This is a genomic window from Pseudomonas sp. GW823-FHT02E01 (assembly GCF_058797535.1).
Genome location: NZ_JBXAJS010000005.1, coordinates 510,337 through 562,205, shown reverse-complemented (window position 1 = coordinate 562,205; position 51,869 = coordinate 510,337). Strand labels below are relative to the sequence as shown.

The 51,869-nt window shown below is 60.4% G+C and carries 46 protein-coding genes, 2 tRNA genes, 2 rRNA genes and 3 pseudogenes (1 of these 53 running past the window's edge); 22 read left to right on the top strand and 31 right to left on the bottom strand.

Annotation, left to right across the window (positions count from 1 at the left end; translation table 11 throughout):
* From AC1RDQ_RS15615 to AC1RDQ_RS15595, 5 genes are all read left to right on the top strand, one after another.
* Positions 1-1,170 (top strand): 23S ribosomal RNA (locus AC1RDQ_RS15615); the annotation flags it as partial.
* Between the two features lie 156 nt (positions 1,171-1,326).
* Positions 1,327-1,442: ribosomal RNA gene (gene rrf, locus AC1RDQ_RS15610) — 5S ribosomal RNA — on the top strand.
* A 147-nt stretch (positions 1,443-1,589) separates the two neighbouring features.
* Complete coding sequence (locus AC1RDQ_RS15605) at positions 1,590-2,249, top strand: paraquat-inducible protein A (RefSeq protein WP_057713288.1); 660 nt, start codon at positions 1,590-1,592, stop codon at positions 2,247-2,249.
* Complete coding sequence (locus tag AC1RDQ_RS15600; protein ID WP_007997011.1) at positions 2,236-2,859, top strand: paraquat-inducible protein A; 624 nt, start codon at positions 2,236-2,238, stop codon at positions 2,857-2,859. Before AC1RDQ_RS15605 ends, AC1RDQ_RS15600 begins: the two co-directional genes overlap by 14 nt.
* Entirely contained in the window at positions 2,852-5,155 is a 2,304-nt protein-coding gene (locus AC1RDQ_RS15595; protein ID WP_057713289.1) for a PqiB family protein, read from the top strand. Before AC1RDQ_RS15600 ends, AC1RDQ_RS15595 begins: the two co-directional genes overlap by 8 nt.
* Positions 5,156-5,359: 204 nt before the next feature.
* Here the strand turns inward: AC1RDQ_RS15595 and mksF are convergent, their stop codons facing one another.
* The 3 genes from mksF to mksB are packed head-to-tail and all read right to left on the bottom strand — an operon-like array spanning position 5,360 to position 10,165.
* Entirely contained in the window at positions 5,360-8,200 is a 2,841-nt protein-coding gene (gene mksF / locus AC1RDQ_RS15590; RefSeq protein ID WP_057713290.1) for an Mks condensin complex protein MksF, read from the bottom strand.
* Positions 8,197-8,898: an Mks condensin complex protein MksE gene (gene mksE, locus AC1RDQ_RS15585; protein WP_090457698.1), complete on the bottom strand. Its 702-nt coding sequence runs from the start codon at positions 8,896-8,898 to the stop codon at positions 8,197-8,199. The genes mksF and mksE overlap by 4 nt, the downstream gene beginning before the upstream one ends.
* Positions 8,888-10,165, bottom strand: a complete 1,278-nt coding sequence (gene mksB, locus AC1RDQ_RS15580; RefSeq protein WP_174245530.1) for an Mks condensin complex protein MksB — start codon at positions 10,163-10,165, stop codon at positions 8,888-8,890. The genes mksE and mksB overlap by 11 nt, the downstream gene beginning before the upstream one ends.
* Positions 10,166-10,384: 219 nt before the next feature.
* On the opposite strand from mksB, the gene AC1RDQ_RS15575 reads away from it, so the two are divergent.
* Entirely contained in the window at positions 10,385-11,131 is a 747-nt protein-coding gene (locus AC1RDQ_RS15575) for an energy transducer TonB (RefSeq protein WP_492587666.1), read from the top strand.
* A complete protein-coding gene (gene rimI, locus AC1RDQ_RS15570; protein WP_492587660.1) occupies positions 11,124-11,576 on the top strand; it encodes a ribosomal protein S18-alanine N-acetyltransferase in 453 nt (150 codons plus the stop codon). Before AC1RDQ_RS15575 ends, rimI begins: the two co-directional genes overlap by 8 nt.
* Positions 11,577-11,677: 101 nt before the next feature.
* Here the strand turns inward: rimI and AC1RDQ_RS15565 are convergent, their stop codons facing one another.
* Complete coding sequence (locus tag AC1RDQ_RS15565) at positions 11,678-12,082, bottom strand: serine kinase/phosphatase (protein WP_407516679.1); 405 nt, start codon at positions 12,080-12,082, stop codon at positions 11,678-11,680.
* 169 nt (positions 12,083-12,251) lie between these two features.
* Here AC1RDQ_RS15565 and can point away from each other — a divergent pair, with 169 nt between their 5' ends.
* Positions 12,252-12,896 carry a carbonate dehydratase gene (gene can / locus AC1RDQ_RS15560; RefSeq protein ID WP_057713295.1) on the top strand — a complete coding sequence of 215 codons (645 nt, stop codon included), beginning with the start codon at positions 12,252-12,254 and terminating at the stop codon, positions 12,894-12,896.
* Positions 12,897-12,902: 6 nt separating this feature from the next.
* Here can and AC1RDQ_RS15555 read toward each other — a convergent pair whose 3' ends face one another.
* From AC1RDQ_RS15555 to AC1RDQ_RS15545, 3 genes are all read right to left on the bottom strand, one after another.
* Positions 12,903-13,427 (bottom strand): SET domain-containing protein, encoded by a 525-nt coding sequence (locus AC1RDQ_RS15555; protein WP_407516677.1) that lies wholly within the window; start codon positions 13,425-13,427, stop codon positions 12,903-12,905.
* Positions 13,428-13,571: 144 nt separating this feature from the next.
* Positions 13,572-14,744, bottom strand: a complete 1,173-nt coding sequence (locus AC1RDQ_RS15550; RefSeq protein WP_057713297.1) for a hypothetical protein — start codon at positions 14,742-14,744, stop codon at positions 13,572-13,574.
* A 249-nt stretch (positions 14,745-14,993) separates the two neighbouring features.
* Positions 14,994-16,412, bottom strand: coding sequence for a short-chain fatty acid transporter (locus AC1RDQ_RS15545; RefSeq protein WP_057713298.1), 1,419 nt, complete (start codon positions 16,410-16,412; stop codon positions 14,994-14,996).
* A 201-nt stretch (positions 16,413-16,613) separates the two neighbouring features.
* Here AC1RDQ_RS15545 and AC1RDQ_RS15540 point away from each other — a divergent pair, with 201 nt between their 5' ends.
* The 4 genes and pseudogenes from AC1RDQ_RS15540 (at position 16,614) to AC1RDQ_RS15525 (ending at position 20,126) form a co-directional block, all read left to right on the top strand.
* Positions 16,614-17,924: an MFS transporter gene (locus tag AC1RDQ_RS15540; protein ID WP_492587659.1), complete on the top strand. Its 1,311-nt coding sequence runs from the start codon at positions 16,614-16,616 to the stop codon at positions 17,922-17,924.
* Positions 17,925-18,040: 116 nt separating this feature from the next.
* Positions 18,041-18,769: pseudogene (locus AC1RDQ_RS15535) on the top strand (PAS domain-containing protein); the annotation flags it as partial.
* Positions 18,749-19,357: a methyl-accepting chemotaxis protein gene (locus AC1RDQ_RS15530; RefSeq protein ID WP_489340647.1), complete on the top strand. Its 609-nt coding sequence runs from the start codon at positions 18,749-18,751 to the stop codon at positions 19,355-19,357. The pseudogene AC1RDQ_RS15535 and the gene AC1RDQ_RS15530, both read left to right, overlap by 21 nt.
* A 169-nt stretch (positions 19,358-19,526) precedes the next feature.
* Positions 19,527-20,126: a flavin reductase family protein gene (locus AC1RDQ_RS15525; RefSeq protein WP_492587657.1), complete on the top strand. Its 600-nt coding sequence runs from the start codon at positions 19,527-19,529 to the stop codon at positions 20,124-20,126.
* Between the two features lie 12 nt (positions 20,127-20,138).
* On the opposite strand, the gene AC1RDQ_RS15520 is transcribed toward AC1RDQ_RS15525, so the two are convergent.
* The gene (locus tag AC1RDQ_RS15520) at positions 20,139-20,507 is read right to left on the bottom strand and encodes a cupin domain-containing protein (RefSeq protein WP_090457996.1); all 369 of its coding nucleotides are present in this window, start codon (positions 20,505-20,507) and stop codon (positions 20,139-20,141) included.
* Between the two features lie 75 nt (positions 20,508-20,582).
* The gene (locus AC1RDQ_RS15515; protein WP_090457994.1) at positions 20,583-21,392 is read right to left on the bottom strand and encodes an AraC family transcriptional regulator; all 810 of its coding nucleotides are present in this window, start codon (positions 21,390-21,392) and stop codon (positions 20,583-20,585) included.
* A gap of 165 nt (positions 21,393-21,557) precedes the next feature.
* On the opposite strand from AC1RDQ_RS15515, the gene ddlA reads away from it, so the two are divergent.
* Positions 21,558-22,652: a D-alanine--D-alanine ligase gene (gene ddlA / locus AC1RDQ_RS15510; protein WP_492587655.1), complete on the top strand. Its 1,095-nt coding sequence runs from the start codon at positions 21,558-21,560 to the stop codon at positions 22,650-22,652.
* Between the two features lie 57 nt (positions 22,653-22,709).
* On the opposite strand, the gene AC1RDQ_RS15505 is transcribed toward ddlA, so the two are convergent.
* The 3 genes and pseudogenes from AC1RDQ_RS15505 to ggt form a co-directional block, all read right to left on the bottom strand.
* Positions 22,710-23,081, bottom strand: coding sequence for a helix-turn-helix domain-containing protein (locus tag AC1RDQ_RS15505; RefSeq protein ID WP_057398063.1), 372 nt, complete (start codon positions 23,079-23,081; stop codon positions 22,710-22,712).
* A 3-nt stretch (positions 23,082-23,084) separates the two neighbouring features.
* Positions 23,085-23,165: pseudogene (locus AC1RDQ_RS15500) on the bottom strand (type II toxin-antitoxin system HigB family toxin); the annotation flags it as partial.
* Positions 23,166-23,287: 122 nt separating this feature from the next.
* Positions 23,288-25,120, bottom strand: a complete 1,833-nt coding sequence (ggt, locus tag AC1RDQ_RS15495) for a gamma-glutamyltransferase (RefSeq protein WP_492587653.1) — start codon at positions 25,118-25,120, stop codon at positions 23,288-23,290.
* 167 nt (positions 25,121-25,287) lie between these two features.
* Between ggt and AC1RDQ_RS15490 the strand changes: the two genes are divergently transcribed.
* Positions 25,288-26,397 (top strand): DUF2817 domain-containing protein, encoded by a 1,110-nt coding sequence (locus AC1RDQ_RS15490; protein WP_492587652.1) that lies wholly within the window; start codon positions 25,288-25,290, stop codon positions 26,395-26,397.
* A 98-nt stretch (positions 26,398-26,495) separates the two neighbouring features.
* On the opposite strand, the gene AC1RDQ_RS15485 is transcribed toward AC1RDQ_RS15490, so the two are convergent.
* The 6 genes from AC1RDQ_RS15485 to AC1RDQ_RS15460 all read right to left on the bottom strand — a co-directional run bounded on the left by AC1RDQ_RS15485 (position 26,496) and on the right by AC1RDQ_RS15460 (position 32,109).
* Positions 26,496-26,572, bottom strand: a tRNA-Met gene (locus AC1RDQ_RS15485).
* 87 nt (positions 26,573-26,659) lie between these two features.
* Positions 26,660-28,114: an amidase gene (locus AC1RDQ_RS15480; protein WP_090457673.1), complete on the bottom strand. Its 1,455-nt coding sequence runs from the start codon at positions 28,112-28,114 to the stop codon at positions 26,660-26,662.
* A 60-nt stretch (positions 28,115-28,174) separates the two neighbouring features.
* Positions 28,175-29,221, bottom strand: coding sequence for an ABC transporter substrate-binding protein (locus tag AC1RDQ_RS15475; protein WP_492587651.1), 1,047 nt, complete (start codon positions 29,219-29,221; stop codon positions 28,175-28,177).
* 27 nt (positions 29,222-29,248) lie between these two features.
* Positions 29,249-30,055 (bottom strand): ABC transporter permease, encoded by an 807-nt coding sequence (locus tag AC1RDQ_RS15470; RefSeq protein WP_178120847.1) that lies wholly within the window; start codon positions 30,053-30,055, stop codon positions 29,249-29,251.
* The gene (locus AC1RDQ_RS15465; protein WP_007981819.1) at positions 30,055-30,975 is read right to left on the bottom strand and encodes an ABC transporter permease; all 921 of its coding nucleotides are present in this window, start codon (positions 30,973-30,975) and stop codon (positions 30,055-30,057) included. Before AC1RDQ_RS15465 ends, AC1RDQ_RS15470 begins: the two co-directional genes overlap by 1 nt.
* Before the next feature lie 15 nt (positions 30,976-30,990).
* Positions 30,991-32,109: an ABC transporter ATP-binding protein gene (locus AC1RDQ_RS15460; RefSeq protein ID WP_218494205.1), complete on the bottom strand. Its 1,119-nt coding sequence runs from the start codon at positions 32,107-32,109 to the stop codon at positions 30,991-30,993.
* 228 nt (positions 32,110-32,337) lie between these two features.
* Here AC1RDQ_RS15460 and AC1RDQ_RS15455 point away from each other — a divergent pair, with 228 nt between their 5' ends.
* Complete coding sequence (locus AC1RDQ_RS15455; RefSeq protein WP_057713310.1) at positions 32,338-33,243, top strand: LysR substrate-binding domain-containing protein; 906 nt, start codon at positions 32,338-32,340, stop codon at positions 33,241-33,243.
* A gap of 15 nt (positions 33,244-33,258) precedes the next feature.
* Here AC1RDQ_RS15455 and AC1RDQ_RS15450 read toward each other — a convergent pair whose 3' ends face one another.
* On the bottom strand, positions 33,259-35,316 hold the full coding sequence (locus AC1RDQ_RS15450) for a methyl-accepting chemotaxis protein (protein ID WP_492587649.1): 2,058 nt from the start codon (positions 35,314-35,316) through the stop codon (positions 33,259-33,261).
* A 333-nt stretch (positions 35,317-35,649) separates the two neighbouring features.
* Here AC1RDQ_RS15450 and AC1RDQ_RS15445 point away from each other — a divergent pair, with 333 nt between their 5' ends.
* Positions 35,650-36,867: an MFS transporter gene (locus AC1RDQ_RS15445; protein WP_057713312.1), complete on the top strand. Its 1,218-nt coding sequence runs from the start codon at positions 35,650-35,652 to the stop codon at positions 36,865-36,867.
* A gap of 170 nt (positions 36,868-37,037) precedes the next feature.
* Here AC1RDQ_RS15445 and ychF read toward each other — a convergent pair whose 3' ends face one another.
* The 8 genes from ychF to AC1RDQ_RS15405 form a co-directional block, all read right to left on the bottom strand.
* Positions 37,038-38,138, bottom strand: a complete 1,101-nt coding sequence (ychF, locus tag AC1RDQ_RS15440; RefSeq protein WP_057713313.1) for a redox-regulated ATPase YchF — start codon at positions 38,136-38,138, stop codon at positions 37,038-37,040.
* 22 nt (positions 38,139-38,160) lie between these two features.
* Complete coding sequence (gene pth, locus AC1RDQ_RS15435; protein WP_154860520.1) at positions 38,161-38,745, bottom strand: aminoacyl-tRNA hydrolase; 585 nt, start codon at positions 38,743-38,745, stop codon at positions 38,161-38,163.
* Between the two features lie 169 nt (positions 38,746-38,914).
* A complete protein-coding gene (locus tag AC1RDQ_RS15430; RefSeq protein WP_007973891.1) occupies positions 38,915-39,514 on the bottom strand; it encodes a 50S ribosomal protein L25/general stress protein Ctc in 600 nt (199 codons plus the stop codon).
* Between the two features lie 142 nt (positions 39,515-39,656).
* Positions 39,657-40,598, bottom strand: coding sequence for a ribose-phosphate pyrophosphokinase (locus tag AC1RDQ_RS15425; RefSeq protein ID WP_003171603.1), 942 nt, complete (start codon positions 40,596-40,598; stop codon positions 39,657-39,659).
* Between the two features lie 46 nt (positions 40,599-40,644).
* Positions 40,645-40,719 (bottom strand) — tRNA-Gln (locus AC1RDQ_RS15420).
* Between the two features lie 36 nt (positions 40,720-40,755).
* Complete coding sequence (gene ispE, locus AC1RDQ_RS15415) at positions 40,756-41,607, bottom strand: 4-(cytidine 5'-diphospho)-2-C-methyl-D-erythritol kinase (RefSeq protein WP_057713314.1); 852 nt, start codon at positions 41,605-41,607, stop codon at positions 40,756-40,758.
* A gap of 1 nt (position 41,608) precedes the next feature.
* On the bottom strand, positions 41,609-42,226 hold the full coding sequence (gene lolB, locus AC1RDQ_RS15410; protein ID WP_057713315.1) for a lipoprotein insertase outer membrane protein LolB: 618 nt from the start codon (positions 42,224-42,226) through the stop codon (positions 41,609-41,611).
* Positions 42,227-42,230: 4 nt separating this feature from the next.
* Complete coding sequence (locus tag AC1RDQ_RS15405; RefSeq protein WP_492587647.1) at positions 42,231-43,955, bottom strand: tetratricopeptide repeat protein; 1,725 nt, start codon at positions 43,953-43,955, stop codon at positions 42,231-42,233.
* 235 nt (positions 43,956-44,190) lie between these two features.
* On the opposite strand from AC1RDQ_RS15405, the gene hemA reads away from it, so the two are divergent.
* The 6 genes from hemA (at position 44,191) to AC1RDQ_RS15375 (ending at position 49,565) form a co-directional block, all read left to right on the top strand.
* Positions 44,191-45,480 carry a glutamyl-tRNA reductase gene (gene hemA, locus AC1RDQ_RS15400; RefSeq protein WP_057713317.1) on the top strand — a complete coding sequence of 430 codons (1,290 nt, stop codon included), beginning with the start codon at positions 44,191-44,193 and terminating at the stop codon, positions 45,478-45,480.
* Positions 45,477-46,559 carry a peptide chain release factor 1 gene (gene prfA / locus AC1RDQ_RS15395; protein ID WP_007981853.1) on the top strand — a complete coding sequence of 361 codons (1,083 nt, stop codon included), beginning with the start codon at positions 45,477-45,479 and terminating at the stop codon, positions 46,557-46,559. Before hemA ends, prfA begins: the two co-directional genes overlap by 4 nt.
* The gene (prmC, locus tag AC1RDQ_RS15390) at positions 46,560-47,390 is read left to right on the top strand and encodes a peptide chain release factor N(5)-glutamine methyltransferase (RefSeq protein WP_090457656.1); all 831 of its coding nucleotides are present in this window, start codon (positions 46,560-46,562) and stop codon (positions 47,388-47,390) included. It abuts the gene before it with no gap.
* Positions 47,384-48,139: a molybdopterin-synthase adenylyltransferase MoeB gene (locus tag AC1RDQ_RS15385; RefSeq protein ID WP_492587645.1), complete on the top strand. Its 756-nt coding sequence runs from the start codon at positions 47,384-47,386 to the stop codon at positions 48,137-48,139. The genes prmC and AC1RDQ_RS15385 overlap by 7 nt, the downstream gene beginning before the upstream one ends.
* The gene (gene murI / locus AC1RDQ_RS15380) at positions 48,132-48,923 is read left to right on the top strand and encodes a glutamate racemase (RefSeq protein ID WP_150814906.1); all 792 of its coding nucleotides are present in this window, start codon (positions 48,132-48,134) and stop codon (positions 48,921-48,923) included. The genes AC1RDQ_RS15385 and murI overlap by 8 nt, the downstream gene beginning before the upstream one ends.
* Positions 48,924-49,046: 123 nt before the next feature.
* The gene (locus AC1RDQ_RS15375; protein WP_349736491.1) at positions 49,047-49,565 is read left to right on the top strand and encodes an acyloxyacyl hydrolase; all 519 of its coding nucleotides are present in this window, start codon (positions 49,047-49,049) and stop codon (positions 49,563-49,565) included.
* A 144-nt stretch (positions 49,566-49,709) separates the two neighbouring features.
* Here the strand turns inward: AC1RDQ_RS15375 and AC1RDQ_RS15370 are convergent, their stop codons facing one another.
* The 4 genes and pseudogenes from AC1RDQ_RS15370 to phrB all read right to left on the bottom strand — a co-directional run.
* Positions 49,710-50,015 carry a YkgJ family cysteine cluster protein gene (locus AC1RDQ_RS15370; protein ID WP_007981864.1) on the bottom strand — a complete coding sequence of 102 codons (306 nt, stop codon included), beginning with the start codon at positions 50,013-50,015 and terminating at the stop codon, positions 49,710-49,712.
* 99 nt (positions 50,016-50,114) lie between these two features.
* Positions 50,115-50,897, bottom strand: coding sequence for an SDR family NAD(P)-dependent oxidoreductase (locus tag AC1RDQ_RS15365; RefSeq protein WP_492587643.1), 783 nt, complete (start codon positions 50,895-50,897; stop codon positions 50,115-50,117).
* Positions 50,894-50,993 (bottom strand): annotated as a pseudogene (locus AC1RDQ_RS15360) (nuclear transport factor 2 family protein); the annotation flags it as partial. The pseudogene AC1RDQ_RS15360 and the gene AC1RDQ_RS15365, both read right to left, overlap by 4 nt.
* A 2-nt stretch (positions 50,994-50,995) precedes the next feature.
* Positions 50,996-51,869, bottom strand: partial view of a deoxyribodipyrimidine photo-lyase gene (gene phrB / locus AC1RDQ_RS15355; RefSeq protein ID WP_349736487.1) — the 3' portion only. 569 nt of this gene lie beyond the right edge of the window; 874 of the gene's 1,443 nt are visible here — the last part of the coding sequence; its start codon lies beyond the right edge, outside the window; the stop codon is at positions 50,996-50,998.

The following is a 51,869-nucleotide window of genomic DNA, read 5'->3' as shown; positions in this document are numbered from 1 at the left end:
CGTAAGCCCACGCCGGTCGAAGATACCAGGCCGCTGCGACTGTTTATTAAAAACACAGCACTCTGCAAACACGAAAGTGGACGTATAGGGTGTGACGCCTGCCCGGTGCCGGAAGGTTAATTGATGGGGTTAGCTAACGCGAAGCTCTTGATCGAAGCCCCGGTAAACGGCGGCCGTAACTATAACGGTCCTAAGGTAGCGAAATTCCTTGTCGGGTAAGTTCCGACCTGCACGAATGGCGTAACGATGGCGGCGCTGTCTCCACCCGAGACTCAGTGAAATTGAAATCGCTGTGAAGATGCAGTGTATCCGCGGCTAGACGGAAAGACCCCGTGAACCTTTACTATAGCTTTGCACTGGACTTTGAATTTGCTTGTGTAGGATAGGTGGGAGGCTTTGAAGCGTGGACGCCAGTTCGCGTGGAGCCATCCTTGAAATACCACCCTGGCAACTTTGAGGTTCTAACTCAGGTCCGTTATCCGGATCGAGGACAGTGTATGGTGGGTAGTTTGACTGGGGCGGTCTCCTCCTAAAGAGTAACGGAGGAGTACGAAGGTGCGCTCAGACCGGTCGGAAATCGGTCGTAGAGTATAAAGGCAAAAGCGCGCTTGACTGCGAGACAGACACGTCGAGCAGGTACGAAAGTAGGTCTTAGTGATCCGGTGGTTCTGTATGGAAGGGCCATCGCTCAACGGATAAAAGGTACTCCGGGGATAACAGGCTGATACCGCCCAAGAGTTCATATCGACGGCGGTGTTTGGCACCTCGATGTCGGCTCATCACATCCTGGGGCTGAAGCCGGTCCCAAGGGTATGGCTGTTCGCCATTTAAAGTGGTACGCGAGCTGGGTTTAGAACGTCGTGAGACAGTTCGGTCCCTATCTGCCGTGGACGTTTGAGATTTGAGAGGGGCTGCTCCTAGTACGAGAGGACCGGAGTGGACGAACCTCTGGTGTTCCGGTTGTCACGCCAGTGGCATTGCCGGGTAGCTATGTTCGGAAAAGATAACCGCTGAAAGCATCTAAGCGGGAAACTTGCCTCAAGATGAGATCTCACTGGGACCTTGAGTCCCCTGAAGGGCCGTCGAAGACTACGACGTTGATAGGTTGGGTGTGTAAGCGCTGTGAGGCGTTGAGCTAACCAATACTAATTGCCCGTGAGGCTTGACCATATAACACCCAAGCAATTTGACTACTCGAAAGAGCATCAGATTGCGGTGTGTGAAGACGAAAGAACCGAAAGTTCGACTCTTGCAAAACACCGAAAGCTGTCACATACCCAATTTGCTGAAGCGAGGCCAACCGGCCGCGACTCAGTACCCGAATTTCTTGACGACCATAGAGCGTTGGAACCACCTGATCCCATCCCGAACTCAGCAGTGAAACGATGCATCGCCGATGGTAGTGTGGGGTTTCCCCATGTGAGAGTAGGTCATCGTCAAGATTAAATTCCGAAACCCCTATCTGCGTATGCAGGTAGGGGTTTTGTTTTTGTCGTAGAAAAAGCACGATCAATCAAGCACAAATTGGCGCAGTTATTTTTGTCCCGGGACACTAGAATAGGTCCAACTTTTTCAGAGTCAGAGCGCTTATGCCGGATTCGGTTGACGCCAAAGAGCTGTCAGAAATACCACTGGAAAATCTGGTTGCCTGCCATGAGTGCGACTTGCTCATGCGTAAACCCGAACTCGCCCATGGCGAAAAAGCCATGTGCCCGCGCTGTGGCTACGAGCTTTATGCCAATCGGTACAACGTCGTACAGCGCAGTCTCGCCCTTGTCATAGCCGCCTTGTTGTTGTTTATTCCGGCGAACTTTTTACCCATCATGCAGCTCAATCTACTCGGGCAGTCTTCGCAAGACACTGTCTGGAGCGGCGTTGTTGCCCTTTTTGACACGGGTATGCAAAGCGTTTCAGTGATTGTATTCCTGTGCAGCATGGGGATCCCGCTGCTCAAGCTGCTGTGCCAACTGACCGTATTGTTGAGTATCCGTTTTGATGTCGGACGCAGCTACGGCTTGCTGCTCTATCGCATTTATCACCATATACGCGAATGGGGGATGCTCGAGGTTTACTTCATGGGCGTACTGGTAGCGATCGTAAAACTGGCAGATATGGCAGCCATCACCGTAGGCCTCGGCCTGGTGTGCTTCATTGGTTTGTTGCTGATTCAAGTCTGGCTGGAGGTCGTAATGTCTCCACACCAGATCTGGCAAGCGTTATCAGGAGAGGATGCCCATGCGGGCGATTGATGCGGGCATTCTGATTTGCAAGGAATGTCATGAATTGAACAGGCAGGAAGCTGATACCGATGAGCAAGTCTGTACGCGCTGCGGGGCGCTGGTACACGCCCGCAGCCCGAATAGCCTGGTGCGCACCTGGGCATTGCTGATTACCGCCGCCATTCTTTACATACCGGCCAATTTGCTGCCGATCATGACCGTGAACTCCTTGGGCAAAGGTGCGCCGAGCACGATCATGGCAGGTGTGATCGAACTGATGCACTACGGAATGTTCCCCATTGCGGCCGTGGTGTTTATCGCCAGTATCGTGGTGCCCACGTTCAAGCTGGTGGGCATCGCTCTGCTGCTGTTTTCCGTGCAGCGCCGTCAGCCCCTTTCGGCTCGCCAGCGTATATGGATGTACCGTTTCATTGAATTCATCGGCCGCTGGTCGATGCTCGATATCTTTGTGATTGCCATCCTCGTGGCGGTCGTGAATTTTGGGCGGCTTGCCAGCATTGAAGCCAATCTTGGCGCCATCGCTTTCGCCACGGTGGTGATTCTGACGATGCTTGCCGCGGTAACTTTTGATCCCCGACTGATTTGGGATAACACGGAGTCGGACGACGACCATGACTGATTTGCCTGTAGCGAAAACCCGACCGGCTTCGAACTGGTCTGCCATTTGGGTGTTGCCCCTGATCGCCTTGATCATCGGCGGCTGGCTCGGCTGGCGTGCCTATAACGAGACCGGTATCGAGATTCAGGTGCGTTTTGAGAGCGGCGAGGGCATTCAGGCCAACAAGACCGAAGTTGTCTATAAAGGCATGTCGGTCGGTAAGGTCAAAAGTCTCAAGCTCGATGACGAAGGCAGTTCCAAAGGCGTGATCGCCAGCATCGAAATGAACAAGGACGTAGAGCCATACCTGCGAACCAGCACGCGTTTCTGGCTGGTCAAGCCGAGCGTGACGCTGGCAGGGATTACCGGTCTCGAGACGCTGGTTTCAGGTAACTATGTCGCCATCAGCCCGGGGGAAGGCGAGCCGGTCCGCAAGTTCAAGGCCCTGGCCCAGGAACCGCCGCTCTCCGATGCCCAGCCCGGTCTGCACTTGACTATCAAGGCCGACCGCCTGGGCTCGCTGAACCGTGGCAGTCCGGTGTTTTACAAACAGATCAAAGTGGGCCAGATCAAAAGCTATGTATTGTCCGAGGACCAGAACACTGTCGAGCTCAAGGTCTTCATTGAGCCGACTTACGCCAAACTGGTGCGCAAACACACACGTTTCTGGAATGCCAGCGGCATCAGCATCGACGCCAATCTGTCGGGTGTGAAGGTCCGCAGTGAGTCCCTGGCCAGCATCGTCGCCGGTGGTATTGCGTTCGCCACACCCGAAAACCGCAAGGACAGTCCGCCTACCGATCCGAGCCTGCCGTTCAGACTCTATGAAGACTTTGACGCCGCCGCCGCCGGTATCCGGGTGAAGGTCAAGCTCAGTGATTTCGACGGCTTGCAGGCCGGTCGCACACCGGTGATGTACAAGGGTATTCAGGTGGGCAGCCTGAAAACGCTGAAGGTCGATGCGGATCTGTCTGGCGCAACCGCCGAGTTGACGATGGACCCATTGGCCGAGGATTACCTGGTCGAAGGCACCCAGTTCTGGGTGGTCAAACCGTCGATTTCCCTGGCGGGGATTACCGGCCTCGAAGCGTTGGTCAAAGGCAACTACATCGCTGTGCGGCCTGGCGACAAGGGTTCGGCGCCACAGCGGGAGTTTGTAGCCCGGGCCAAGGCACCGCCGCTGGATCTGCGTGCACCGGGCCTGCACCTTGTTTTGTTCACGGAAAACCTCGGTTCGCTGGAAGTCGGCAGCCCGGTTCTCTACAAGCAGGTCAAAGTCGGCTCCGTACAGAGCTATCAGTTCTCCCGCAAAAAGAAACAACTGATCATTGGCGTGCACATCGAGAAGGAATATGAAGGCCTGGTCAACGCCTCGACGCGCTTCTGGAACGCCAGTGGCATCACCCTCACGGGCGGACTGACCGGCGGGGTCCAGGTTAAAAGCGAGTCATTGCAAAGCTTGATGGCCGGCGGCATTGCCTTCGAGACCCCGCAGGACAACGCCCCGTTGCAGAAGCGTATTCCACGTTTCCGTCTGTTCGCGAACCATGAAGACGCTACGCAGAAGGGCGAAGTCATCACGCTCAAGCTCGATCGCGCTGATGGCCTGCGTACCGGCACTCCGATTCGTTTCAAGGGGCTGGATGTCGGCAAGGTGGAGGATGTTGATCTCAGCGAGGACCTGCAATCGGTGCTGTTGACCGCGCGGATTACCGAAGTGCCAGAGCGCATTGCCCGGGTCGGCAGTCAGTTCTGGGTGGTCAAGCCTGAACTGGGCCTGATCAAGACGTCCAACCTCGAAACCCTGGTGACCGGGCAATACATCGAGGTACAACCGGCGCCGAAGAACCTGGGACCGCAGAAGAACTTTGTCGTTTTGGCCGCCGCGCCCGAAACTGCCAAGCAGGAAGCGGGATTGAGTCTGGTGCTGAGCGCGGCACGTCGTGGTTCGCTGAAGGCCGGGGTGCCGGTGACGTATCGCGAAATCACCGTGGGCAAGGTGACCGGTTATGAACTGGGCCAGACCGCTGATCGCGTGCTGATCCATATCCTGATCGAGCCGAAGTACGCGCCATTGGTACGCAGCGGTACACGATTCTGGAACACCAGCGGTTTCGACTTCGATGTCGGCCTGTTCAAAGGTGCAACGGTGCGTACTGAATCACTGGAGACGATGATTCAGGGTGGTGTCGCCTTTGCCACGCCGGATGGCGAGCGCATGGGTAGCCCGGCGCGACCGGAGCAGACGTTCGCGCTGTTCGACAAGTTCGAAGAGGAGTGGCTGGGCTGGGCGCCGAAGATTTCACTCGGTAAGTAGTTTTCTGGCGTCTGTGATGACGCCTTCGCGGGCAAGCCTGCTCCCACAGGGGGGCTGGGTTGTTCCTGAAGATATGCGATCAAATGTAGGAGCGGGCTTGCCCGCGAAGAGGCTCTGAAGTTCACTGCAAAGCTAAATGACACACCTATGAAAAAGGCCGCGATCCATTGGACCGCGGCCTTTTTATTGCCTTCGATTCAAGCCTCAGACCGCATCCAGCTCCGGTTCATCCGCTTGTTCGTTGATCGTCGCCCTTACCTGATCGTGACGACGAATGTACTTCCAGTCCGCCTCATCGATGTAGATGCCGGCCGGCCCGCTGCCGCCTTCCAGGTCGATGGCGACACTGGCGCAGACCTGCGGCTTCACGCTCGCCAGGATCGGCACGAAGCCCAGTTGCAGGCTGGTTTCCAGCAATGCGGCCTGGTTCTTCTCATCGATGTCCGCCGCCTCGTCGAGGTAGTACGGCAGGCGTACGCGACCGGCCTGGTCACGGTCCATCAAGTGCAGCAACAAGTACATGTTGGTCAGTGCCTTGATGGTCATGGTGGTGCCGTTGGACGCCGCGCCGTCGATGTCGGTGTGGATCACCGGTTGGCCGTTGACCTTGGTGATCTCGAACGCCAGTTCGAACAAGTCCTTGAGGCCGAGCTGGTTGTGGTTGGCCGCCACCAGCCGCGCCAGGTATTCCTTGGCCTCTTCGTTCTTGTTGTCCTGCTCGGCGCTTTGGCTCAGATCGAAGACCGACAGGGTTTCGCCTTCTTCGTACTGACCTGCGCTGTGAATGATCTGGTCGATGTGCTTGAGCGCTTCCTTGTTCGGTGCGAGCACGATGCGGAAGCTTTGCAGGTTGGAGACCTGGCGTTTGTTGATCTCGCGGTTGAACAGTGCCAGTTGGTGTTCGAGGCTGTCATAGTCGCTGCGGATGTTGCGCAGGGTCCGGGCAATGTCCGTCACGGCGGCACGGCGAGCCTTGCCCAGGGTCAGGGCTTCGTCGGTACGGTGCGCATAGGCGTTGATCAGCAGTTGCAGGCGCCGCTCCATATCGTCTTCGCTGTCGAACTTGGCCACGCCCTTGAGGCGTACCTGGGCGTACAGCGCTTCGATCTGGCCGTCGGCCCGCAGCAGGCCTTGCCAGCTGTCCTGATAGTCGTTGAGCAGTGGCAGCAGGTTGTCCATGGAATCGTCGATCGGGTCCATGAACGGTGTGCCGAACGGCAGGTCCGCGGGCAGCAACTGACGGCGGCGCAGGGCGTCGTCGAGGGTGCGTTGCTTGGCTTCCATGTCGCCGATCTGGCGGCCGACCAGTTGCAGCTTGGCCGACAGTTGCTGGACGCGCTCGGTAAAGGCATCGCTGGAACGCTTCAATTCGTCCTGTGCGGCTTCCATCTGTGCCATCTGTTCCAGCTTGTCGCCTTCCTCGGCGCTCAGGGTTTGCGCGCGACGGAAATCTTCCAGGGCTTTCTGCGCATCCAGCACTTGCTGGTACAGCACTTCGGTCTGGGTCTTGCTCGCGGCGCGGTCGGCCGCCACGGCCTGCTGGGTCTTCAGTTGCTTGAGTTCTTTGTCCAGGCGCTCCTTCTGGTCGCGCAGGGCTGCGCGGTCAGCCAAGGCCTGCAGCGCCGGTGGTTCGATGTGCGAGATGTCGATGGACAGGCCCGGCACTTCGAAGCGTTCGCCTTTGAAACCGTCGAGGATCAGCTCCACGGATTTGACCCACTCGCCGTCGTCGTCGAGGGTGATCCCGTGTTCACCCAGCGGCAGGCTGAACAGTGCGCTGTTGAACAGGCGCATCAGGCGTTCGACGTCTTGCTGCGAGAATTCTTCGCGCAGGCGGGCATAACTGTTGTTGTCGGCGTGATCGAGCTGCTGCTTGACCGACTTCAGGCGTTTTTCCAGGTCGCGCAGGCGCTCGTCCAGGTCTTCGGCGCTGAACTGGCGGGACTGTGCCAGCGCACCGGCCAGTTCGTCGTGGGCGTCCTTCGCGGCCAGCAGTTGCTGTTCCAGCACCTTGACGTCATCGACCAGGGCAAAGCGATGCTTGAGTACGGACAATTCGCCGAGCCAGCGCTGGATGCCGGTGATTTCCCGCTCCAGGCGCATCAGTTCCTGAGTACCGCCGCGCTGGTCGTTTTGCAGGGCATCCTGCTCATTGCGGTAGTGTTCGGCCTGAATGGTCAGCTCTTCCTTGCGCGCACTGGCGTAGTCCGACCAGGTGCCGAGCAAGGAGTCGAGCAGCGGTGAGATCCGGTGCAGTTTGCCGCGCAGAATGTCGCGTTGCTTCACGCCGTTGGCCAGGGCTTCGACCAGCGGGCCGGCGGCGACCAGCGAGTTGTAGTCCTGCTCCATGCGTCGTACATCGCGGAACGCTTCTTCGCACGCGGCGATGTAGTCGACGCTGCCGGAACGCAGGCTGTGTTCGAAGGCATCGAGGAACAGCTGCTTGAGCTTGGCCGCGGTGATTTCGCGCATGTGCAGCAGGTTGATGAACAGGGCGCGGAAGGTCTTCAGGCTCTGCTCGCTGGTGGAGCGTAGCGGGATCAGCGTCAGGTCCAGCGGGATCGAAGTGTGACCGCCAACCAGCAGGCGGCGCAGTTCGTCCGGCTTGAGTTCGTAGGCTTTCAGGCCTTCGCGCTCAAGGTTGGTGAACAGTTCTTTCTGGCGCAGGCAGGTGTCGTTTTTCTGGTAGTGGGCCAGGTCCAGTTTGCCGGCATAGGCAAAGAACTGGTGACCGAAGCCGCCGCCCGGGCCGCGGCCGACCACACCGATCACGTGGGGGCCGTGGGGCAGGTTCACCTCCACCAGGATGTAGCTGGTGTCCGAGGCGAAGTAGAAGCGCCGGGACTGCTCCAGGCTGTACTTGCCGAAGCTCATGTCCGACATGCGCGCCAGGATCGGGAACTGCAGGGCGTTGATCGAGGCGGATTTACCCAAGTTGTTGGCGCCGTATACCGATAGCGGCTCTTCCAGCGGGAACAGGCCGAGGCTGTAGCCGGCGGTGTTCAAAAGGGCAAAGCGGCGGATGCCGTAACGTTCCTTGCTCATGCGTCGAGCTCCTGTTCTTCGGCGATGGCGCGGGCCAGTGCGTCTTCTTCGCTTTCGTCTTCAAAACCCGCGAGGTCGAGCGGGTCATCGGTCTGCAACAGCTTTTCGTCGCTGTCTTCGTCGATCAGGACCGGCACCGGCAACGGCAGGACACTGTGCAGGCTGGCGGCCAGGTCGCGGTCCTGCTGCACCGACAGGCACACATCGAGGAAACGGTGCATCGGCGGCAGGAAACGGTAGACGCCGTTCTCTTCGCTGGCGAAACCGAGCTGAGTCATGCGGCGCATGATCTTTTCTTCGAGCTCGTCCTGGGTCTGCACTTCGGCCTGGATGAACAGGTCGCGGTACTTTTCCAGCAGCGACGGCAATTCATCGCGACCGAGGCTGCCGCCGTCGAGCACGGCGATCGGGTCGCGGCCCTGATCGGCCAGGTGCTCGACGAGGATAAAGGTGAACAGCGCCAGACGCTGGGCGGTCTTGTTCACCGCCGCCGCTGCGAGGTCCGGCACGAAGTAGTAGAAGCCACGGGTGTCGCAGACCAGTTCAAAGCCCAGGGCCTTGAACAGCGTGCGGTACTGGTCCTGGAAGTTCGACAACTGCGCGTACAGCTCCGGATCGCGGCGGCTGACGTGATAACCCTTGAACAGCTCGCGAAAGATCGGCGCCAGCTGGGACAGTTCGGATAGATCAAGATGCATAGGGAGTGCTCGCAGAATCCTCGGCGGCGGTGTCGCTGACCGAGAGCAGGGCGAAGGAGCGCAGGCTGACCTGGTGCTCGTGAGTATGGTATTCGCGACGTTCCAGGCGCTCGCGCTTGAAGCGTTTTTCCCGCGACAGGCGCGAGAACCAGTACAGCAATTCGTCGGTGGCGCCGTCCGGTTCCTGCTCCAGCAGCCAGGTCATCAGGTCCGGCATCGGCAGGGCGTCTTCGCAGCGCTCGAGCATTTCCCGAACGGTGCGTGGCGCCCGTGGCGCTTCGCCTTTCTGGGTCTTGTGAGCCTTGGGGAAGCGCGCCGGTTTCGGTTCGAAGCGGGCCAGGGCATACACGTAGGCTTCGACCTGACTGGCACTGCCGAGGAAGGTGCTCTGGGGGCGAGTGAACATCGGCATCGCCGCTTGCGGCACGGCGTCGATGCCTTTGCGGCGGATCATCGACAGGGCCAATGCGGCGCCACGGGTCACGGCGTTGTGCCGGCGCGCTTCTTCGCGCAGCGGCAGCAGCAGCTCGCGGGCGTGACGCAGGGTCAGCTGGGCGCTGGTCTGCATTTCGAGGATGCGCGCGTGGGTGCGCAGCAACATGTCGTCGTCGACCAGGTGGCCGAGACGCTGCTGTTCGCTGAGCATCTTCAGCAGGACGGTTTCGACCTTGCGCACGCCTTGTTCGAAGGCGCCGTCGGCGTTCACCAGATCAATCATTGGCTCGACGTATTCGTCCCAGGTCGCCAGCACTTCAGCATAACGCTGACGCAACGGAATCTGCCGGTCGCTGGTTTTCGCCCGTTCGGCGACAGCCACCAGTGCCTGTTCGTCGTTATCGAGTTTTTTCAGCACGTCACGCACGCGCATGTCGAGCAGGCGCAATTGGCGGGCGAGGTCGTTGCCGTCGCGGATGTCGAATGCGTCCTGGATATAACCGGCCAGACGCTCGAGGTGGCGCAGGTAGGCTTCGATCTCCAGGCACAGGCCCAGACGGTGTTCACGGCGCAGATAGGCGAGGAAGTCGTGAATCTGCGCATTGAGCTCGAAACGGTTCGGGCTTTTGGCCACGGGAACCAGGATGTCGAGGCGAATCCACACATCCAGCAGGCTGGTGATGTCCTGCGGCGTACTGTCGAGTTGCTGGGCGGCCAGTTGCGTGCGCAGTTCGTTCAGGCTCAGTGTGCCTTGGTCGAAGTGCTCGCACAGTGGCTCCAGAAGTGCCCAGTGTTCAGCGAGGGCGCGCAAGACGCGCTTGGGTTCGATCATCGGAATGGCCGGCTGGTTGGCGATTAAAAGCCGCGATTGTACTGCATCGGGGGCAATGCGATTCACTCTCGGGACGGACTGTCGCCTTCTTTTCGGTAAGGTGCATCGATCAACTGCGGGCGATCTTCAGCGAACGGCGGTAGAATCAGCGCACTTTAGTTATCCACAAGTGGCCGACCTTTGCTTATCGAGTCCCGTCGTCGCGCTTATCTGGCCGCCATGCAGGTGGTCAACTGGCTGCCGCGCACCGAATTGCCCTTTGCCGCGCCGTCGCGGCCCGAGCTGCTCGAGATTCCCGAGCCGGTTGTGGTCGCGCCTGTCGTGCCCGCTGTTGTGGCCGATACGCCCGTGGCGCCTGTGGCCAAGCCGGCCGAGCGGGTGAAGATCGAGGTGCCACGGCCATCGCTGGCCAGCACCCGCACCGGCGCGAAACCGGTGGAAGAGGCCGAAGAGACGCCAGCCGTGGTCAAGGCACCCATCGTGCCGCCCCCGCGTTTCGCCCTGCAATTATTGCGGGCCGGGCGTTGCCTGCTGCTGGTGGAGTTACCCACAGGTGAATCCTTCCAGACTCGCGATCCTGCCTACCTGCTGCTCAAGGACATGCTGCGCGCCGCCGGTCTGCCGGACAGTCCGCAGATCGTCGGTGAGCCGGTGCGTTGGCCGCTGTTGGTGCGTGGCACGATGGATCAGGGCCCGGAAGCGGCCCGTGACTTCGTGCAAGGTTTTCTCTCGGTGCGCATGGAAGAAACGCCCTGCGCCTGCTTGTGGCTGATCGGCTTGCCTGCGGTGCGATTTGCCGGCGAAGCGGATGCCGATGCGTTCAATCGCGAATTGCAGATCGAAGGCCTGGGCTCGGCCTGGGCGGTGCCGGGCCTGGAATTATTAATGGAAGAGCCACAGCGTAAGGCTGATGTCTGGCAAGCCATGCGTCGGCTGATGGCGCGCTGGAAAGAATCGAATGAGTGACGCTGTATCGTTTCGCCCGATGACCGAGGCGGACCTGGAAGCTGTACTGAAAATCGAATATGCGGCCTATAGCCATCCCTGGACCCGCGGGATTTTCCTCGATGGCCTGGGCAAGTATCAGATCTGGCTGATGTTCGAAGGTCAGCAACAGGTCGGCCACGGTGTGGTGCAGATCATCCTCGACGAGGCGCACCTGCTCAACATTACGGTCAAGCCGGAAAACCAGGGGCGTGGCCTGGGGCTGACATTGCTTGAGTATTTGATGTCGATCGCCTACAAGGCCGACGCCCGGGAGTGTTTCCTGGAAGTGCGCGACAGCAATACCGCGGCGTTCAAGCTGTATGAGCGATATGGTTTCAACGAGATCGGCCGGCGTCGGGATTACTACCCGGCGGTGGGCGGGCGCGAAGATGCGGTGGTCATGGCCTGCACTTTGGTGGATTGAGCCTCAAAAGCTTCGCGAGCAAGCCCGCTCCCACATTTGGAATGCATTCCCCCTGTGGGAGCGGGCTTGCTCGCGAAGGCGGCTGAACAGGCACTAAAAAATTATCGCTTGCCGTCCATCGGATCGCGCTGAGCCAGTTCAGCCTCATCCAGGCCATTGCCACCGCCGATATCGTCCTCATCAACGATGCTCAGGTCCCAATCCGCACGGCTATCATTGCCCGCCTCATGGGCATCCCGGGCGCCGTCCTCACGGATCAGAGTTTCCGGGCTCAGATCGTCATCGGTAGGTTGATGGTCACCGGTCGCGGCAGCGGTCAGGCCCGCTTCACTTCCGCGCTTGCGCGGCAGCAGTTGCTCGCGCTCCTTTTCCGGCAGTTCGTCACCGATTCTGGTGCCGGGTTCTTCTTCGTCGAAATCCAACTCACGCACCGAGCCCATGCGGTCTTCGTTGTCATCGACGGGTTCCGGTTGCACCGCATCGTACGGACGTCGTGAATCATTCATGGCAATTCCTCATACTGTAGTCCCTACTACGGTTGACCCCCGTGGCTACCGAGAATTCCACCGGCATGGAGCCCCGTATTCCGGATCAGGAGAGCATCTGCATTTTCGCGCGTGACCCCGACGGACGGTTGTCAGTCAAAGCTGCGCATCATTCTTGAGGCTTCAAAGCATGAACGAATTACAAGATCTGATTGATAACAACGAGCGTTGGGCCGCTGCGATCAAGGAGGAAGATCCTGACTTCTTCGCCAAGCTGGCTCGCCAACAGACCCCAGAGTTCCTGTGGATCGGTTGTTCCGACGCCCGGGTGCCGGCCAACGAGATCGTCGGCATGCTGCCGGGCGATCTGTTCGTACACCGTAATGTGGCCAACGTCGTGCTGCACACCGACCTCAACTGCCTGTCGGTGATTCAGTACGCGGTCGATGTACTGAAGGTCAAACACATCCTTGTCACCGGCCATTATGGCTGCGGCGGTGTGCGCGCTTCGATGCAGGATCGCCAGTTCGGCCTGATCGACGGCTGGCTGCGTTCGATTCGCGATCTCTACTACGAGAAGCGCGAAGAGCTGGCCAAACTGGCCACCGAAGAGGAACAGGTCGACCGCCTCTGCGAACTCAACGTGATTCAGCAAGTGGCCAACGTCGCCCATACCAGCATTGTGCAAAATGCCTGGCATCGCGGGCAGAGCCTGTCGGTCCACGGTTGCATCTACGGCATCAAGGACGGTCGCTGGAAAAGCCTGAACACTACCATCAGCGGCTTCGAGCAACTGCCGCCGCAGTACCGCCTGCGTCCGGTCGACCCTCAGTAATACCCGTCAATAATGATGTTGCCGACGCCAGCGTTGCAGAAACGCCTGGCCGTCGGCGTTTGGCGACTCGTCGTAGCCGGTAATCCAGCCACGGCACTCGTATGAGCCGCACTGGCAGGCAAATTGGCGTTGCAGTTTGTCTTCGGTGGCGGCGAAGTCCATGGTCAGCCAGTCCCCCTTGCTGATGTCCTTCAGCGCCCATAACCACAACTCGCTCAAGTCCAGAAAGACATTGGGGTCGCAGGAGTGTCGTAACAGTCCGCAGAAGCGCGGGTCGTAGACGTGTATGCCCGGGGCGAGCTGGCGGGTATGTCGGCAGCGGTAGGGCAGCAAATGCCCCGACGCCCGGCAGATACGGGTGATTCGCGGGAACTCGCGCCGTGCGGCAATACCCTTGGCTTCGCCCTTGGCGTTTTCAATGATTTCGAAGTCGGCCAGGGAAGGAAATCCCAGGCGAACGGGCAGCTCCGAAAAGGGGTAAACACCTTGCGGCGGTTGTGGGCGTTTTCGTTGAGGGGCGTGAGCTTTCATAACAATCCCTGTCTGCTGGGTGCTGCGACTTCCTTGCACCGACGGTCCTGTCAGCACAGCAGCACATGGGTTCAGCCCAAGCCTCTCGCAGATACCACGGGCGGTCTACTGTCATAAGTGACAGATTTTTCGCCGTTCATCGGGTTACAACGGCGGAGCAGGTTTCGCCGTGGCTGGCGCCGGAGCCTTGAGCTGCTTGAGCTGGGACACGATCGAAGCTGTCGCGCATTTGCCCACAGCCTGTTGGGGCGACAGGTTGCGGATCGAGGTGTAGAACAGCTCGCAGGTTTTTTCTTTCTGGGCCACTTGCCAGGTTTGCCTGCAGGTATTGAGCTCAACGTCCGGATTGCTGTCCGGTTGGCGGCCCATGGCGGCCTGCCAGCACGCAGCACTCAAATCCTGACCCATGACTTTCAGGCCTGCCGCATCGGCCTTGGCCTGGGCGTCACTGCCGGTGTAGCTTGCCGGATCGGCGGCATACCAAATGTAGCTCGGATGGTTGGAGCCCAGCACGGGGACTTTCACGCCGTTGTCCGGGGTGATCTGGACCAGGCCCAACACGTTCACCGTCTGCCCGTATTGCTCTTTGATCCAGTTACGCACCGGTGCGCCGAAGGCGACCATCGGCAGGGCTGCGCCGCTGGCGTTCAGGCTGACTTCCTTGACCATGGTGGTCTGGTAATCCTTGAAGTAGCCGTAGACGCCTTCGAGGTCTTTGCCCGCGTTGGACGGCGCGGCAATCGGGGCGATGTCGATGATTGTCTGGTAGCCCGGCGTCTGCCCGGCCGGGATGCCGTTGGCAGTCAGCAGCGTGGCCCAGCGATCCGTAGTGGCGGACCTCAGGTAATCCTGGGCCTGGGTCAGCGAATAGTCTGGCGGGAAGTGCAGCAGTTCGACGCTTTTGCGGTTTTCCAGGGCCATGCCCAACGGCAGGAACAGGTACCAGCTATACGCCCACTTGCCATCGGCATTCAGTTTGCTGGCGCCGTTGTAGGCCAGGTCACCGGCGTCGAGCAGCGCGGCCAGAGGCTTTTCATAGCCGTTGGGTACGCCGCTGATTTCGGCATAAAGCTGATTGTTATCGGTCTTGATCAGAACCTTCGCCCCGGTGTAGCCATCACGCTGCACGCTTTGGGTCAGGTAATGCTCGACGGTCTGTTCAAGTGTCCAGTTGCGAAAGCAGATCACGTTGCAGTTGTTGGGATAGGCGAAGAGACGGGTAACGCGTTCGGTACTGCCCAGTTTCAGGGCGACATCGGCGTGGGCAGCGGCGCTCAGGGTGAGGGCCGCGAGAGTCAGTCCTGCAAGTTTTAGCATGCTCAGATCCTTTTCAGCGTGGTTTCCCGTTGGCGTGGGTGCTACATACTGAAACCGCAGGCGGCGGTTGGTCTAGAGGGGGGAGGTAAAAAGCTGTCAGGCAACGTGCACTCTCAATGTGGGAGAAACCACAGTGGGAGCGGGTTTGCTCGCGATGGCGTCGGCACATTCAGTATCAATATGTCAGTGACATTGTCATCGCGAGCAAGCTCGCTCCCACAGGGTTCTATGTCATCACCACCATTTGGGTCACGGCATCACCGGCGGCGTATACGTCAGCGTCGTGCCCAGTGCCCACAGCAAAAACAGCACCAGTGGCGTGTGCACCAGCAACTGCACGAACGAGAAGCCGATCAGGTCCCGCGCCTTCAACCCCAGTACGCCCAGCAACGGCAGCATGTAGAACGGGTTGATCAGGTTCGGCAAGGCTTCGGCGGCGTTGTAGATCTGTACGGCCCAGCCCAGGTGATAGTTCAGGTCATTGGCCACCTGCATCACGTACGGCGCTTCGATGATCCACTTGCCGCCGCCGGACGGAATGAAGAAGCCGAGGATCGCCGAGTACACGCCCATCAGCAGGGCATAGGTGTCGTGGGAGGCAATGCTGACGAAAAAGGTCGAGATGTGGTGCGCCAGGGTCTGCGCATCGGCACCCTTGACCGTAGTCATCAGTGCGGCGATCGAGCCGTACAGCGGGAACTGGATCAACACACCGGTGGTGGTCGGTACCGCACGGGACACGGCATCCAGAAAGCTGCGCGGACGCCAGTGCAGCAGCGCACCCAGCATGATGAACAGGAAGTTGTAGGTGTTCAGCCCGGAAATCGCGCTGATGGCCGGTTTGGTCGAGAACTCATGGAACAGCCATCCGGCTGCCAGCAGCACCAGCAGAATCGTCAGCAGCGGGCTGTGTTCCAGCCATTCGCCGGGGCGGGTGCGTGGTTGCAGCGGTGGCAGGTTGAAGCTTGGGTCGATCCCGCAGGCGTTGGCGTCTCGCGCGGAGTTCGGGCCGGGGGCGGTGGCGTAGGCAACGATCAGTGAAACGATGATCAGAGCCAGCAACATCACACCGGACTGCCAAAGAAAGATCGTCTGGGTGAAAGGGATCACCCCGGTGATCGACAGGATCGACGGCGGCAGGCTGGCCGGGTTGGCCTGCAATTGCGCAGCGGACGATGACAGGCCCAGGGCCCAAACCGCGCCGAGGCCCAGGTAGACAGCGGCACCGGCGGCGCGGTAGTCCATCTTCAGATCGGTTCTGCGGGCCAGAGCGCGCACCAGCAAACCGCCGAACACCAGCGACAGACCCCAGTTCAGCAGCGACGCAACCATGGAAATCAGCGCCACCCAGGCCACGGCGGAGCGGCCGTTTTTCGGGATTTTCGCCAGACGGTCGATCAGCTTCACCGCCGGTGGCGAACTGGCGACCACGTAACCACCGATTACTACGAACGCCATCTGCATGGTGAACGGGATCAGGCTCCAGAAGCCGTCACCGAACGCCACCGCGGCATCGGTGGGCTTGGCACCCATCGCCATGGTGGCCAGGGCCACGATAATCACCGCCAGGGCAGCAAACACCCAAGAGTCGGGAAACCAGCGTTCGGCAAAACTTGAACAGCGCAGGGCAAAGCGGGCGGAGCGGCTATCTTCGATATCAGCGGCCACGGGGGTACCTCGGATTTATTATGTTTGTAGTGGTCTTCGGGGCAGTAACCGCCCGTCTGGACAGGCGCCAACATTAATTCAAGCCGAGGACTTTTGCGGGGCTGTTTCGTGGCTATGGGACTTTGGTCTAACGGGTTGTCCGTCGGTGCATTTGCGTAGACCATGGGCGCCTTGGTTTTTGCCTATGCCAGAGTTCTTTTCATGACTAACACCGATTCGCGCCCGAAGCCGTTCAGCCGCTCGGACTACAAGACCCTGGGGCTCGCCGCTCTCGGCGGGGCGCTGGAAATCTACGACTTCATCATCTTCGTGTTTTTCGCCCTGACCCTCAGCCAGTTGTTCTTCCCGCCGGAAATGCCCGAGTGGCTTCGATTGCTGCAAAGCTTCGGGATCTTCGTCACCGGTTACCTGGCGCGACCGTTGGGGGGCATCCTGATGGCGCACTTCGCCGACCGTCTGGGGCGAAAGAAAGTCTTCAGCCTGAGCATCCTGATGATGGCGTTGCCCTGTCTGCTGATCGGGATCATGCCGACCTACGCGCAAATCGGCTATTTCGCACCCTTGCTGCTGTTGGCCCTGCGCATCCTCCAGGGCGCGGCGGTGGGCGGTGAGGTACCCAGTGCCTGGGTATTCGTCGCCGAGCACGCACCCATTGCCCACCGCGGCTATGCCTTGGGTTTCTTGCAGGCGGGGCTGACCTTCGGCTATTTGATCGGCGCATTGACCGCGACCTTCCTGGCGCAAGCATTCACTGCGGCGGAAATCCTCGATTACGCCTGGCGTTATCCCTTCCTGTTGGGCGGCGTGTTTGGGGTGATTGGCGTGTGGCTGCGTCGCTGGCTCAGCGAAACCCCAGTGTTCACGGCCATGCAGGCGCAGCGCGAGGCAGCCGGCGAACTGCCGCTGCGTACGGTCTTGCGCGAGCATCACCTGGCCATTTTGCCGGCGATGATTCTCACTTGTGTGCTGACCTCGGCCGTGGTGGTGTTCGTGGTCATCACCCCGACCATGATGCAGAAAACCTTTGGCATGACCGCCAGCCATACCTTCGCCTTGAGCGCACTGGGCATCGTGTTCTTGAACATCGGCTGCGTGCTCGCCGGGCTGCTGGTCGATCGCATCGGCGCCTGGCGCACGGTGATGCTCTATAGCCTGCTGCTGCCGCTGGGCATCGGCGTGCTGTATGCCTGCCTGATCATGGGCGGCGACTGGATCGGCCTGGCTTACGCGGTGGCCGGGCTGTCCTGCGGGGTAGTTGGCGCGGTGCCATCGGTGATGGTCAGCCTGTTCCCGGCGCGGATTCGCGTTTCGGGGATCTCGTTCACCTACAACATTGCCTATGCCGCATGGGCGAGTGTCACACCGCTGTTGTTGATCGGTCTGATGCCATGGAGTCCATGGATCTGCGTGATGTTCAGTGCGGTGATGGGCGCAGTGGGCGTGAGCAGTGCGGCGTACTTCGGTGCGCGGATGCCGAGAATCGCAGGCTGTCCTGTGGCTGGCGCGCATTGATCGGGCATGTCGTAACTTTTTTGTAGGACAAGCCTGAAGCACGCTTAAGAAAATGTTTCCAAGGCCGATGGTTAGGCTGCATATCGCTTTCTACCCCTGTCCATCGGTGCTTTCCCATGTTCAATAAACGCTTGAAGCAGGAGCTGTCGGCTCTTCGTGAAGAACTCTCCAGCCTCCAGCAAGTGAAGGAAAGTCTGGAAAGCGAAATGCTGGTGCTGACCCTCGACAGCAACGGGCGGGTTCAGTCGGTCAACCAGAACTTCCTTGGCGAAATGCATTACAAGAGCGGCGACCTGATTGGCCGACACATCGACGATCTGGTCCCGGATCAAGTGAAATCCGATGAATTCCAGCTGCGCTTCAAGAACGCGTTGACCCGTGGCGAGCATTTCGCCGGCGCAGTGCGTCTGTTGCGCGGTACCGGCCAGGAAGCGTGGTTGCGTTCGATCCTGCAACCGGTGCGCTCGGCGGATGGGCGGATCAAGTGTTTTTCGATCTTCTCCAGCGACCTGACCCGCACCATCGAGGCCTCCCGCGAACACGAGAACCTGATTGGCGTGCTGGTGCGCTCCACGGCGGTGATCGAATTCGACCTCAACGGCAACGTGCTGACCGCCAACGACCGCTTCCTCAGCGGTATGGGTTACAGCCTGGCGCAGATCAAGGGCAAGCATCACCGCACCTTCTGCCTGCCGGAAGAATACAACAGTGACGCATACCATAACTTCTGGCGTCGCCTGAATGCGGGCGAGTACGTGGCCGACCGTTTCAAACGTGTCGACAGCCATGGTCGTGCGGTCTGGCTTGAGGCGTCCTACAACCCGGTGGCCGATGCCAACAATAATCTCTACAAGGTGGTGAAGTTCGCCACGGTGATTACCGATCAGGTCAATCAGGAGCAAGCCGTCGCCGAGGCGGCCAACATCGCCTACAGCACCTCGCAGCAAACCGACCAAAGCGCTCAGCGCGGCAACGCCGTGGTGACCCAGGCCGTGGACGTGATGCGCAACCTGGCCAGGCATATGCAAACCGCCGGCGATGGCATCGAAGCGCTGAACGAGCAGTCGCTGGTGATCGGTACCATTGTCAAAACCATCAGCGGCATTGCCGAGCAGACCAACCTGCTGGCGCTCAACGCGGCCATCGAAGCGGCCCGTGCGGGCGAGCAGGGGCGGGGGTTCGCCGTGGTGGCTGATGAGGTCCGGCAACTGGCTTCGCGCACCAGCCAGGCCACCGACGAAATCGTCCTCGTGGTGCGGCAGAACCAGGACATGGCGCGCAACGCCGTAGCGCTGATGACCGACGGCAAGCTTCAGGCCGAGCAGGGCCTGGCACTGGCGGCGGAAGCGGGTACGGTGATTGTCGAGATCCAGGACGGCGCGCAGAAAGTGGTCAACGCGGTGGGGCAGTTTGCCAATCAACTCACCAACTGACCTGAGATCAGCTCTTGGTGGGAGCGGGCTTGCTCCGGGCGGCGTTCCGACGAAAGCGGTGTGTCATTCAACCCAGCGGTGACTGAATTGACGCCTTCGCGAGCAAGCCCGCTCCCACAGGGTTACGTGGGCGCTACAATCGGCTCTTTTCCCCCAGGAGCAGACTTCCATGAGCGTTCCCCACCGCCGTCCGGTTCCCTTGTCCAAGGCCTATCGTCTGCTCAATCATGGCCCGACCGTGCTGGTCAGCGCAGCCCACGATGGCCAGCGCAATATCATGGCGGCAGCCTGGGCCATGCCGCTGGATTTCGAACCACCGAAAATTGCCGTGGTGCTGGACAAGTCCACCTGGACTCGCCAGTTGCTGGAAGCCTCGGGCACGTTTGTGTTGAACGTTCCGTGCGCTGCACAGGCCGACATTGTGCAGACCGTCGGTTCGACCTCCGGTCTGGAGTTGACCCAGGGCCAGGGGCGCGACAAGTTTGAGACCTACGATTTACAGACGTTCACCGGCCAGTCGGTTGATGCGCCGATGCTCGAAGGCTGCGTGGCCTGGCTGGAATGTCGCCTGTTGCCGGAGCCGAACAACCACCAGCAGTACGATCTGTTCCTGGCTGAAGTGATTGCCGCCCAGGCTGACGAGCGCGTGTTCAGCGAAGGCCGCTGGCACTTCGAAGGGCAAGACGCCTTGCGCACCTTGCACCACGTGGCGGGCGGGCACTTCTTGACCATTGGTGATCCAGTGGACGGCAAGACCTTGCAGGCGTGAGGCGGCCAGCGCTCAAATCCAGACATCATTCTCGGCCGTGCGCTCGCCACCTTCGCGGCCGGTATTGAGCACGCCCTTGGGTTCGATCAGCAGGAGTTTTACCTCCTGCCCCGCGCTGGGTTTGTGCTCGACGCCTTTGGGCACCACATACATCTCCCCGGCGTTCACCAGCACATGGCCATCGCGAAAGTCGATACGTAACTGGCCCTCCAGAACGATGAAGGTTTCGTCGGTATCGAAGTGGTCGTGCCAGATGAAATCCCCCAGCAGCTTCACCACCTTGAACTGGTAGTCGTTCATTTCGGCGATGACCCGGGGCGACCAGTGCGAATCGATCCGGGTGAGCTTTTCCGCGAAGTTCAGGCTTTCGTAGGCGTTCATCATGGGGCTCTCGTGGTTGATCCTGGGCCACGATAGCCAGCAATTCGACGCGATTCTTGAACGATTGTGCGTGGCTCAGCGCCGCTGCAGGTTCAGCCAGCGGGCCGGTGGCAAGCCGTAGGCTTTGCTGAATTGCCGAGTCATGTGGCTCTGGTCGGTGAAGCCGGCGATCAGCGCGGCGCTGACCAGTGTCTGCCCCTGAGTCAGCAGCGCGCGGACCATGTCCAGGCGTCGCATGGTCAGGTAGCGATAGGGACTGGTACCGAACAACAGGCGAAAATCCCGGGACAGGCTCCAGCGATCCCGGCCACTGTGTTGCGCCAGCTCATCGAGTGTCACGGTGCGATCGAGGGCGCTGTGGATGTATTCCCGCGCGCGCTGCGCGGCCACGTAATCGAAACCCGAGCGTTTGGCTGGCACACCGGAAACGCTGCTCAAGGCCTGCGCCAGATCGAACAGCGCATCCTGTTCTTCCAGTGGATCGAGCGGGCAATCAAGGCTGCGCAGCAAGGCTCCCGTAGTAGCAAACAGGCGGGGGTCGTTCGACAGTCCGGTCTTGATGAACGGCAGCGGTTGGCCGCCGAGCATCTGCTGGATCAGCGCCGGTTCGATGTACATCATCCGGTACTGGAAACCGGACTCGGTGCCGGCCTCGCCATCGTGGGCTTCGTCCGGGTGCAGCACGATCGTTGCGCCTGGCTGGCTGTGACGCCAGCCACCGCGATACTGAAAGCTCTGCACCCCGGCCAGGGTGTGGCCGATGGCATAGGTGTCGTGGCGGTGAAGATCGTAGCCATGGCCGGCAAAAAACGCCTCGAAACGCTGTAGCCCGCCGACATCGGGCGCGCGATGGAACCAGTCATTGCGAGGCGGGTACTTGGCCATGGTGATGATTGTCTTGAGCTCGATGCGCAACACGGTAACCCAGTCAGCGACTCCCTGTCTTCTGATCGCAAGGCGACAGGTACGCTAGAAAACCAAGGGCAAATACTGCACTGTGTGGCGCATTCTCTGCAGGTCGTTTTTCTATTCGTCAGGTGAGGCCAGGTCATGAGCAAGCTGAGCGTGGGGATCATTTTCGGGGGCCGTTCGGCTGAGCATGAGGTGTCGCTGCAATCGGCGAAAAACATCGTCGATGCGCTGGACCGTTCACGCTTCGAACCGGTGCTGATCGGCATCGACAAACAAGGCCACTGGCACCTCAACGATCCTTCGAATTTTTTGCTGAATCAGGAAAATCCGGCGCTGATCGCCCTCAACCAGTCCAACCGCGAACTGGCCGTGGTGCCGGGTAAAGCCAGTCAGCAACTGGTGGAAACCTCCAGCCAGGAACTGCTTGGCCACGTCGATGTGATCTTCCCGATTGTCCACGGCACCCTCGGTGAAGACGGTTGCCTGCAAGGCTTGCTGCGCATGGCCGATCTGCCGTTTGTCGGCTCCGATGTGCTCGGCTCGGCCGTGTGCATGGACAAGGACATCAGCAAGCGCCTGCTGCGCGATGCCGGCCTGGCCGTGACGCCGTTCGTGACATTGACCCGCGCCACGGCGGCCCGCACCGGGTTTGCCGAGGTGCGGGGCAAGTTGGGTTTGCCGCTGTTCGTCAAACCGGCGAATCAGGGCTCTTCCGTGGGCGTGAGTAAGGTCACCGACGAGGCTGAGTACAGCGCAGCGGTGGAGCTGGCCTTGAGTTTCGATACCAAGGTGTTGATCGAATCTGCCGTCAGCGGTCGCGAAATTGAATGTGCAGTGCTCGGCAATGAAGACGCCATCGCCAGTGGCTGCGGCGAGATCGTGGTTCGCAGCGGGTTCTATTCCTACGACAGCAAGTACATCGACGACAAGGCGGCTGAAGTGGTGGTGCCGGCCAATATCAGCGTCGAGGCCAGCGAGCGCATTCGCGCCCTGGCCGTCGAAGCGTTCCAGATACTGGGCTGCTCCGGCCTGGCCCGCGTCGACGTGTTCCTGACCGACAGCGGCGAAGTGCTGATCAACGAAATCAACTCGCTGCCCGGCTTCACCCGCATCAGCATGTACCCGAAACTGTGGCAGGCCACCGGCATGACCTACAGCGAGCTGGTGACGCGACTGATCGAGCTGGCGCTGGAAAAGCACCAGGTTCGGCAGGGGTTGAAGATCAGTCGATAAGCGGAGTTCTGCATCGTCCGTATTATCGGTAGGTATGCTTGCATGAGCCGACCCTGATCAAGCGTGTTTGACCGGTTTGATCAGGCTCTGGGCGGGTATCCCGAACAGCTCGTGCAGTTTCCAGATCATTGGAAGCGTCAACGCTCGCTTGCCATTGAGTACTTCATAAACACGATTTGTGCGGCCGATGGCGGGTGCAAGATCGGCGGCGGACAACCCGGACTGCTCCATTCTGAACTTGATCGCATCGATAGGATTGGGTAAGTCGACCGGGAAGTGCTTCGACTCATACGATTCGATCAGCGTAATCATGATGTCGAAGTAATCTCCCTCGGGAGTGCCAATCTCTGGTTCATTCTCAAACAGAGCCGACACGCTCTTGAGGGCGGCGCGGTAATCCTCTTCTGTGTGAATCGGGCGAATGTTCATGGGTTACTCCATTTCGACGTTATCAGCGTCGACCGTGTCGTACTGCTTGTGAGTGCCGACAAATTTTATGTACGTGGCGTGGAAACTCTAACCAGGACGCAAATATTTGCGGGTAGGAAAAAGCAGCGGGAGAGAGGCGAGCTGGACTCTTTACCAATAAAAAGGGCCTACCCACCGGTAAGCCCTTTCTCATCCCCGCGTACGACTCAATCCCCCAGCGCTTGCCCTTCACGCCGCGGATCGGCTCCGCCTGTCAGCGACGCTTTGCCTTGGGCGTCCTTGACCCGAACAATCGCCTGGGTCCCGCTGGTCATGTCGATCTCGGTCACGCCGTGTCCTTTGTCTTTCAGCGCCTGAATCAGCGTCGGGCTGAACTGCCCCTGTTCCAGTTCGGTCGGGCCGTTGCGGCTGCCGAAGTTGGGCAGGTTGATGGCGGCTTGGGCATCGAGGTTCCAGTCGAGCAGGCCGATGGTGGATTTGGCCACGTATTCGATGATTTGCGAGCCGCCGGGGGAACCGACGGTGGCGAGGAATTCGCTGCTCTGGCGGTCGAAGATCAGGGTTGGGGCCATGGACGAACGCGGGCGTTTGCCGGGCTCGACGCGGTTGGCGACTTTTTGCCCGTTTTCCTCGGGGATGAACGAGAAGTCGGTCATCTCGTTGTTGAGCATGAAACCCTGAACCATGATGTGCGAGCCGAACGCTGACTCGATGGTGGTGGTCATCGATACGGCGCCGCCTGCGTCATCGACGGCCACCACTTGCGAGGTGGAAATCCGCAGCGGCGAGCGGTCCGGCGCATAGGCCACACGGATGCCCGGCGGAGTGCCGTGTTTGGCCGTGCCCATGCTGCGTTCACCAATCAGGGCGGCGCGGCTGGCGAGGTAGGACGGGTCGACCAGGCCCTTGACCGGCACGGGGACGAAGTCTGTATCAGCTAAGTATTGAGCGCGGTCGGCGTAGGCCAGGCGTTCGGCCTCAGAGATCAGGTGCACGGCTTGCGGGTCGGGTTCGATGCCGGCCGGGGCCGTGGTCTTGACCGGTTGCAGCGGTGCCAGCGCCAGGCGTTTATCGCGGGTCTCCAGGGCTTGCAGCGTGCCGAGGATCTGCGCCACGGCGATCCCGCCCGACGACGGTGGCGGCATGCCGCAGACCTGCCAGCGCTTGTAGTCGGTGCACAGCGGCGCGCGCTCCTTGGCCTGGTAGTTGGCGAGATCGGTCAGGGACAGGCTGCCGGGGTTGGCGTGCCCCTGCACCTTGGCCGCGATTTCCTCGGCGACCGGGCCTTTGTACAGGGCATCCGGGCCTTCATGGGCAATGCGCTTGAACACGGCGGCCAGTGCCGGGTTCTTCAAGTTTGTGCCGACGGCTTTTGGGCTGCCATCGGCATTGCGGAAGTAAGCCATCATTTCCGGCGAGCGAGGCATGGACGAATCCGCGGCGATCAACCGGTGCAGGCGTGGCGAAATGGCGAAGCCTTGTTCGGCGAGCTGGATGGCCGGTTCAAACAGCTGCGCCCAGGGCAGGCGTCCGTGTTTTTGATGGGCCAGTTCCAGGGCGCGCAGCACGCCGGGTGTGCCCACCGAACGACCGCCAATCTGCGCCTGGGTGAACCCCATCGGTTGTCCGTTGGCTTGCAGGAAAAGCTTTTCGGTGGCGCCGGCCGGGGCGGTTTCACGTCCGTCGTAGGTGCGCACGGCCTTGCCATCCCAGAGGACGATCAATGCGCCGCCGCCGATGCCCGAAGACTGCGGCTCGACTAGCGTCAACACGGCTTGCATCGCAATCGCCGCGTCGATGGCCGAGCCGCCCCGGCGCAGCATCTCCCGCCCGGCTTCGGCCGCCAGCGGGTTGGCCGCCGCGGCCATGTACTTCTCGGCGTGCTGGGTGCGCAGGTCGGTGCGGAACCCGGAAGCGCTTTCCGGTGCGAGCGGCAGCGTCGGCACCGTAGCGTTGTTGCATGCGGCCAGGTTCAAGGCACTGGCGAGCAGAAGCAGGGCAGGCAGGCGATAGCGGCGCAAAGGGAAGGTTGAGAACACGTGGGGCACTCCGTCCGTTGGATCTGGGATCAGTGGACTTTATCGACCGACCGGGAGGGACGCAAACCAGGTCCCACGGCATTGACCCTTTTTGTCCTTCATCAAAAGCGGGATTTTCTGTAGGGTCGTTGCCAACAGGCAGGCCGGAAAATCAACAAGAGGCAGACATGCAAACCGAGTTCCCCACCCAGTCCAGCTATCGCACCCAGCGTGAACAGTTCCTGGCCGCCGCGACCACGGCAGGCGCAACGCTGACGGAGTATCCACACCCGCTCAAGGGGCCGTTTGGTGAGTCCCTGAGCACGGATGTGGCGGTATTGGGTGATCCGGGCGCCAAGCGCCTGTTGATCGCGCTGAGCGGCACCCACGGAGTCGAAGGCTTCTACGGCTCGGGTTGCCAGATCAAATGGTTGCAGGAGTTGGGCAAGCGCTCCCTGCCAGCGGATGTCGCCGTGGTCATGGTCCATGCCATCAACCCTTGGGGCATGGCGTGGTTGCGCCGGGTCAACGAAGACAACATCGACCTGAACCGCAATCACCTGGATTTCCAGCGACCGCTGCCGGACAACCAGGCCTATGACGCTCTGCATGAAATCTATGCCTGCCCACAGTTGCAAGGTCCGGAGCGTGATCGTGCCGATGCCTTGCTCGACGAACAGATTCGCCTGCACGGCTGGCCGGCAGTCATGTCGATTGTCGAGGGCGGTCAGCATGCTCACCCCGACGGTCTGTTTTTCGGCGGGCTGGCGCCGAGCTGGTCGAACCGCACGTTGCACAAGATCGTGCAAATGCACGTAGCCCATGCCGAGGTCGCCATGTGTTTCGACTTGCACACGGGCGCTGGCGAATACGGTCATCCGATGTTGTTGACCATCACCGAGTCCGCCTATCCGGCGCTGGCGGATGCGCAGGCGATTTATGGCCCGTGGCTCTACAGCCTGCAGACCGGTGCCGATACCCTGAGCGAAACCGGCGTGGCGGCAACGGCCACCGGCTATACCTCGCAGGCGTTGATCGATGCGTTGCCGCAAGTACGGCTGATGCCTTTCGTCATCGAGTGCGGGACCTATCCCGGGCCGGACGTTCACCGGCATCTGCGTGATGACCACTGGCTGCATTTGCATGGCAACCCGAGTGACGCAACGGGGCGAGGGGTCAAGTTGAATCTGCTGGAACAGTTCTATCCGGCGGATAGCGATTGGCAGGCGATGGTCTGGCTGCGCACGTGGCAAATCTGGGAGCGGGCGTTGTCGGCATTGCCGACCATTGGCGTCTGATCGATGCGCGCATGCGGTTCAGGATTTCCTGCAACCGCAGCGTATTTTTTCAAGGCATAAAAAAACGGCTTACCTTGCGGTAAGCCGTTTTTAGTACTTGGTGGCTACACAGGGACTTGAACCCCGGACCCCAGCATTATGAATGCTATGCTCTAACCAACTGAGCTATGTAGCCAAGTGGCGCGCATTATTCACCGGTAACGGGGATGCGTCAAGCATAAATCTAAAATATTTCTCTGCGCTTTCAACCGTTTATCAAAATCTATCCTCTGAGCAGCGGTGAAGGGCAGCGCTGGAACCAGCGGCTGGCCTGTTCGTAGGCGTGGGCCAGTTGCAGGACAGCGAAGTCGGCCTGGTGTCTGCCGATGATTTGCAGGCCCATGGGCAGGCCGCTGGCGCTGAAGCCGACCTGTACGTTGGCTACCGGGCAGCCGGACAAGGTGCCGGGAATCACCACCTCCATCCAGCGGTGATAGGTGTCCATGGTCACGCCTTCGATGGTGGTGGGCCACGGTTGGGTTTTATCGAAGGGGAACACCTGGGCGCTGGGTAGCAGCAGGTAGTCGTATTTTTCGAACAACCTGGAGATCGCCCGATACCAGTCGCTGCGCGTCACCGAGGCGGCAAACACGTCGGTGGCCGAGAGTTTCAGGCCGTTTTCGACTTCCCAGCAGGCTTCCGGTTTCAACAGCGCCCGTTTTTGCGGGTCGGCGTATGTCGCGCCCAACGAGCCGGCGACCATCCAGTGGCGCAACGTCCGCCAACTGCTCCACAGCTTCTCTGGCGCGAATCCGGATTGAACGGGCTCGATGTGGCAACCCAGGCTTTCGAAATCGGCAAAGGCCTTTTCACACAGCGAGAGGATGTCTTTTTCCATCGGCAGGTAGCCGTTGAAGTCGCCGAGCCAGCCCAGACGCGTGCCTTTGAAGTCCCGATCCAGCGGTGCCGCAAAGGCGCTGCCGGGCTCGGCAATCGACAGCGGCGCCCGTGCATCGGCCCCGGCCTGCACTGACAGCAGCAACGCCGCATCGCGCACGCTGCGAGCCATGGGGCCTTCGTAGCCGAGTTGGTCGATAAACAGGTCGGCACTGTCATCGAAGGGCACGCGGCCCTGGGACGGACGGAACCCGAAGATGTTGTTGAAGGCGGCCGGGTTGCGCAGCGAGCCCATCATGTCGCTGCCGTCGGCCACCGGCACCAGGTGCATCGCCAGCGCCGCCGCCGCACCGCCGCTGCTGCCGCCAGCGGTCTTGCTCGGGTCGTAGGCGCAACCGGTCGCGCCGAACAGCGGGTTATAGCTTTGCGAACCGAGGCCGAATTCCGGGGTATTGCTCTTGCCGATGATGATCGCGCCCGCCGCTTTGATTCGCTCGACCATGATGCCGTCGCGCTCGGGGATGAAGTCCTTGTACAGCGGCGAACCCAGCGTGGTGCGGATGCCACGGGTCAGGGACAAGTCCTTGATGGCGTGGGGCAGGCCGTGCATCCAGCCACGGTATTGACCTTTCGCCAGTTCGGCGTCGCGGATATCGGCCTGGGCCAGCAGGTCTTGCGGCGCTTGCAGGCTCACCAGTGCATTGACCTTCGGATTGAAGCGTTCGATATGGGCAAGATAAGTCTGCATCACTTCCCGGCAGGAAACCTGGCGCAGGCGGATGCGTTCGGCGAGCTCGTGGGCCTGTAACAGGACCAGTTCGCTGATGTTATTAGAGTTCATTGCAAGCGGCCTTTCAGACGGCTGGAAAAACGCCCCGTCATCGCGTCGGGGCGGTAGAGATCAACGCATCAGGTTGGTCCAGAGACGGTCGGCCAGGCGGATCGCGCCTTCGCCGCAGGTCTTGCTGAACACCACCTGGGTGCCTTCGGGAATGTGCAGTTCCGGGGCGTTTTTGAGGCCCGCATCGAGGAACGGCTCCACACCCTTGATCGGGCTCTGGTGCTTGAGGAAGTTCTGGGTCATCGCCGCGTTTTCAGGCTGGCTGAGGAACGCGATGAAGGCCTTGGCGTTTGCCGGGTTCTTGCTGCCGGTCGGGATGACCATGTTGTCGACCCAGGCCAGCACACCTTCTTTCGGGTACAGGTATTTCAGGCTCGGTTTCATCTCCCGGGCGCGCATCGACGAGCCGCCCCAGAAGGTCGACATGTCGATTTCACCGGAGGCGAGGTTTTCGCGGATCGAACCGGCCTTGGAACTGTAGGTTTTGACGAAGGGTTTCTGCGCCTTGAGCAGGGTCAGAATCTGCTGCATCTGTTTCGGGTCTTCGCTGCACAGTGGAATGTTCAGGTACAGGCTGGCCATGTCCACCACGTCGCTGACCGAGTCGAACATGTTGATTCGTCCTTGCAGCTCGGCCGGTGGCTCGTAAAGCACCTTGAGGCTGTCGGCAGGGCCCTTGTAGCGCTCGGTGTTGAGCACCACGCTGGTGGTGCCCCAGATGAACGGCACGGAATAGGCACCTTCCGGGTCCCAGGTGGGTTTTTTCAGGTTGTCGACGACGCTGGCGTAGTAGGGCTGGTTGACCGGGTCGAAGCGCTCCAGCAGTTTTTCCTTGATCAGGATCGGCACGAACTGGTGCGAGGGGATCGCCACGTCATAACCGGCACCGCCCTGTTTCAATTTGGCCAGCAGGGTTTCGTTGGAATCGTAGGAGTCGACTGTAACTTCGATGCCGGTCTGCTTCTGGAACTTGGCGAGAATCTCCGGCGAAAAGTAGCCGCTCCAGCTCACCACGTTGAGTTTTTCCGCGGCCTGAACGCTGCCGACCATGGTCAGCGGTAAAGTCAGGAACAACGAAGTGCCGATGCTTTTAATCCACTTGCTCATGCTATTTCCCCACAGTACGTAGAAGGTTCAGGTTTTCTTTTTGCCCAGCAGATAAGAGAGCGTGACGAACAGCACCGAGACGCCCAGGATCAGGGTCGAGACAGCGTTGACGTCCGGTGTCACACCCATGCGCAACAGGCCGAAGATGAAGATCGGCAAGGTGGTGGTGCCGGCCTGGGAGACCATCATCGAGATCACGAAGTTATCCAGCGACACGATGAAGGCCAGCATCAGCCCGGAGAAAATCCCCGGCATCAGCAGCGGCAACGTGACCTTGCGAAAGGTCCGCCACGGGCCGGCATAGAGGTCGGCCGAGGCTTGTTCCAGGGACAGGTCCATGTCGTTCAGGCGTGCCCGTATCGGCAGAAAGGCGAACGGGATACAGAACACCGTGTGCGCGATGATCAGGTTGCCGTAGCCCAGGGACAGACCGATGGTGGAGAACAGCGCGAGGGTGGCGACGCCGACCACGATTTCCGGCAGCACCAGGGGCAACATGATCGCGCCCATGGACAATTGCAGGCCTTTGAACTTCGCACCCCGTGAAGTGCCGAGAGCGGCGAGGGTGGCGATGGCCGTGGCGACCATGCTGGCGCAGACCGCGATCAACAGACTGTTGCCAGCCGCCTGGCGCAGGGCCTGGTTGGCGAATGCGGCGCGATACCAGTCGAGGCTGAAACCGGTCCACACCGTGGCCGACTGGTTGGCGTTGAACGAAAACACCACCAGCACCACGATCGGCGCGTAGAGGTACAGGTAGAACAGGAAACTGAAACCGCCGAAGCCGGGGAAGTCCTGCACCCCCAGCGTGTTGCGTTTGAACAGGCCGATCATCACGCACCTCCTTTGGCGATGCGCTGGCGTTCGGCACGCAAGGCATAAACCGTCAGTACCAACATCACCGCCGCCATCAGCACCAGCGACAGAGCCGCACCGAAAGGCCAGTTACGCGCATCGCTGAACTGGCGGAAGATCAGGTTGCCGAGCATCATTCGCGTGCCGCCACCGAGCAGTTCCGGAGCGATCATCGCGCCCAGGCAAGGCACGAAAGTGAGGATGGCGCCGGCGAGAATTCCCGGTTTGGCAATCGGCAACACCACCTTGCGCAAGGTTCGAACGCGTCCGGCGTAGAGGTCTTGAGCGGCTTCGAGCAGGCGGATGTCCATTTTTTCCAGGGTGGCGTAGATCGGCAGCACGACGAAGGGCGCATAGGTATAAACCAGCCCCAGCAGCACCGCGCCGTCGGTGTAGAGCAGTTGCAGCGGCTGGTCGATGACCCCGAGGCCCATCAGGCTGTTGTTGATCACCCCGGTGTTGCGCAGCAGCAGAATCCAGGCGTAGGTGCGGATCAACAGGTTGGCCCAGAACGGTACGGTGATCAGGAAGATCAGCAAGCCACGGCGATGGGCCGGTTGCATGGCCAGCCATACCGCCACCGGAAAACCGATCAACAGGGTGATGAGCGTGGTCAGCCCGGCGATGCCGATGGAGCGCAGGGCAATGATCAGGTAGGAGTCGGCGAAGGCCAGGCTGTCGTCCAGTTGCCGCTCGAACAGCAGGGAGGTGTAGGCGTCACTGCTGAATACTTTGTTCACCCCGCCATAGGGGTTGGCCTCCATCAGCGAGTAACCGATGACGATCAGGATCGGCACGATCAGAAACAGGCCGATGGCGATCAGCGCGGGGCTGACACCGAGAAAGCTCTGGAAGGCCCGCCGACGTTCCAGCGTGTTGGCAATCGGTAAAGCGTGCATGGCAATTCCTCGTGCTCAATCGTGCAGGACGCTGGCGCTGCCCTGGTCGAACAACAGACCGGCCTGACTGCCGACGGCGAAGCGTTTGCTCTGGTCGACGCAGTTGGGGGTGCGCACGGTGAGGCGTGAACCGTCGCTCAGGCTGACCTGGTATTGCAGGTCGGTGCCGAGGTAGATCTGCGCTTCGATCCGGCACGGCAGAGCGTTCTCAGTGGTGGCTGGCACCAGATGCAAACGCTCGGGGCGCACGGACAATGCGACGTTGGCACCGACTCGCACATCGCTGCATGGCTGTGCAGGCAATGGATGACCGGCCGGACCGGCGAACCAGGCGAGGCCGTCTGCAACGCGGGTGACCGTGCCTTCGATGAAGTTGGTTTCACCGATGAAGTCCGCCACGAAGCGATTGCGCGGGCGTTCGTAGATGTCTTCCGGACGACCGACCTGCTGCACCTCGCCTTCGGACAACACGGCGATACGGTCGGACATGGTCAGGGCTTCTTCCTGGTCGTGGGTGACGAAGATGAAGGTGATGCCGGTGCGCGCCTGAATGGTTTTCAGCTCTTCGCGCATGGCCTGGCGCAGCTTGAGGTCCAGCGCCGAGAGCGGTTCGTCGAGCAGCAAGACCTTGGGATGCGGCGCCAATGCACGAGCGAGGGCGACACGCTGTTGCTGACCGCCAGACAGTTGCGCCGGCTTGCGGTTGGCAAAGCGCTCCATCTGCACCAGGGCGAGCATCTCGCGCACCCGTTCTGCCATTTGCGTTTTGTTCAGGACTTTGCCCATCGGGTGGGACTCAAGGCCGAAGGCCAGGTTCTCGGCGATGGTCATGTGCGGGAACAGCGCGTAATGCTGGAACACCGTGTTGACCGGGCGCTGGAAGGGCGGGCGGTCGGCGATGTTTTCGCCGTAGAGCAGAATTTCGCCTTCGGTAGGGAATTCGAACCCGGCGATCATCCGCAGGAGCGTGGTTTTGCCGCAGCCCGAAGGGCCGAGAAGGGTGAAGAACTCGTTGTCGCGAATGTCCAGGTCGATGCTTTTGAGCGCCACCGGGCCAGTCTTTGGATCACCGTAGACTTTGCGCACTGAGCGGATGGACACCGCCAGCGTTTGCAGCGAATGCAGGGCATTCATGCGTTACCTCCGATTCCCCCATCGCCTGCGCACGTGCTGAAAACAGCTGCGTCGTCGGGCCATGGATATTATTTTTCTGGGCAGGATCGAGATTGCGTTCGGGTGTTGTAACCAGCTGTTTTGTTGTTCTGCTGTGGATCGATTATCAGCGAGGGGTTGCGGGGGCGAAACTTCAATTTTAACATAGGGGCTGTTAAAAAATTTAACAGCAGAAGGCGCCCGGAAACCATGCCTGACCACCGTTTGCCGCCGCTCAACGCGGTGCGTGCCTTTGATGCCGCGGCCCGGTTGGGCAGCTATGTCGAAGCCTCCAAGGCCCTGCACGTGACCCAGCCGGCCATCGGCCGCCATGTGAAATTGCTGGAAGACTGGCTGGGCATCCAACTGTTCGAGCGCACCTCACGCGGGGTCAACCTGACGACGGCGGGGGAGAAGTACCACCGCAAGATCACCGCCGCCTTGCAGCTGATCATCGAAGCGGGAAAAGAGGCGCAGCCAAAACACGCCGAACGCTGGCTGCGCATCATGGTGGTGCCAGGGTTTGCCAAGCGCTGGCTGATGCCGCGCATCGAGGCCATGCGTCATCTGCGCCCGGGCTTGAAGTTCGCTATCGAGCCCAACTCCACCTTCACCGAAGTGGATGGCAAAAGCGCTGACCTGGGCATCGTCTACGGGTTGGACGGCCAATATGCGCACTCGCGCACCAGCCTGATTTGTCCTCGGGTGTTTCCGATCTGTTCCCCCGACTATCTGGCCAGCGTCGAGCCCATCGACAGCCCCGCGGACCTGGTGAAACACAACCTGATCCATGTGGATGACGGCGAGTGGTGGAACCTGTGGTTCGCCGCCAACGACCTCGACATGCACCTCAATTCGGACATGCTCTACGTCAACAACGACCACGCACTGTCGGTGGCCGAGAGCGGGCAGGGCATCGCACTGGCCAACGAAGTGCTGGTGCGCGACGAACTCCATAGCGGCAAGCTGGTGCGGGTGGTGGACGCGCAAGTGAAGCTGGAAAGCTATCGAGTGCTGACGCCGTCCGCCGAACTCTCGGCAGACGCGGCGTGGTTTATCGACTGGCTCAAGAGCGAACTGGAGCAGGACTTCCCGGAGGCGGTGATCCGCGCCTGAGAAGTCCTGGCGGGTTCAACTCAAACGGAAGCGCCCGGTGTTGTCGCTTAAGGCTTTGCTGCCGTGGCTCAGAGTGTCCGCGGCCTGGTTCACCGCGCGGGCCCCTTCGAGCAAGCGCACCGCCGCTTGATCGACCTGCTGGATATTGCCGCTGACCTCGTCGGCGGTACTGGCCTGTTCCTCCACCGCCGTGGCGATTTGCGCCAGGGTATCGGTGACGCTCTGCACCGCACTGGCGATTTCCCCGAGCCGTTCACCGAGGCCGGTGACCGCTTGCGCATCGCTCTCTGCCTGACTGCACGCGGCTTGCATCAGGCTGACGGCCTCATTCACGGTGTTGCGCAGGCTGTCGACCGTGCCGGCGATCTGTGCGGTCGACGATTGCGTGCGTTGGGACAGGCTGCGCACTTCATCGGCCACCACCGCGAAGCCACGCCCTTGCTCGCCCGCCCGGGCCGCCTCGATGGCGGCGTTGAGTGCCAGCAGGTTGGTCTGCTCGGCGACACCGCGAATGGTGTCGACCACCAGTTGAATCTGCTGTCCTTGTTCACTGACCCGGCCCAGCGCCGCAGCGGTCTCGTTCAGACGTTGATTGAGCTGCTGGATACTCGCGGTGGTGCGCTGGCTGTCACGGCTGCTGTCGGCGGCAATGCGCCGGGTGTGCTGGGCGCTGCCGGACGCCTGTTCGCAGCTGTGGGCCACCCCTTGTGAGGTGGCGGCCAGTTGCGTCGCCGCAGCGGCAATCTGGCTGATCTGCAACTGCTGGGCTTCGACTTCGCCCAGGGCGTCGCTGGAATGATGGTTGAGGGTTTGTACCGCGTTGCTCAGTTGCAGGGTTTCGTGATCCACCCCTTGCAGGCTGGTGCGCAGTTGCACCACGGCGACGTTCAGCGCGGTGCTGATGACCGCCAGTTCGTCCCGGCCTTGAACCGGCACTTGCAGGCTCAGATTGCCATCGCGCAGGGCCTCGGCCAGTACCGTGATGCCGCTGGCGCTGCGGCGGATCGAGGCCTGCAAACAGATGAACAGATACAGCGCGGCCAACAGCAGGCAGCCCAACACGGCGGCCACAACAACGAACTGGCGGATCGCCGAGTCGTGGTAGTAATCCAGGCGTTGATCCAGCGACACCAGCGACTGCTGACGCAACGAGGCGAGGTCAGAGAGCAGGGCGTCGAGACTGCGTTCGAAGTCCTCCGGCTTGAGGTTGATGCTGCCACCGAACACGCCGTCATCCAGCACCTTCAGGCCCGCATCGAGGCGCTTGAGGCTGTCGTGGTATTGCCCGGCCCAGGTTTGCAGGGCGCTGGGCAAGCGCGCTTCGAGCAGGCCTGCGGTTTTCACCAGCTGCTCTCGCGCATCGCCGATGCGGCTGCGCAGGTCGCGCAGTTGCAGGCGGCTTTGCAGGGTGAACTGTCCGGACACCACCGAGGCCTGGCCCACAGCAGCCAGACGACCGACCCGTTCGATCAGGTCCGGCGCATGCTGTGTGGAGATCTGCGTCAGCAAGTAGGTTTCCAGCCACGGTGCCAGCGTCAGGCGATTGTCCATGGCGATCTGCTCGCGTAAGGCTTGCAGGGCGCTCAAAGCGTTGGTGAAGCGATCGTATCCATCCGGCCACCAACCGACATTGCTCAGGCTTTTTGAGTCGAGGCCATCGAGGGCGGTTTGCAGGGCCTGATAACGCGACAGGGTTTCGCCCTCGGCGCTTTCTTTTTGCAGGGCATTGCCCAATTCGGCAGTGGCCTGGCTGACGGCGGGCTGAACCCCATCGAAGGCGGCCATCGCGGCGAGGGTGGCCGGCGTTGGCTGGCGATTGGTTTCCGTGGCGCGCCACCTGGCGGCGCGATCACGCTGGGCGGCGAGCAGGTCATCCAGCGCATCGAGGGCAAGCAGTTGCCGCACCCCGGCGCGTTCGCCGGAGATCAGGCTGAGTTTGTCGCGATAGTCCTGGCCGATCATCCACAGGCTGCCGGCCAGCGGCAGGATAAACAGCAGAAACAACAGCTGGAATTTACGTGCGAAGCCAAAACGCCCCAGCAGCCCGATCCCCGGTGATAAAAAAGCCTGCATGCCCCATGACTCCTCTGGACACCACGCACTATTGGCGTGCGACGGAGGTTGTCGCACCCCCGACTCGTGCCCTCTAAAAAGGCCTCGAAAGTTCACCCTTGTCCGCTCTGTAGGCTGACTCTGTAGCGAAACTTCCCATTGTCGGTCGCCTTTGTAAGGAGGCCGCGTTCAAGCAGACAAGGAAGGCAAGATTCAGACCATGGCTTTGCGCCATCAAGGTTGTGGTGATGAAAAACGAGGTCGTTAGCAGGCTAAGGGGATGGCGTTGCCGCACCGAAAAATGGCACATTGGCGCACCTGCACGTTCGTACCTCCTGTTGTCTGGAAATTCCCATGGCTATCAGCAACGCCCAGACCGGCTCAGTGCCGGCGTCCGCTACGCCCCAAAGCAGTCCCCTGGTGATGCGCATCATCGGCGCGGTAGCGCTGGCGCATTTGATCAACGACCTGATCCAGTCGGTGCTGCCGTCGATCTATCCGATGCTCAAGGCCAACTATGGCCTGACCTTCACCCAGGTCGGCCTGATCACCCTGACGTTCCAGTTGACGGCCTCGCTGCTGCAGCCGTGGGTCGGTTACTACACCGATCGTCATCCCAAGCCGTGGTTGTTGCCGGCGGGTACGGTCTGCACCCTGGTCGGGATTCTGATGATGTCGGTGGTCGGCAGCTTCCCGCTAATCCTGTTGGCGGCGGGGCTGATCGGCATCGGTTCATCGACCTTCCACCCGGAAGCGTCCCGCGTGGCGCGCCTGGCTTCGGGCGGACGCTTCGGGCTGGCGCAATCGACCTTCCAGGTCGGCGGTAACGCGGGCTCGGCGTTCGGCCCGTTGCTGGCGGCGGCGATCATCATTCCCTACGGTCAAGGGCAGGTGGCCTGGTTCGGCCTGTTCGCGGTGTTTGCGCTGTTCGTGCTTTACCGGATCAGCCGCTGGTACGCCAACCATTTGAACCTGTTCAAGCTCAAGCAGGGCCAGGCGGCGACTCACGGCTTGTCCAAGGGCCGAGTGACCAGTGCGCTGGTGGTACTCGGGTTGCTGGTGTTCTCCAAGTATTTCTACATGTCGAGCCTCACCAGCTACTTCACCTTTTATCTGATCGAGAAGTTCGACCTGTCGGTGGCCAGCTCGCAGCTGCATCTGTTCCTGTTTCTCGGAGCGGTCGCGGCGGGGACGTTCTTTGGCGGGCCGATCGGTGACAGGATCGGGCGTAAGGCGGTGATCTGGTTCTCGATCCTCGGCGTTGCGCCGTTCACCTTGCTGCTGCCCCATGTCGACCTGTTCTGGACCAGCATTCTCAGCGTGGTCATCGGCTTCATCCTCGCCTCGGCGTTCTCGGCCATCGTGGTGTACGCCCAGGAACTGGTGCCGGGCAATGTCGGGATGATCGCCGGGATATTCTTCGGCCTGATGTTCGGCTTCGGCGGGATTGGCGCGGCGTTGCTGGGCCATCTGGCGGATATTCACGGCATCGAATACGTGTACTACCTGTGTTCGTTCCTGCCGCTGTTTGGGGTGCTGGCGATCTTCCTGCCGCGAACCAAAAAGGCCTGATCCAACACAAATCCCCTGTGGGAGCGAGCTTGCTCGCGATGACGGAGTGTCAGTCAGTATCTTTGTTGGCTGACACACCGCTATCGCGAGCAAGCTCGCTCCCACAGAAAAGCAAAAACAAGGCACAAAAAAGCCGCGTATCAAACGCGGCTTTTTCTTGGGCGTATGGCTTACACGTTGAAACGGAAGTGCATCACGTCGCCGTCTTTAACGATGTAATCCTTGCCTTCCAGGCGCCATTTACCGGCTTCCTTGGTACCGGCTTCGCCCTTGTACTGGATGAAGTCGTTGTAGGCGATCACTTCGGCGCGGATGAAGCCTTTTTCGAAGTCGGTGTGGATCACGCCAGCGGCTTGTGGTGCGGTGGCACCGACGCGGACGGTCCAGGCGCGGACTTCTTCGACACCGGCGGTGAAGTAGGTCTGCAGGTGCAGCATTTCGTAGCCGGCGCGGATCACGCGGTTCAGGCCAGGCTCTTCGAGGCCCAGGGCTTCGAGGAACATGTCTTTTTCTTCGCCGTCATCGAGCTCGGCGATTTCCGCTTCGATCTTGTTGCACACCGGAACAACCACGGCGCCTTCTTCTTCGGCGATGGCGCGTACAACGTCCAGGTGCGGGTTGTTCTCGAAACCGTCTTCAGCGACGTTGGCGATGTACATGACCGGCTTGGTGGTCAGCAGGTGGAAGCCCTTGATCACCGCTTTCTCGTCGGTGCCCATGTTCTTCATCAGGCTGCGCGCCGGCTTGCCTTCGGTGAAGTGAGCGATCAGTTGCTCCAGCAGGCCTTTCTGGACCACTGCGTCCTTGTCACCGCCCTTGGCGTTGCGCGCGACTTTCTGCAGTTGCTTCTCGCAGCTGTCGAGGTCGGCGAAGATCAGTTCCAGGTCGATGATTTCGATGTCGCGTTTCGGGTCGACGCTGTTGGAGACGTGAATCACGTTCTCGTCTTCGAAGCAGCGGACCACGTGGGCGATGGCATCGGTTTCACGGATGTTGGCCAGGAACTTGTTGCCCAGGCCTTCACCTTTCGACGCGCCGGCAACCAGGCCCGCGATGTCGACGAATTCCATGGTGGTCGGCAGGATGCGCTTTGGATTGACGATGGCAGCCAGGGCATCCAGACGCGGGTCCGGCATCGGCACGATACCGCTGTTAGGCTCGATGGTGCAGAAGGGGAAGTTCTCGGCCGCGATCCCGGATTTGGTCAGGGCGTTGAACAGGGTGGACTTGCCGACGTTAGGCAGGCCGACGATGCCGCAATTGAATCCCATGGTGTTTCCCCTCGGATAAGAGTCAGGCCTTCTGGCTGTGCAGGTTTTTCATCGCGCGGTTCCATTCCCCGGCGAGGATATCCGGCAGCACGCCGAGGGCAAAGTCGATGCTGGCATCGAGTTTTTCCTGTTCGGCGCGTGGCGCACGACCCAGGACGAAATTTGAAACCATACTGGCGACGCCCGGATGACCGATGCCAAGCCGCAGGCGGTGGAAAGTGTTCTGATTACCCAGTTGCGCAATGATGTCGCGCAGCCCGTTGTGACCTCCATGGCCGCCGCCCACTTTGAGTTTGGCGACGCCGGGTGGCAGGTCGAGTTCGTCGTGTGCCACGAGGATTTCTTCAGGCTTGATGCGAAAGAAACCTGCAAGGGCCGCCACGGCCTGGCCGCTGCGGTTCATGTACGTGGTGGGAATCAGCAGACGAACATCCTGACCCTGATGCGTATAGCGCCCGGTCAGGCCGAAATATTTGCGGTCCGCCACAAGGTTTACGCCTTGTGCGTTCGCGATGCGCTCAACAAAAAGGGCCCCTGCGTTATGCCGGGTCTGTTCGTATTCAGCGCCTGGATTTCCCAGGCCAACGATCAGTTTGATGGCAGTCACGATAGGGGCCCTTCCTTGGAGTGGTGGATAACATCGCCGCAATCAGGGATAGCGGCGAAAGTGGACGAAAATTGCTCATTTACCATGATGTAAACTCCGCGTTCTCGCCCGCTTTCTCGCTATGCTCTAGTCCGCGATGTTTCCGGTCACTCCGGCGTACAGAGTAAAATTACTCTGCAGCGCCTTCTGCAGCTTCTGGAGCAACACGTGGAGCGTGGACGTTGGCAACAGCCTTGTCATCACCGTGTGCCAGGGCCACGAACTCAACGCCTTTAGGAGCCTTGAGGTCCGACAGGTGAATGATCGAACCGATTTCAGCGTTAGCCAGGTCGACTTCGATGAACTCAGGCAGATCTTTCGGCAGGCAGGAAACTTCGATCTCGGCAACAACGTGCGAGATTTCGCCGCCTTTCTTGGTCGGTGCTTCTTCGTTGATGAAGTGCACTGGAACGATAGCGGTCAGTTTCTGGCCGGCTACTACGCGTACGAAGTCAGCGTGCATCACGTGGCCTTTGGCCGGGTGACGCTGCAGGGCTTTGATCACGACGTTCTGCTTGGTGCCACCAACGTTCAGCTCGATGATGTGGCTGTAAGCCGCTTCGTTTTCGAGCAGTTTGGCAACTTCTTTGGCCAGCATGCTGATGGATTCAGGGGCTTTGTCGCCACCGTAAACTACAGCTGGAACCAGGCTTGCGAGACGACGCAGGCGGCGGCTCGCACCTTTCCCCAGGTCGGAACGCACTTCAGCATTCAGAGTAAAATCGTTCATGTTGTATCTCCAAAATAACCACACTCGCCCCAGCGTTTGCGACCAGCGCTAAAGGCGATATGGGCAAAAAAGCCCCGCCCCGACAGGAATGCCGGGGCGGGGCGCTTTTCGTCAACGAGACATTTCGAGAAGGGCAGGGCCCTTAGCGGAACATCGCGCTGATCGATTCTTCATTGCTGATGCGGCGGACCGCCTCGGCAACTACCGGTGCGATATCCAGTTGGCGGATACGCGCACAGGCTTGTGCTGCAGCGGACAGAGGAATGGTGTTAGTCACCACCAACTCGTCCAGCACGGAATTTTCGATGTTTTCGATCGCCCGACCCGACAGCACAGGGTGCGTGCAGTAGGCGAAAACCTTGGCAGCGCCATGCTCTTTCAAGGCCTTGGCCGCGTGGCACAGGGTGCCGGCGGTATCGACCATGTCATCGACCAGAATACAGGTACGCCCTTCGACATCACCGATGATATGCATCACTTCAGAGTGATTGGCTTTCTCACGGCGTTTGTCGATGATCCCGAGATCCACGCCCAGGGATTTGGCAACGGCACGTGCACGCACGACGCCGCCAATGTCCGGGGACACGATCATCAGGTTTTCGAAGCGCTGATCTTCGATGTCATCCACCAGAACCGGGGAGCCGTAGATGTTATCTACCGGAATATCGAAGAAACCCTGGATTTGGTCAGCATGCAGATCAACCGTGAGAACACGGTCGATGCCGACTACGGTAAGCATGTCAGCCACGACTTTCGCGCTGATAGCCACACGTGCGGAACGCGGACGGCGATCCTGACGGGCATAACCAAAGTAAGGAATAACAGCAGTGATACGAGTAGCCGAGGAGCGGCGGAAGGCATCAGCCATCACTACCAGTTCCATCAGGTTATCGTTGGTCGGAGCGCAAGTCGGCTGAATAATGAAGACGTCTTTACCGCGAACGTTTTCATTGATCTCGGCTGTAATTTCGCCGTCGGAGAATTTACCGACAGAGATGTCACCGAGAGGGATATGCAGCTGACGTACGACACGCCGAGCCAGATCGGGGTTAGCGTTCCCCGTAAAGACCATCATCTTGGACACGCGCAGTACCTGAAGGCTGAGGGTAACCTGGATGAGTATAGGAAAATGGCAGGGGCGGCTGGATTCGAACCAACGCATGGCAGGATCAAAACCTGCTGCCTTACCGCTTGGCGACGCCCCTGTATCTGTTGCAACGATTACCCAGTAATCGGTTCCTTTAGAGCAGACTTTGCAGCTTGCGATGCAACATCGAAACGTTGCTTCCTTTTGCTACAAATCCTGTAAGGGTCTCTGTCAGAAGGGCCGAGACTTTATCAGCTTCAGCTTTGCTTGGGAAGCCCCCAAACACACAACTTCCAGTTCCGGTGAGTTTTGCTTCGGTAAATTTACCTAACAAATTCAAAGCGTTACGTACCTCTGGATAACGCCTTGTTACCACCGGCAAGCAGTCATTTCGACTGTTTCCCTTGGGAACGGGGCGCACTTTAATGGGAGGAGTGTTACGTGTCAACAACGGATCTGAAAAAATTTCTGCCGTACTAACAGAGACTTGCGGCACCAGCACCAGATACCACGGTTCTTCCGGGTCCACAGGGGTCAGTTTCTCCCCCACGCCCTCGGCGAAAGCCGCGTGGCCACGTACGAAAACCGGGACGTCGGCGCCCAGCGTCAACCCCAGCCCGGCCAGGCGATCTTCATCCCAGCCCAATTGCCACAGATGATTCAAGCCCAGCAATGTTGTTGCGGCATTCGAGCTGCCGCCACCGATGCCGCCACCCATGGGCAGGATCTTGTCGATCCAGATATCGACGCCCAGCGAGCAAGCGGATTGTTCCTGCAGTTTTCTGGCGGCCTTGACGATCAGATTGCTGTCGTGGGGAACGCCTTCGAACTCAGTGTGCAGATGAATGACACCGTCATCGCGCAGGGCGTAGGTGATTTCGTCGCCGTAATCAAGAAACTGAAACATCGTCTGCAGTTCGTGGTAGCCGTCTTCGCGGCGACCCAGAATGTGCAGCATCAAATTGAGTTTGGCTGGCGAGGGCAGCGTCAGGCGATTGGCTGGCATGTCATGACCCCAGTTTGCGCGGTTGCCAGATCTTGATCACCAGCGTGACATCAAGGTCGGTGCCGCTGAGCTTGATGCGCTCGGGTAGCCAGAAACCGTTTTGCTGGGTGTAGGCGGTGTAGTCGACCTTCCAGCCATCCTGTTCAAGGCTCGCCAGGCGGCTGTCGCCGTCCAGGGTCAGGCGACTTTTGCTGTCGGGAGCCGGAAGCCCGCGCACCCACCAGGCCAGGTTGGACACCGGCAGCTTCCAGCCAAGCTGTTCTTCGAGCAGCACTTCCGGATTCGGCGCGTCGTAACGTCCCTGGTTGGCGACTTCCAGCGACACCTTGCCCGGGCGTCCGGTCAGGCGAGCCGCGCCGCGGCCCAGTGGTCCCGACAGGCGAATGTCGTAGTAATCCTGGCGCTGCAACCAGAACAGCGTGCCGCTGCCCGAGTCTTTCGGGGCACGGATGCCGATCTTGCCGTCGATCTGCCAGCCATCGAGGCCGGTCAGTTGCTGTTTGTGCTCACGCCATTGGGCGGCGTTGCCATGGCCCTCGACCGACTCACGGGGACCCAGGCCGGCACAACCGGCGAGCAGGGCGATAAAGCTGAAAACGATGAAATGGCGCAAAAACATAATTTTAAAGAGTCTCTGATCCGGTCAGGCGTTTGATGGTGCCGCGCAGGGTCGGGCTGTCAGGCTGTTCCTTGAGGAACTTGCCCCAGACTTGTTTCGCTTCACGCTGTTTGCCGTTGGCCCACAGGACTTCACCCAGGTGAGCGGCGACTTCCTGATCGGGGAAGCGATCCAGGGCCTGGCGCAGCAGGCGCTCGGCTTCGTCAAGATTGCCCAGGCGGTAATTCACCCAGCCAAGGCTGTCGAGTACCGCCGGGTCTTCCGGACTGATCTGGTGCGCCTGTTCGATCAGGGCCTTGGCTTCGGCGTAGCGCGTGGTGCGGTCGGACAGGGTGTAGCCCAGGGCATTCAACGCCATGGCATTGTCCGGGTCGCGCTTGATGATCGTACGCAGGTCTTTTTCCATCTGCGCCAGGTCATTGCGTTTTTCCGCCTGCATGGCGCGGGTGTAGAGCAGGTTCAGGTCGTCCGGGTATTTCTGCAAGGCCTGTTGCAGAGCATTCCAGGCCTTGTCGCCCTGATTGTTGGCGGACAGGGTTTCGACTTCGATCAGGTACAACTGGATGGCGTAATCCGGCTGCTCATCGCGTTCTGCCGCCAGCTTGCGTTGCGCTTCGGCGGTCTTGCCGTTGTTGATCAGGATGTCGGCCTGACGCAATTGCGCCGGCAGGAAGTCGTTGCCCGGGCCAACCTTTGCGTATTCGATCAGCGCGCCTTGCGGGTCGTTTTGTTCTTCGGCGATGCGGCCGAGGTTCAGGTGCGCCGAGTCAACATGGCTTTCCCGGGCGATCAGGTCTTCAAGATGACCCTTGGCCTCATTCCAGTCCTTGGCTTCCAGGCACACCAGCGCCAGGGAGTAACGCAGTTCGTCGTCTTCCGGGTATTGCTGGACCAGGCTCGAGAACTCGGCCTTGGCGTCGTCCATGCGGTCCTGTTCAACCAGCATCCTCGCGTAAGTCAGGCGCAGGCGCTTGTCGTCCGGGTATTTCTTGATGCTTTTCTGCAGCAGCGGCAGGGCTTCGTCACCGCGATTCAAGGTTTGCAGCAGGCGTGCGCGCAGCAGGATCGGCGCAATTTCGCCGTCCTCCGGCGTATTGTCTTCCAGCAGCTTCAGCGCGCCCTTGGCGTCGCCATCCTGTTGCATCAGCAAGGCCTTGCCGAAAATCAGCTGGCCGTTGTCCGGATGACGCTGCAACAAACGATCGAAGCTTTTCATCAAGCCGTTGCGGGTGTCCTGGTCGGTGTCGGCCGCGGACAGCGCAAGGAAGTCGAAATGGGTGTCGCCTTTGCCTTGCAGGACTTTCTCCATATAGACCATGGAGTCGTCATAACGCCCGGCGCGTGCCAGTTGCACGGCGGCGGCGCGTTGCGCTTCGAGGTCGTCGGGGGCGTTCCTGGCCCAGATCAGCGCAGTATCCAGGGCTGCCTGGTCGGCGCCCAGATATTCGGCGATACGAAATGCCCGCTCGGAGATGCCCGGATCCTGGGTGTTGATGGCCTGGGTTACATAGTTGTCCAAGGCAATGTCAAAACGATTGCGCTGGCCGGCCAGTTCAGCGCTCAACAGGCTGAAGATGGTTTCCTCGCTGAATGGGCTGTAGACCTTGGGCTTTTCAGGGGCCGGGGTGCTGTCTTCAACCGGCGGCGCACCGTCCGACGAAACGGGTGCCAAGGCCTGGCAGCCGCTGAGGAAGACAAGAGCGAGGAGCAACGCGGAGGATCTATTCATATAGGAAGAGGACGACTAACCTGCGGTCGGATCATCATGACACAAGCTTTCGAGCAAACATAACCGGCCCGGCAATTTACCTGCCAGCCCGATCCGCGTCGCCCTGATGCTTGTGTAAACGAGAACTGCTCGCAACCCGCGGCGGCGCCTGATGGGGCGATAGATATCGAGTAGTTGTTCTGATTCCGTCGAAGTAGGACAATTGCCGGCTTCACGTCACCATCAGCGACTTTGAATGGCCTTCCTTGCACTCGGTATTAACCACAAGACTGCTTCAGTAGACGTCCGCGAGCGCGTGGCTTTTACCCCTGAGCAGCTGGTTGAGGCCTTGCAGCAGCTCTGCCGACTCACCGACAGCCGCGAAGCTGCGATCCTCTCCACCTGCAATCGCAGTGAACTCTATATAGAACAGGATCACCTGTCGGCGGACGTCGTGCTGCGCTGGCTGGCCGAATATCATCATTTGAGCTACGACGAGCTGCGCGAAAGCGCCTATGTGCATGAAGATGATGCGGCAGTTCGTCACATGATGCGGGTGGCTTCCGGGCTCGACTCGCTGGTGTTGGGCGAACCGCAGATTCTTGGCCAGATGAAATCGGCCTATGCCGTGGCCCGGGAGGCCGGCACCATCGGGCCGTTGCTCGGTAGGCTGTTCCAGGCCACGTTCAATGCGGCCAAGCAGGTGCGCACCGACACGGCCATCGGCGAGAACCCGGTGTCGGTAGCGTTTGCCGCGGTGAGCCTGGCCAAGCAGATTTTCAGCGACCTGCAACGCAGCCAGGCCTTGTTGATCGGCGCCGGCGAGACCATCACCCTGGTCGCCCGCCATCTGCATGACCTGGGTGTAAAGCGCATAGTGGTCGCCAACCGCACCCTGGAGCGCGCGAGCATCCTGGCCGAACAGTTCGGTGCCCATGCGGTGCTGCTGTCGGATATTCCGGCAGAGCTGGTGCGCAGCGATATCGTCATCAGTTCCACCGCCAGCCAGTTGCCGATTCTGGGCAAGGGTGCGGTGGAAAGCGCCTTGAAACTGCGCAAGCACAAACCGATCTTCATGGTGGATATCGCTGTTCCCCGCGACATCGAGCCAGAAGTCGGCGAACTGGACGACGTTTACCTCTATAGCGTCGACGACCTCCACGAAGTGGTTGCCGAGAACCTCAAGAGCCGCCAGGGCGCAGCCCAGGCCGCCGAAGAGATGGTCTCGATCGGTGCCGAAGATTTCATGATCCGCCTGCGCGAATTGGCGGCGGTGGACGTGCTCAAGGCCTATCGTCAACAGAGCGAACGCCTGCGCGATGAAGAATTGCAAAAGGCCCAGCGCATGCTGGCCAACGGCACCAGTGCCGAAGAGGTGCTGGTGCAACTGGCCCGCGGGCTGACCAACAAACTGTTGCACGCACCGAGCGTGCAGTTGAAAAAGCTCTCTGCCGAAGGTCGCCTGGATGCGCTGGCGATGGCCCAGGAACTCTTTGCCCTCGGTGAGGGCTCATCGGATAGCTTTTCGGATAAAAAACCGCAATGAAAGCGTCACTGCTCAATAAGCTGGATATCCTCCAGGACCGTTTCGAGGAATTGACCGCCCTGTTGGGCGATGGCGAGGTCATTTCCGATCAGAACAAGTTCCGCACCTATTCCAAGGAGTACGCGGAAGTTGAACCGATCGTGGGCGCCTATAAAGAACTGCTGAAAGTGCAGGACGACCTCGAAGGCGCCCAGGCACTGCTCAAGGACAGCGACCCGGACATGCGGGAAATGGCCGTGGAAGAAGTCCGCGAGGCCAAGGAACGCCTGGTCACGCTCGAAGCCGACCTGCAGCGCATGCTGCTGCCCAAGGACCCGAACGACGGCCGCAACGTGTTCCTCGAGATCCGTGCCGGTACCGGTGGTGACGAAGCGGCGATTTTCTCCGGCGACCTGTTCCGCATGTATTCGCGTTACGCCGAGCGTCGTGGCTGGCGGGTGGAGATCCTTTCGGAGAACGAGGGTGAACACGGCGGCTATAAAGAGGTGATTGCCCGGGTCGAGGGCGACAACGTCTACGGCAAACTGAAGTTCGAGTCCGGCGCGCACCGCGTGCAGCGGGTTCCGGCGACCGAATCCCAAGGCCGCATTCACACGTCGGCCTGCACCGTGGCGGTATTGCCCGAGCCGGACGAACAGGAAGCCATCGAGATCAACCCGGCCGATCTGCGCATCGATACCTATCGTTCCTCCGGCGCCGGTGGCCAGCACGTCAACAAGACCGACTCGGCGATCCGTATCACGCACTTGCCATCCGGCATCGTGGTCGAGTGCCAGGAAGAACGTTCACAGCACAAGAACCGCGCCCGGGCGATGTCCTGGTTGTCGGCCAAGCTGAACGATCAGCAGACCTCCGCCGCGGCCAACGCCATCGCCAGCGAGCGCAAGTTGCTGGTCGGTTCCGGCGACCGCTCAGAACGTATCCGCACCTATAATTTTGCCCAGGGCCGGGTCACCGATCATCGAGTCAACCTGACCTTGTATTCCCTCGACGAGATCCTCGCCGGCGGCGTCGAGGCGGTGATCGAGCCGTTGCTGGCCGAGTACCAGGCCGATCAACTGGCAGCGATAGGTGAGTAAATGACGATCATTGCCAGTTTGTTGCGCGCCGCCGATTTACCCGACTCGCCGACGGCGCGTCTGGATGCCGAACTGCTGCTGGCGGCGGCCTTGGGCAAGTCCCGCAGTTTCCTGCATACCTGGCCGGAGCGCATCGTGCCGAGCGAAGCGGCGCTGACGTTCGCCGAGTATTTGCAGCGCCGCCGCAGCGGTGAGCCGGTGGCCTATATCCTCGGCCAGCAGGGTTTCTGGAAGCTGGACCTGGAAGTGGCACCGCACACGCTGATCCCGCGCCCCGACACCGAACTGCTGGTGGAAGCCGCGCTGGAACTGTTGCCGGCCACACCGGCCAAGGTACTCGACCTTGGCACGGGCAGCGGCGCGATTGCCCTGGCCCTGGCCAGCGAGCGTCCGGCCTGGAGCGTCACTGCCGTGGATCGTGTCCTGGAAGCCGTGGCCCTGGCCGAACGCAATCGCCAGCGCCTGCACCTGGACAACGCCACCGTGCTGAGCAGCCATTGGTTCAGCGCCCTGGAAGGTCAGCGTTTTCAACTGATCATCAGCAATCCGCCCTACATCGCAGCGGCCGATCCGCATCTGGTCGAGGGCGACGTGCGCTTTGAACCGGCCAGCGCCTTGGTGGCGGGTGTCGACGGGCTCGACGATCTGCGCTTGATCGTTGCCCAGGCACCGGACCATCTGGACGCCGGCGGTTGGCTGATGCTCGAACACGGCTATGATCAGGCCGAGGCGGTTCGCGATTTGCTGCTGACCCGGGGTTTTGAAGAAGTCCACAGCCGCACCGATCTGGGCGGTCATCAACGCATCAGTCTGGGGCGCCTGCCGTGCTGAATGATCAGGAATTGCTGCGCTACAGCCGGCAGATTCTGCTGCAACACATCGATATCGACGGCCAGTTGCGGCTCAAGGAAAGCCGCGTATTGATCGTCGGTCTTGGCGGCCTTGGCGCGCCAGTGGCGCTGTATCTGGCGGCCGCCGGCGTTGGTGAGTTGCACCTGGCGGACTTCGATACGGTCGACCTGACCAACCTGCAACGCCAGATCATTCACGACACCGACAGCGTCGGCATGACCAAGGTCGATTCGGCAATCAAGCGCCTGACGGCGATCAACCCCGAGATTCGACTGATCGCCCATCGTGCGGCGCTGGACGAAGACTCCCTGGCCGCCGTAGTGGCCAGAGTGGATCTGGTCCTCGATTGTTCTGACAATTTTTCCACCCGTGAAGCGGTCAACGCCGCTTGCGTGGCGGCCGGCAAACCGCTGGTCAGCGGCGCGGCGATTCGCCTCGAAGGGCAGCTGTCGGTGTTCGACCCGCGTCGACCGGAGAGTCCGTGTTACCACTGTTTATACGGGCACGGCAGCGAAGCCGAATTGACCTGTAGCGAGGCCGGCGTGGTCGGTCCGCTGGTGGGGCTGGTCGGCAGTCTGCAAGCGCTTGAAGCGTTGAAGTTGCTGGCCGGATTCGGCGAGCCGCTGGTGGGGCGCCTGTTGTTGATCGATGCCTTGGGCACGCGCTTCCGTGAACTGCGGGTCAAGCGCGATCCGGGCTGCAGCATCTGTGGGCCGAAACATGCGTGAAGCGCCGATTGGCGTGTTCGACTCCGGTGTCGGTGGGCTCTCGGTACTGGCCGAGATCCAGCGTTTGCTGCCCAATGAGTCTCTGTTGTACGTCGCCGACTGCGGGAATGTTCCCTACGGCGAAAAATCCCCGGCATTTATCCAGCAACGTTGCAGCGTGATGGCCGACTTCTTTCGGCAACAGGGCGCCAAGGCTTTGGTGCTGGCGTGCAACACGGCGACGGTTGCCGGGGTCGCCGACCTGCGTCGCGACTATCCGGAATGGCCCATCGTTGGCATGGAGCCGGCAGTCAAGCCGGCCGCCGCCGCAACCCGTTCCGGCGTAGTGGGGGTGCTGGCCACCACCGGCACTTTGCAGAGCGCCAAGTTCGCCGCGTTGCTCGACCGCTTCGCCACGGACGTGAAGGTGATCACCCAGCCCTGTCCAGGGCTTGTGGAGCTGATTGAAAACGGCGACCTGCGCAGCCCCGAGTTGCGCCAGCTGTTGGCCGGGTATGTCGAGCCACTGCTGGCTGCTGGCGCGGACACTCTGATTCTCGGCTGCACCCATTACCCCTTTCTCAAGCCGATGCTGCGGCAGATGATCCCCGAGGACATCAGCCTGATCGACACCGGCGCCGCCGTCGCGCGACAACTTCAGCGTCTGCTGGCCGAAGGCGAGCTGCTCGCCCAGGGACCTTCCCGTGAGGCACAGTTCTGGACCAGCGCCGATCCGCTTCATTTCAGAAATATCTTGCCGATACTGTGGAATACCTCTGGTGTTGTGCGAAGCTTCAACAGGTAGATGACTGTCCGGGGGAATACGAAGAGTCGGGGTAAACTTCTGATCAATCGCTGACTTCTATAGTTTTGCAGGGCTTGGTAACAAAAAAAACCATACGAAATCGTTCGGAAAAGGAAGTTTCAAGTGAAGCGACTATTCTGCTTGGCCGCGATTGCGACCGCACTTTTGGGGCACACTTTTACCGCGCAGGCGGCAGGTGTGGAATTTGCCGTGGGGCAAACCGGCGAGTCGACCATGACCTATCGATTGGGGATGCAATTCGATTGGGACCAGAGCTGGTGGCAGAGCGACGTTGGTCGTCTGACCGGTTACTGGGACGGCGCCTATACCTATTGGGAAGGTGACGAGAAATCCAGTAACCACAGCCTGTCGTTCTCACCCGTGCTTGTTTATGAATTTGCCGGCCAGAACGTCAAACCCTACATCGAGTTTGGGATTGGCGTGGCGGCGTTTGCCAGCACCGAAGTCGAAAGCAACGATCTGGGCAGCGCCTTCCAGTTCGAAGACCGCTTTGGTTTCGGTTTGCGCTTTACCGGCGGACATGAAGTCGGGGTTCGTGCGACGCACTATTCCAACGCCGGGATCACCACTCCGAACGATGGTGTAGAAAGTTACGCATTGCATTACACGATGCCGTTGTAAGCACCACGGTTTCAGCGGGTTGTAAATCCCTCTGTGGGAGCGAGCTTGCTCGCGATGACGATGTTTCATTCAACATCAATGTTGAGTCTGAAATCGCTATCGCGAGCAAGCTCGCTCCCACAGGGGGACACGTGGTTTTCCAGTTCAGCGATACGCCGTTGAAATCCCCTGGCGTTCGTCGATGCACTCCGGAGCGCCCATCTCGAACTCCCGGCAGATCAGCGGGCGTTTTTCGTAGATCGTGCACATCATCGTGTTGCGATCCAGTGCGGCACACCAACCGTCATCCAGGCGCAACATCACTTCCCCGCCCCAGTCATCGGTATCGATGAACCGTTCAGGCACGCCCGTATCTGTGATCAGCATGACTTCGAGCTGGCAGCAGCAGGCTGCGCAGGTCGAGCAGGTGACCGCGGGCTCCGCGATTTGCGTATGGGGGATGGTTTTCATGGCGCGCAGTGTAAGGCAGTCGCCGGGTACTGTGTGAAAGGTCTGACGGACGCTCAAATATCTGAGCGTCCGAGACACCGCCGCCATTGATGACGACTTTCAGGGTTGATCCTTGATCGGCGGCTGGCTGCGCACCATGCGTTTGCCGATCTCCAGTTTTACTTGGTCCGGCCGTTTGGAGAGTGGCCAGAGGGCGGTCATGAACGCTGCGGGGAAAGCGATTTCCAACGGGCGGTCCTTGAGTTTTTCGAAGATGTGCCGCGCGGCTTTCTCCACCGGCCAGCTCAAGGCCATGGGCGAGTCGTTTTTTGCCGTCAGCGGCGTCTCGACAAACCCGGGGCTGATTACCGTGAGTTCTATGCCTTCCGGGGCCAGGTCGATGCGCAGGGATTCGAACAGATAACGTAGCCCGGCCTTCGAAGTGCCGTAGGCTTCTGCCTTGGGCAGCGGCAGGTAGGTCACCGTACTGGCCATGGCCACCATATGCGGTGCGGTGCCGGCACGCAGCAATGGCAGGGCGGCGTCGATGCAATAGCTGCTGGCCAACAGGTTAGTGCGCACCACATGCTCGACAATCGACGCATCGAACTGCTTGGCATCCACGTACTCGCAGGTGCCGGCGTTCAGTATCACGGTGTCCAGCGAGCCCCAGTCCTCGGCAATCTGCTCGCCGATCTCGCGTACGGTCTGGCTGTTGGTCAGGTCTCCGGGAACTACCAGCACTTGCCCCGGATAACGTAGCGACAAGTCTTTCAGGGGGGCCACGGTGCGCGAACTGACGGCCAGGTGCGCACCGGCTTTCAGGATTTCTTCGGCCAGGGCGGCACCGATGCCGCTGCTTGCACCGGTCAGCCAGTATCGTCGTGCGAGTGTCCGACTCATCCCAATCTCCTTTTCAGCCAGGCAATTGCCCGGCCCAATACGGGTAAATGTTCATAAAGCAAAGCCCCCGGCATCGAAGTAATCCCGGTGGCGGTAATTCATGACCCAGCGGCGGCGTATTGCCGTGAGGGCAGGTTTTTGAATGCCGTCAACGCACGTGTACGGGAAGTACCCAGGTCGACGATCGGTGAGGGGTAATCCACAACACCGAAAAGGCCGCCGAGATTGGCGGGGTTGTGCACGTCTTTTTTATTCAACCCGGCCAGTTCTGGCAACCACTGCTTGATGAATACGCCTTCGGGGTCGAATTTTTCCGACTGGCTCAGCGGGTTGAAAATCCGGAAGTAAGGCGCCGAGTCGGTGCCGGTGGAAGAACTCCACTGCCAGCCACCATTGTTCGCCGCCAGGTCGCCATCGATCAGGTGACGCATGAAAAAGCGTTCGCCTTCGCGCCAGTCGATCAGCAGGTTTTTGGTCAGGAACATCGCCACCACCATGCGCAGGCGGTTGTGCATCCAGCCGGTTGCCAGCAGTTGGCGCATGGCGGCGTCGATGATCGGCAAGCCGGTGCGTGCCTGTTGCCAGGCGGCCAGTTCTTCGGGGGCGTTGCGCCAGGCCAGGGCTTCGGTTTCCGGACGGAACGCGCGGTGCCGGGAAACCCGTGGGTAGCCTACCAGGATGTGTTTGTAGAACTCGCGCCACAGCAGTTCGTTGATCCAGGTGACAGCGCCGGTCTTGCCGCTTTCGAATTCACCTTGATTGCTGTTCAAGGCCGCGTGCAGGCATTGGCGCGTAGAAATCACCCCGGCGGCGAGATAGGCCGAGAGCTGACTGGTGCCGGGCTTCGCCGGGAAATCCCGTTCGCTTTGATAGTGCTCGATCTGCACATCGCTAAAGCTGTCGAGGCGACGCCGGGCTTCGGCTTCGCCCGCCGGCCACAGGTTGCGCAGGTTATCAGCGGGTGTTGCGAAA

Coding starts and splice junctions, on each gene's coding strand:
- AC1RDQ_RS15605 (WP_057713288.1), top strand. CDS start 1,590: ATGCCGGATTCGGTTGACGCCAAAGAGCTGTCAGAAATACCACTGGAA.
- AC1RDQ_RS15600 (WP_007997011.1), top strand. CDS start 2,236: ATGCGGGCGATTGATGCGGGCATTCTGATTTGCAAGGAATGTCATGAA.
- AC1RDQ_RS15595 (WP_057713289.1), top strand. CDS start 2,852: ATGACTGATTTGCCTGTAGCGAAAACCCGACCGGCTTCGAACTGGTCT.
- mksF (WP_057713290.1), bottom strand. CDS start 8,200: ATGAGCAAGGAACGTTACGGCATCCGCCGCTTTGCCCTTTTGAACACC.
- mksE (WP_090457698.1), bottom strand. CDS start 8,898: ATGCATCTTGATCTATCCGAACTGTCCCAGCTGGCGCCGATCTTTCGC.
- mksB (WP_174245530.1), bottom strand. CDS start 10,165: ATGATCGAACCCAAGCGCGTCTTGCGCGCCCTCGCTGAACACTGGGCA.
- AC1RDQ_RS15575 (WP_492587666.1), top strand. CDS start 10,385: ATGCAGGTGGTCAACTGGCTGCCGCGCACCGAATTGCCCTTTGCCGCG.
- rimI (WP_492587660.1), top strand. CDS start 11,124: ATGAGTGACGCTGTATCGTTTCGCCCGATGACCGAGGCGGACCTGGAA.
- AC1RDQ_RS15565 (WP_407516679.1), bottom strand. CDS start 12,082: ATGAATGATTCACGACGTCCGTACGATGCGGTGCAACCGGAACCCGTC.
- can (WP_057713295.1), top strand. CDS start 12,252: ATGAACGAATTACAAGATCTGATTGATAACAACGAGCGTTGGGCCGCT.
- AC1RDQ_RS15555 (WP_407516677.1), bottom strand. CDS start 13,427: ATGAAAGCTCACGCCCCTCAACGAAAACGCCCACAACCGCCGCAAGGT.
- AC1RDQ_RS15550 (WP_057713297.1), bottom strand. CDS start 14,744: ATGCTAAAACTTGCAGGACTGACTCTCGCGGCCCTCACCCTGAGCGCC.
- AC1RDQ_RS15540 (WP_492587659.1), top strand. CDS start 16,614: ATGACTAACACCGATTCGCGCCCGAAGCCGTTCAGCCGCTCGGACTAC.
- AC1RDQ_RS15525 (WP_492587657.1), top strand. CDS start 19,527: ATGAGCGTTCCCCACCGCCGTCCGGTTCCCTTGTCCAAGGCCTATCGT.
- AC1RDQ_RS15520 (WP_090457996.1), bottom strand. CDS start 20,507: ATGAACGCCTACGAAAGCCTGAACTTCGCGGAAAAGCTCACCCGGATC.
- AC1RDQ_RS15515 (WP_090457994.1), bottom strand. CDS start 21,392: ATGGCCAAGTACCCGCCTCGCAATGACTGGTTCCATCGCGCGCCCGAT.
- ddlA (WP_492587655.1), top strand. CDS start 21,558: ATGAGCAAGCTGAGCGTGGGGATCATTTTCGGGGGCCGTTCGGCTGAG.
- AC1RDQ_RS15505 (WP_057398063.1), bottom strand. CDS start 23,081: ATGAACATTCGCCCGATTCACACAGAAGAGGATTACCGCGCCGCCCTC.
- AC1RDQ_RS15490 (WP_492587652.1), top strand. CDS start 25,288: ATGCAAACCGAGTTCCCCACCCAGTCCAGCTATCGCACCCAGCGTGAA.
- AC1RDQ_RS15480 (WP_090457673.1), bottom strand. CDS start 28,114: ATGAACTCTAATAACATCAGCGAACTGGTCCTGTTACAGGCCCACGAG.
- AC1RDQ_RS15475 (WP_492587651.1), bottom strand. CDS start 29,221: ATGAGCAAGTGGATTAAAAGCATCGGCACTTCGTTGTTCCTGACTTTA.
- AC1RDQ_RS15470 (WP_178120847.1), bottom strand. CDS start 30,055: ATGATCGGCCTGTTCAAACGCAACACGCTGGGGGTGCAGGACTTCCCC.
- AC1RDQ_RS15465 (WP_007981819.1), bottom strand. CDS start 30,975: ATGCACGCTTTACCGATTGCCAACACGCTGGAACGTCGGCGGGCCTTC.
- AC1RDQ_RS15460 (WP_218494205.1), bottom strand. CDS start 32,109: ATGAATGCCCTGCATTCGCTGCAAACGCTGGCGGTGTCCATCCGCTCA.
- AC1RDQ_RS15455 (WP_057713310.1), top strand. CDS start 32,338: ATGCCTGACCACCGTTTGCCGCCGCTCAACGCGGTGCGTGCCTTTGAT.
- AC1RDQ_RS15450 (WP_492587649.1), bottom strand. CDS start 35,316: ATGCAGGCTTTTTTATCACCGGGGATCGGGCTGCTGGGGCGTTTTGGC.
- AC1RDQ_RS15445 (WP_057713312.1), top strand. CDS start 35,650: ATGGCTATCAGCAACGCCCAGACCGGCTCAGTGCCGGCGTCCGCTACG.
- ychF (WP_057713313.1), bottom strand. CDS start 38,138: ATGGGATTCAATTGCGGCATCGTCGGCCTGCCTAACGTCGGCAAGTCC.
- AC1RDQ_RS15430 (WP_007973891.1), bottom strand. CDS start 39,514: ATGAACGATTTTACTCTGAATGCTGAAGTGCGTTCCGACCTGGGGAAA.
- ispE (WP_057713314.1), bottom strand. CDS start 41,607: ATGCCAGCCAATCGCCTGACGCTGCCCTCGCCAGCCAAACTCAATTTG.
- lolB (WP_057713315.1), bottom strand. CDS start 42,226: ATGTTTTTGCGCCATTTCATCGTTTTCAGCTTTATCGCCCTGCTCGCC.
- AC1RDQ_RS15405 (WP_492587647.1), bottom strand. CDS start 43,955: ATGAATAGATCCTCCGCGTTGCTCCTCGCTCTTGTCTTCCTCAGCGGC.
- hemA (WP_057713317.1), top strand. CDS start 44,191: ATGGCCTTCCTTGCACTCGGTATTAACCACAAGACTGCTTCAGTAGAC.
- prfA (WP_007981853.1), top strand. CDS start 45,477: ATGAAAGCGTCACTGCTCAATAAGCTGGATATCCTCCAGGACCGTTTC.
- prmC (WP_090457656.1), top strand. CDS start 46,560: ATGACGATCATTGCCAGTTTGTTGCGCGCCGCCGATTTACCCGACTCG.
- murI (WP_150814906.1), top strand. CDS start 48,132: ATGCGTGAAGCGCCGATTGGCGTGTTCGACTCCGGTGTCGGTGGGCTC.
- AC1RDQ_RS15370 (WP_007981864.1), bottom strand. CDS start 50,015: ATGAAAACCATCCCCCATACGCAAATCGCGGAGCCCGCGGTCACCTGC.
- AC1RDQ_RS15365 (WP_492587643.1), bottom strand. CDS start 50,897: ATGAGTCGGACACTCGCACGACGATACTGGCTGACCGGTGCAAGCAGC.